Here is a 57671-nt window from a genome sequence, read left to right on the forward strand (position 1 = left end):
AGCTGAATCAATAAAAGTGGCAGAAGCTTCAAAGGTTATTGAAAACTCACAAAGAGATATTAATATTGCTTTTATGAATGAACTTTCTATGGTTTTTAACAAAATGGATATTGATACAAAAGCAGTATTAGAAGCAGCTGGTTCTAAGTGGAACTTCCTTAAGTTTACACCTGGATTAGTAGGTGGTCATTGTATAGGTGTTGATCCATATTATTTTACGTATAAAGCTGAACAATTAGGCTATCACTCGCAAATTATTCTTGCAGGAAGAAAAATTAATGATGATATGGGTAAATATGTTGCTAATAACATAATAAAACAATTAATTAAAGCTGACCAGCCAGTTAAAGGCGCTAAAATAGCTATATTAGGAATTACCTTTAAAGAAGATTGTGAGGATGTTAGAAATACAAAAGTAATCGATATAATTAATGAACTTGAAGAGTTTGGTGTAGATGTATTAGTTCATGACCCATTAGCTAATAAAGAAGAAGTATGGGAAGAATATAGAATAAACTTAGTAGACAAAGATACCCTAGATAATCTTAATGGAATAGTTTTAGCGGTTGCTCATAAAGAATTTAAAGATAGTTATGATGTGGACTTCTACAAAAAATTGTATGTTGATAAAAATAAAGTTCTAATTGATTTAAAAAGTGTATTAAATAAAAAAGAATACGAAGAAAGTGGTTTTATGTATTGGAGTTTATAAAATAAAACCGAAGTGAAGATAGTATGGAATTATTACAAATTGTTTTTTTGTATAATATCAATAATCCTTAATAAATTGTAAACTTATAAAAAATACTATTGGAGATTGAAAAATGAGAATTTTATATTTATGTACTTTTTATCATAGAGCTATGATTTTTCGTAATTCTATGAATCGACTTAAACAATTAGGTCATGAAGTCAAAGCTTTTAACGCTGTAGTGAAGAATTCAAAAGTGGATGAAAAATACAAAAGTATAATGGATGATGCGGTTATTCATAAAGAGTGTTTTAATAAATGGGATCGTTTTTTCTATTACACTAAACAAAGAAAAATATATAAATCAATCACATCATCTTGTAGTGTTGACGACTATGATTTAATTCATTCTCACACGCTATTAAATGGTGGATATGTAGCTTACCTTATTAAAAAATACTTTGGAGTTCCTTATATAGTTTCTGTGAGAAATACGGATATTAATATTTTCCTTAAAATCCCTATATTTGTAAGTATAGCAAATAAGATAGCTAGTAATGCGTCCGGGGTACATTTTCTGTCAGTGCCCTATAAAGAAAAATTTATTAATAAATATGTTAAAAATAGTTATAAAGAAAGCATTAACAATAAGAGTGTTGTCATTAGCAATGGATTAGAAGAATTTTGGTTAACTAATAAAGCAGAAGTAAAGTCTCTTAGTAACAAAAAAGAAATTAGAATTTTATGTGTTGGCAAAATAGACAAAAATAAAAATTTAAAAACATCTATTAAAGCTATTAATTTATTAATTTCTAAGGGGTATAATGTAAAATTCACTATCGTTGGACAAGTAATCGATAAAAAGGTTCTTAAGGATATTCAAAAAGAAAATTTTGTAAATATTATTCATTATTTATCCAAAGAAGAACTTATTAATGTATATAGAGAAAATGATATATATGTTATGCCCTCCATTTTTGAATCATTTGGGCGTGTTTATGCTGAAGCATTAACTCAAGGATTGCCAGTAATTTATTCGCAAGGCCAAGGATTTGATGGTATCTTTGAAGACGGATGTGTTGGTTATGCAGTGCCAAGCTATAATTCTGAATATATATCGGAGAGTATATTAAAGATTTTAGACAATTATAAACTTATATCAACTAGATGTATTAATAACTCAAGTGAGTTCGATTGGGTAAGAATTGCAGAAAAATTAAATAATTTTTATCAAGATTCATTAGAGAGAGAGAGGGAATAACTTGAAAGTAGCCTTAATGACATTTCATAATGCCTTAAACTATGGAGCGGCATTACAAGTGTATGCTTCTCAACAAGCAATAAATAAATTAGGTGTTGATTGTGAAATAATAAATTATGTGAATCAGTATAGGCAGGATGCTTATAGTATGAGTAATCATGTGAAAGAAAAACTAAAAAAGAAAGAATTTAAATCTGCCTTAAAGTATTGTGTAGGTAGCCTTTTTATGAATAAAAGACGTATTAAGTTTGAGAGATTTTATAAAGAAAAACTTTTAATTACAGAGAAATCTTATACCTCAAGTAGTGAACTTGAAGAAATTAATGGGAAATATAACAAGTTTATTGTAGGTAGTGATCAAGTGTGGAATCATAGTAATAATGGGAAGGATTTTGCTTTTTTTCTGGATTTTGTTAAGGACTATAATAAAAAGATTGCTTATTCATCAAGCTTTGGTTTGGCTACCATACCTGAAGAATTAAAAGGTAAATATACTACAAATCTAAGTCAGATAAAACACATTTCAACGAGAGAAAGTTATGGTGTTAAGTTAATTAGAGATTTAACGCGGCGAGATGCTGAACTTGTTTTAGATCCAGTATTTTTATTAGATAAAAAACATTGGGAATCTTTAATTGAAAAGAAAAGAATAAAGGAAAAAATAATATTTTGTTACACTAATAGGCCATCTCAATTTGAGGACTTCATTTCGCAAACTGGATTTTCAATAGATGGATATAAAATTCATAAACTGACAAGCCAACTAAAAATTAAGGACTTTCTAGACACTAATGTAAAAGTTGCTTACTCAATTTCACCAATAAAATTTATTGAAACAATTGCCAAATCGGAGTTAGTCGTATCAGCATCGTTTCATTGTATTTCAATGGCGATTATTTTAAATGTTCCTTTTGTCGCTGTATTGACAGGAGACAAGGGGAAGGACGAGAGAGTTCTAAATATTTTAAGAATTACAGGCCTTGAAGATCGTATTTTAAATGAAAGAATGACAATTAACGACATAAATAAACCAATTAATTTTCATGATGTAGAAGAATGTATTGATGAATATAGAAAAAAATCAATAGATTATTTAAAAAATGCAATTCATAGTTAGTATATAGCATCAAGGTTTTAATTAGTATTCATTGAACATATTCACACATATCTGTTTTGAGAAAGTATATTGATAAAGTTAAATCTCATAAAAATTAATTTATTTTAAAGGATGTTGTTAATGCAATGAAAATTTTATCAAATGAGAGTTTGAAAAACTATACTACTGTTAAAATTGGCGGTTATGCTGAAAAACTCTATTTTCCAGAGAGCATTGAAGAGTTAAGTGATTTAATAAATCAATTATCTGAAGAGGATTATTATATTATAAGTGGCGGTTCAAATATACTAATCAATGATAAAAAAACCTATAAAAATGTTGTTTCATTAATCAAAATGGATAATAGTGTAATGGAATTAGGAGATGGAAAGTTTTATGTTGGGGCCTCAGTTAAATTACAAAAATTAATCAACATAATAAATAAAAAGGGTTTTGGAGGAATAGAATATTTATTTTCAGTTCCTGCGTTAGTCGGAGGTTCGGTAGCAATGAATGCCGGAAGAGGAAAGGTTCATGGCCTTTCAATTAGCGATTATATAGAAGAGGTTCGTGTATTAGATAAAGGTGTAATTAAAGTATTAAGTAAAGAAGAATGTAATTTTAAATATAGAGATTCAATTTTTAAAAAAAATAATAATAAATTAATAGTTTTAGGAGTAACGTTTACCTTTGATAAAGGATATCCTGAAGAATTGAAGAAAATTCGACAAGAGCGGATTAATATTAGTCAAAGCAATCAAGATGCTAGTGGATATAATTTTGGTTCTGTTTTTCGTAAACATAATCGTGTAATAATGCAAGTAATAAGAATAACTCATCCTGGATATAAGACTGGTATGTCATTTTCTAAAAAGTCTTCTAATTGGCTAATTAATCAAGGTGAAGGTACATACTCTCAAGCAATTAGCCTGATTACTAGAGTTGAAAAGCTGCATAAAGTGATAGGACAAAAGATTATTCGAGAGGTAATAATTTGGAAGTGAAAATTAATAGAACCTATTAATTATGTCTAATTAGGTAATCTACATGCTTTAATTCTGTAAGGGAGCTTATTATGCCTTGGAAAAATAGAGATTTGAAAATTAGTAAAATGACAATTATAACTATTCTAGGAATAAGTTTGTATAGGATAGTTTTAGATATTGTTTATTTTAATGCAGTGTCACCAATATTTGGATATACTGGGTTTCTTTCTACGTTTAGTTATGAAAAATACATTTTATCATGGATTATTTTAATAATTTTTATCCCTTTGTTTACAGCACTAAACAATAAAAAGTCTTTATCCAGTATTATTATAATTTTATTATTTTTATTGTCCTATTTACCATTTACCACTATGGTAGCATTCCATCCATTTTCATCGTTATTTATTGTAAGCCATATTATTTATTGGTTAGTATTTTTTATTTTTTACAAATTAATACCTACAATAAAATTTAAAACATTAAAAAATGATAAATTATCGAATTTTGTAATAAACATTATTATTTTTGTTTTTGTTGCTGTAGTTATATATATATCTATTCGTTATACCAGTTTTAGAATCACTTTTGATTTACTTAATGTTTATGATTCTAGAATGGATGCTAGAAGCTTTAATCTTCCAACTATGATTTCTTATATTTATGCAGCTGCTAAAGCTGTAAATCCTGTATTAATTGTATATTACATGGCTAGAAAACAAAAACTACAAGCAGGAATTGTTACATTTATCCAATTATTAAGTTTTTCTATAAACGGATCTAAGACAGTATTTTTTACAACAGTTTTAGCAATTTTATTGTATTTAATTTTTCAAAATAAGCATAAAATAATTTTGCCACTTATATTTTTTTCTATTAATCTTATTGCTTTACTAGAAGTATATATACTTAATAGCTTTTTAATTGTTGCTTTCGTAATTAGACGAGTATTATTTGTTCCAAATTTACTGAACAGTTACTATTTTGATTTTTTTAGTAGTAATTCTCCAGATTACTTCAGACAAAGTTTCTTAAGACATATAGGGTTTGAATCTCCTTACATTTCTATCGACAGTCTTATTGCTATAAAGTATTTTAATAAACCTGAAATGGCTGCTAATAATGGTTTATTTAGTGATGCTATTGCAAACTTTGGTTTTTTGGGCGTTCTTATAATGCCTCTGTTAATTGTATTTGCACTAAAGATTTTAGATGCATGTACAGAAGGATTAGATATAAAAATATTAATAATCTCAGGTATAACACTAGCATTTATATTTGTTAGCTCATTTTTCTTTACTGTTCTTTTAACGCATGGCTTTATAGCTTTATGTTTCATATTATATTTATTACCACGAAAATGAAAATAATTTTACCTCAAATAGGGATAAATGAATAACTATATGATTATCTGAATATAATACTAGAATTTCACTCTTTTAAAACATGCTATGCCTAATGAGCTTAAAAAATCTTTCGAAGAGCTTTGGAGGAGTTGAGATCCAGTATTTGGAGTGATATACGACGAGTGCGGCTTTCAGCGATCCGTTTTTGTTCTTAATCTTCTTGCTTAGGTGTAAAACGCGCTTTAGAGCACTTAATCGAATAGTACGTTTTTAACCTGTATCTTAATTTCTTGAGTCAAGTAGATATTATCGACTAAGATACCCTTTGAGGAAACGCTGTTTCGCTCCACATAATTTTCGACAAACTTAGCATGTCGTGTCCTATGTTATTAGTACCACCTTCAAGGTAATCGAGAAATGACCATCCGTTGACAGTACTAACGGATTCTTTGCACCAAACGCTACTTTTTGAAAGCTATAAAGTTCCTAAATACCAAAGATTCTTGTAATGATTAGCACCCTCCTTAAAGGCAAGTTTTCAAAATACTTCATATTTTTTCTGCGTAGTTTAGTTGCTTCTTGATACCTTTTCAAAGCTTTCATTTGGGGTTTTCTTCTATTTGGAAAGGAAGAGATTATTTTAATGGGCTTTTTCTCGGCACGTTCTAAATTTATCTTGGGACCCCAAAATAGGCCAAGCAGTTTATGATAGGGTGGGGAATCTGTTTAAACGTTCCAATGTTTATTTTACCTTGTCCAAAGCGTGTCTGATAAAGTTGGCTTAGACTCTCTAAATGAGATCCTTCAGTTGTTTTTGGCGTTCCTATACTTTGCATCAAGAGGTAGACAGAAATCTTCTTCAGGTAATAAAATTTGGATTTTTGAATGGTTGTAAATGGTTTAGCCCTCCATTTGCAAAGGCTTTAGGTATTTTTCTGACTTTTTATTTGTATCTAACTTCGACAAAAAGAGTAATAAAATACTAGTAACAATTGAATTTTTTAGTTATCTAGAAGTATCTAAATTTGAAGGGAGTAGGACTTATGTTAAGTAAATGTGTGAGATACACATTGAGAAAGATACTTCGTATTCGCAAATATGAAACAATTTCAGCGAATATAAGAAGAAGGAAAACACAGTTCGCTAAGAAAATTTATAAAAAACCAATATCAAGATCACAAATATATTCTGTATTAAAAGAACTAGGAATAAAAGAAGGAGATAATCTTCTAGTGCATGCATCTTGGAGAGATTTGTACAATTTTCAAGGCGAGCCAGACGAGTTGATAGAAGTCTTAAGACAAATATTAGGAGGAGAGGGCACCTTACTAATGCCGTCTTACGGACCGACAAGAAGTTATTTAGATGTAGAATGTACACCTTCTAGTGCTGGTGTATTATCCGAGATTTTTCGATTACAACCAAATACAGTGCGAAGTGCTTGTACTCATTTTTCTATAAGTGCTAGCGGCAAGAATGCAGTTGAGTTGACAAAGGAACATATTAATAGTGAGTATGGATTTGATCATAATTCGCCTTATTATTTGTTATCTAAATTTGATAATAGCAAAGTTTTATTTATTGGTTTAGGAAAAGAACCGACCCAAATATCATTATTTCACTGTGCTGGATATTTATTAAAAGAAAAGAATCCTGCTCTTGCAAATCTTTTGTCCTATAAATACAGGTCAACTTTAATTAAGGATAAAATTCAATATGAAAAAGAGATGGTAATAAGAAAACCAGGACATAAAAACAATAATAAAGTATTTAAGAAAATATTAAACAGTATTAATAATAGAAAGCATGTACGTAATTCAAATGTTGATTTTGTGTTAATAGATGCTAAAGAAGGTTTAAATAATGCGATAGAATATGCAAATAAAGGTATATATTGTTACAAAGGAATTAAATGAAATTATTATTTGAGCATACTTTAAAGATATGAGGAAACGACTGAGGTGTCATCCAAATACTCAACCTAAAGCTTTCAAAAGCCTTTCAGGAGTTTCCTTTTTTATTCATGTTCTCATTCAAAAAGTGGAAATTGAGTATTTTATTTTAGAGGTAAGATGAAAAAATCATCTCAATTTTTGATTTAGATAAATTGATTTGATAAATTACCAAAACAGAAAAGGAGCATCCTATTTTAGCGAAGAAGGACCAAGAGAAACAACTATCAAGGTGAAATACGTTTTCCAATTCTCATGTTTAATAGTGTTTTCGATTCCTGCTTTAAATACATTTAATTAATATTTATGAAGTGTTTAAAGTTAATGGAAGTGAGGTATGTTAGTGAAGAAATTATATATTAAAAAAATAAGAAAAATCTCAGGAGACATGTTAGTAAATATATTTGCTACAATTATTCCTGTATTGGTTTTACAATTTGCCTTATTGCCAATTGTAGCAGGTAGATATGATGATGCCAACTATGGTTTAGCTTTAGTACTAATAAGCTTAATTACTATCTCAGCTCAATCATTTAGCGTTTCATTAGGAAATTCTCGTTTACTATTAAATGATACGTATGTAAAATTAAACAAGGTTGGAGACTTTAATGTTCTATTAATTGCATATTGTATTATTAATATTATTTTATTATCGATAGGAACTTATTTATATGAAGGTTTTCTGAACCCTTTAAATGTTGGATTAATAGTCTCTATATCAATATTTCAACTTGTAAGAAGGTACTTGCTAGTATCATTTAGATTGAAAATTTATTTTAAAGGGATTCTGTATAGTAATATCATTCTAGTTATTGGCTATATGGTTGGGATGATTCTATTTTTACTTACAGATTTATGGCAACTAATATATTTAACAGGCGAATTAATAAGTTTAATTTATGTGATGATTAAAACAAAATTACTTCGTGAGCCATTTGAAATTACACAATTATTCAAAAGAACTACTAAGCATAGCCTTGTAATATTAATAGCAGCTTTACTAGGTACAGCCAATACACAAATTGACAAATTGATTTTATTTCCTATCCTAGGTGCAAAAATGGTTGCAGTTTACCACATTTCGACTTTATTTGGTAAAACTCTTTCTATGGGAGTCGCACCAATAAATAATGTATTATTAACATATTTATCTAAAATGAATCATTTTAAGATAGGATATTTTAAAATGTTGTTATTTACTGCAAGTATATTGGGGGTATTAAGCTATTATTTTGTAATTTTAGTCAGTGAGCCTATTTTAACTTTTCTATATCCATCCTATGCTCAAGAAGCTTTGGAATTAATTTATATTACTACTTCAACGGCTATAATCACAATGGTTAGCACAGTAATTAACCCTGTAATTATGAAATTTTGTAATATAACGTGGCAGATATGGTTAAATATTATAAATATTGTTACATTCGTAACGATGGCTTTTTTTCTAGTTCAAATAAATGGTATTTTAGGCTTTTGTTATGCAGCACTTATTGCTTCCATTATAAAGCTTATAATTATGATTGCCGTATACTATAAAAAAGCTAAAACCCCTGCCGTAACAGAAAGAGCCGTCATTTAGACCTGGTGCCTGTCACTACGCGGGTTTTGTAGATATATGTTTAAAGAATTGGAGATTGGGAGTTTGTGAGGAGCTTCTTAGTAGTGGTCGTTGAAAGTTGAGGATGGGCTGTCTGAGTGGTTGTAAGTTCTCATCCTCTTTTTCGCTTTTGCGTTATATTAGAGATCGTGTCTCCATTGTTGCGAGAAGAGATGGATGCAATGGGCTGTTCTGTACATTTGTCTTTTATGGTCTTGGGTGAAGCGTTTACAATTAATTGTTTGACATTTTTTAAGGTAATGCTGGATTGATTTGCAACTTTAGGGACGGGCTCAATCTTTTATATGTTCGCAAAGAAAATCCAGTGACAGTGTTGAACAGGTTGGAAAGGCATAGATGTTCTCGTCGGTATTAATAGCAACAGGAATTCTCTTATAGACGCCTAACTGATGAATCGCCGCAATACGCCTCCCATCATAGGAGGCTCCACCTTTTATATAAGCTAATTCAATGAGTTGCATCGTTGTTTGCTTCAGAGAGAAGTGCGATTCTTTTTTGTTGATGGTATAAGTGCTTAATATAGTGAAAATTTGCTCGTTCATTCTTATACACATTGCTTTGTTTATAAGGACTGGTGACTGGTCACTTCCAGATTATCACTTAGAATTTTAATTATACGATATATTTAGCTAGATAGCTTTCAAGTTTTGACTTTTCCATCCCGAAGCGATTTCGTTCTTTTCTTGCTCGGAAAAAAATCATCATCTTAGTTTTTAATCCACGTGAAGAAATTGTCTACGCGATTCCATTTCCCAGTTCAAAGAGATTTTAGAAGCAGATATTACTTTTTAAGGATATAACAATTAAATAGATAAGAGATGAGGCACATACTATGAAGAAAAAAATTCTTATAGCTAGTTCTTTAATTTTTCTAATTGTAATAATTATGATCACTATGTTAATAGTTTCTGCGGATATTTCAAAAGCAGGATATATTAATGAATATATTAAAGACGAGGAAAATACTTCAAAAATGGGGGAGAATTCACACAAGTTAATTAACGATTATCCTGATTTATTTCCTACAAAAGATATTTTAAATATATTAGATTTCTATGATATGCCTATTAATAGTAAAGAGCTAGAAAAAAGTTTTTCAAAGTTCGATGGACAAATTATTTATAGAAATGGAATTATTTATGATGCTGTAGATGTACATTGGAATGACTTTAAAGGAGAGAAAAAGCTAGTTTCTTATTTTTATGTTACAGATGCAGAAGGGTATAATTATAAGTTATTAGACTTAGATGCTTCGCATCATGTGAAAGGTGATAAAATATCTTTTTATGGATTACCACTGGTAAAACAAACTTATAATAACAATGATGGAGGAAATACACGTATATTCGTTGTATTGTCGAGCTATATAGAATAACCAGTACAGAACTGAATCGGAAATCCGGTGGCTGCCACTGGCCATGCGTGGTTGTATCAAATTTCAAAATTGGATTCGTGCCTGTCACTTCCGGGGTTTTGTAGATATATGTCGAAAGAATTGGAGATTGGGAGTTTGTGAGGAGCTTCTTAGTAGTGGTCGTCTAACTAAGATCGTTTCTTGTCTGAAAGTAGAGGATGGGCTGTCTGAGTGGTTGTAAGTTCTCATCCTCTTTTTCGCTTTTTGTTATATTAGAGATCGTGTCTCCATTGTTGAGAGAAGAGATGGATGCAATGGGCCGTTCTGTACATTTGTCTTTTTATGGTCTTAGGTGAAGCGTTCACAATTAATTGTTTGCCATTTGTAAAGGTAATGCTGGATTGATTTGCAACTTTAGGGACGGGCTCAATCTTTTGTATGTACGTGTAGAAAATCCACTGACAGTGAAAAAGGGTTGGTGAACAGGTAGGGAAGGCGTAGATGTTCTCGTAGGTGTTAATAGCAACAGGCACTTTCTTATAGACGCCTAACTGCTGAATTGCGGCAATACGTCTGCCGTCATAGGAGGCTCCACCTTTTATACAAGCTGATTCAATGAGTTGCATCGGTTTTTTATTTACGTAAAAAGTGTTGTCTACTTCGATGACAATCGTTTGGTATTCAGTGTTTGCTGCAGGGAGAAGCGCGACCGTTTTTTTGTTGATCGTATAACTGTTCAATATAGTGAAAATTTGCTCGTTCATTCTTTATACACCCCTGATTCGTTTATTAGTGGATTAGATTCTTAAATAATACTGCGTTTTTTAATGTGCGATAATAGTATAAGTGCTATAAATGAGACCGCCTAGCATCACCTCCTTGTTGTCATATAAGGATAAAAATAATAGATCATAGTTCTTCTATAAAAAGGACTCTTTGTATTTTTTTGAATGGTATTGCTCATTTATTCACAATGTTAATTGTGAAAGGATCAAATCCATGATGAAGGCCTGGTAAAGTGTGTGAACCTGCTAGTTCAGTTGAAAATGTTGATAAGCAGCAGGTACCATTTAGTGTGGGAAAGTCGTAGTGATTATAAAGGAGTGGTGAGAAGTACAAAGGGAGAAATTCTATTTTGAGTTTCTTTGAATTTCTTCTGCAATTTCATGTAGCTTCGAAGGTTCAATATCTAACCCATCGCAAATTTTGAACAAGGTAGTGAGGGTGATATTTCGTTGTCCATTTTCAATTCTACTTATATATTTTTCGTTAATATCAGACTCGTCAGTTAAGTCTTGAATCGTCATATCATTTTGTTTTCTAACGTGACGAACTGCTTTGCCGAACCATTTTAATTTTTTCTCGTGCTGTTTAGAATAATCCATTTAAAAGAGCCCCTTCTCACTCAATTATTAAATGGATGTACATGATACTCCACATCATATATGGCACCTTTTAAAATAAATTATTATTTTTTTCTTTTTTGGTCTGGTGCCAGTCACTACCCGAAATATGTCGAATGATAGAGATTGATTTTGGATGGGGATAGGATTAAAATGATATAAAAAGAACTGATGTTCTGTGGGGAGGGATGCTCATGGCTACGGTTATACTAGTATTGGGCTGAAGGGACTGGAAGGCTACAAAGTTCAAGTAGAAGTACAGTTATTGCCGGGGATTGAAGGCGTTAGTATTGTTGGGTTGCCTGATGCTTTGGTCAAAGAGTCGAAAGACCTTGTCATGTCAGCTTTGTATGCTAAAATCGTCACGTCAAGTCCAATTGAGGCGCATTCATCGAGGCAATGAACAAAAACGATGAGGAAGTGACAATATGGGAAGAAAGCCGCGAATATGGCAACCAAATGACTTTTATCATATCGTTTGTCGTGGCAATAGGCGAGACGCCCTCTTCAAAGAGGAAGATGATTTTCTGACTTATCTTTATATGCTCCGTAACATTTTCGAACGATACCCCTTTGAACTCACATCCTATTGCCTCATGACGAATCACATCCATTTGCAAATGCGCTCGAAAGATCAGACGATCTCTAAAGTGATGTCGTTGATCAATAAACGCTATGCCGATTATTACAACACAAAGAATCGAGTCACAGGCCATGTTTTTGAGAAACGGTATTATGACAAAATCATTACCACAAGCGAAGGGTTACTCGAAACAAGTAAATACATTCATCTTAATCCCGTCGAAGCACATATGGTGAAACAACCTGGTGATTATCGGTGGAGCAGCTATCGTCACTACGAAGGAACTCCCACCGCACACACACCTTTCTTGAACATGACGATTCTCTTGGACTACTTCTCAGGAACGAGGGCAGAAAAGATGGGGAAGTATTGCGCTTACCTTGCTTCAGAAGGAAGTGCAAAGTGTTAAAGTTTGAAAGTGAGTTTTCAAAGGCTTGGTGCTAGGCACTTAACTTTGTGAATTTCTGTCGAAAAGAATCCTAGGATCGTATGCTATAAATATAGAAAATAGAAAACTGTCATGCGTGAAGAAGAGTATCCGATAGCCAATGATAGTGAAACTACGGAAGGGGAAGGTAGATGTAATTATGTTTCCGTTGGGAGTTAAATAAAAGGCAGGTAATGATTGTCTGTAAGTTATTATTTGTTTTTCTAGGAAGAGGAAGATCATCATTATATGATCAGTCGAAACTATCATTGCTGTGAACGTTTAGGTTCTTGCAAATACAAAACAATATTATGGTGGCCGATTTCTTCTCTAAGTTTTGAGGAGGCTTTATCCCATCTTATTAGATCAATTTTCAAAAGAGTTTCAATATCTTCTTCGATTTTTTCGCTGAATAATCTCCAATCATAATCAGAAATTTCAGGGGCAATGATAGCAAGGTCGATGTCTGATCGAGGTTGATGATCACCATAAGCTCTTGAGCCAAACAAACGAACCTCTTTTATATCGGGAAACTGTTGACTAATATTAATTATTTGATGACAAATAGGCTTAGGGATTCCCATCATTCATCACTCCCGTTGACTTTAGAATTGATTTTAGAAAATGTGGCCTTCATCTCTGGTAAGTAGCCTTTTATATTGTGAACAATTAATAAAGCAGTTTCTTCATCGTACGTATGAGATGTTAAGTTTCTATCTTTCAGCATTTGTAACCAAGCTTCTTCATTTTCCAACCATCCGGCTTGAAAAGCTTCTTTCAGGGTTTCTTTTGGAGTGTTTGCTTCAATTCCTTCCGACAATAACACTCTTTTTAAGGTTTTCCAATATAACTTTATTGTGAATTCAAATCTATGAATTGTTCCATCTACAAGGAGGCTATTGTTTAAATCCTCTTGCAAAGCTTCTTCCAATCTCTCCAGTGCTCTTTTTAAATTCTTCGTACTTTGAATGAGTTTTCTTTCCTGATTTTCCAATGAATTCCCTCCTCTGATCTAATTATACCTTGGACTGTGGTGCCTGTAACTTCCCAACTTTTGTAGATATATGTCGAAAGAATTGGAGATTCAGAGGTTGTAAGAAGTCTTTAGTAATCTCCATTGTTGAGACAGGCTGTGGTAAAGTGTCGGGACTTCGTATAGAATCGAGGAGTCTGGAGACTATCCTGAGGGGGATTTTTGGTTCTGGGTTACAATAAGGCGAAAGCGTCTGTAAAGAACAGATGGACGGGGCTTTTGCTTCCTTTTTGGCAGTAAAAGCCCATCCACCGTTTTTTAATTACTCAGACATAATTCTAATTAAGTCATATTGATAAAATCTGCGGTTTCTTCTTCTATCGTCTCCAAATATCATATTTAGCTGAACTAATTGCCTCAAACTTTTCCTAATAGTCGGAGCTGCTAAGTCTGTTGTTTTTTGAAGTTGGTGGACGGTGGCTATTGGACTAGAGAACAAAGCTCCCCATACTTTTCTAGAAGCTGGTTGCTCTAATTTAGAGAGACCTTCATTAAATAATTTTTCAGCTGCATCTAATTTTCTATATTGGTGTTTAGCCATCCGTATCGTCGCATCAAGGAAAAATACAATCCAACTTTTCCAGTCAGGTTCTTTGCGTCCAATTCCACGTACTGCATTTAACATAGCGTAGTATTTGAACCTTTCTTTCTCTATCTCTTCACTCAAGAAAAAGAATGAGGAGTCAATAAGGTCGGATTGGAGGAGATATAATACCACTAAGATTCTACCTAGTCTTCCATTTCCATCTAGGAAGGGGTGAATGGACTCAAATTGTGCATGGATAACCGCTACTTTTATTAACGAATGTAATGATTCATCTTCCTTATTTTGATACGGATGTCCGTTGATATATCTTTCAAGGTTAGTCATATATTCATCCATTAGTTGAGGTTCAGGAGGGATGTATGATGCATCTTTGATATCTTTTGTTGGACCAATAAAGTTTTGGATTTTTCTGTATGCACCAGATGAACTAGTTGAACCCCTTGCATCTTTCATAAGCTCTATGTGCATGTCACGAATGAGTCGTTCTGTTAATGGATAACCAGTTTGGATCGCTTCCACACCCATTTTTAATGCACGTTGGTAATTTCTTACTTCTATTTTCTCCCAATCCGTTTTTTCCTCCACCTTGTCTTCAAGCATTTCACTAAATGTGACTTGAGTTCCTTCGATTCTTGTAGATTGAACAGACTCATGCAGTGTAATAAGTTGAATAAAAGATTCGTTCACTATGGAATAATGAAGTTTTTGTTTCAACTTTTCTAACTCCGCTGTCGCCTCAACTACTTTTTTATAAAACAAAAGTTCTGTTTCAGGGTCAAATGTAATCGGGAGGAATGGTAAGTTGTATGGTTTCTTCATATTTTAGACCTCCTATGATATTTATTTCATTATTATTATCTATAATAACTTAAATTATAACATTGCGCTATTTTTTTGATGATTTATATCGTTATTATGGCGACTACTTCGCACACTAGTGTTGAAGGAATGGCTATAAAAGTTGCGGAGCATGATACTGGCATAAAGTTATTGAAAAAATTTATAACAAACTAACTAACTAAAGGTTGAACGCAATGTCAATCAATTTTCTTTAATTAAGCTATTGAATGTTTAACAACCACAACCTCCTCCCTTTTTCTTTTTCAGCTGTACTTACTAGATGAAAGCAGAAAAATGAGGGAGGGTTACATAATGATTAAAGTAGAAGAAGGAAATGAGAATGATGTGACAGTGAAGTTTCGGATGGAGGATGTGGTGATGCAGCTGATCTATTGGCCGATAGAGATTCGCGAGGTAGACGAGTTGATCAAAGGGGAAGAGGATGAGGAATTTAGGTTGAAGTATCTAAGGGCATATCGGTCGTACTGTAAAGACGTGGAAGTGTTATGGAAGGATATCGGACTACTTGTATTGGGGCAAAGAGAATCTGTTTATTCCAGCGTTTTGGAAAAAGCGGGAGATGGAAGTTTCACCCTTCAGTTGACACTCCCTGATAAAATCAGGAGTATGGGGGCGAACGATTTTGTTCTGCTTCCAACCATCTTAATCGGACTAGAAGAAGCGTAGCACTGTTATAAAAGGAATCAATCGGAAGTTTTGCCAGATAAAAACGACTTGAACGTGATTGTTGCCACGTTCAAGTCGTTTTTCTATGTAGGTTAAGCAAGCACAATTTTTGATTCTTGTGCTTCCTTTATCGGAGCATCTTTGTTTGGTGACATTTTCATCCTAAATGACTAGAAAGCTAAGGAAAGGAATAACTGATGAATAATAGTGTCGGACTTGTATGCTTAACAACTTTGTTAGAGGCTGTTTTCAGATCGAGGTTGTGTAGATTTAAGAGAGGTTTCTCAATTTTTTAGAAGCAAGAAAGTCAAAAAGATTGGCAATTTGTAAATTCATAGTAAATAGCACATTTGCATAGAGGAAAACGTGCCGTATAGTCTGGTGAAATCTGCTGTTTCAGTACGTAAACGATCGAAATGGGGATTCGATTGTTGGTTAAAAGCGCTCTAAACTAAGGGTACCGCGGAATAAGCGGAAGCGCGCTTCTAAGCAGGAGCAATCCCATGGAGAAATTTGAAACGGAGCAAGAGTTTGAAGAAATTTGTGAACAGTATATGCCAATGGTGTATGGGTTAATTCGTAAGTGGAATTTAGGCAGTGATAAAGAAGACTATATTCAAACGGGGCGAATTGCGTTGTATGAGGCGTGGTCGAGATATGATGGTGAGCGTGGAGCGTTTGCAGCCTATGCGAAGAGCTATGTCTATGGTCGAATCCAACAATCATTAGAGAGAAAGGACCGTTGGCAAACGAGAAATGTGGTGACGGAACCACTGGACATGAATGAATGGAATCCAATGACAACGAATGCGGAAGACATGCTCCTTCTTTATGACTGGCTCGCACGAACGAATTTAAGTCCTCGTGAGAAAAGATGGGTTCTTCAAGGTCTTTTAAATGGTCACAAACCACAGGAAATCGCCGAAATGTATCATGTTGCCGTCTCAACAGTGAAAACGTGGCGAAAAACCGCTCTAAAAAAGCTACGAGAAGAGGCGTATGATTTGTTGTGAGTGGTGCATGGGGACGGTTCGAGACCAGTGAAAAAGTGTTATATTTTCAGAAACGTTATTAAAATTATAAGTTGAGATGCATAAAGGCTTGATGATCCCTGCGCAAACTCGCTTTCCGCGGAGAAGTCGTCAAGCCGCTTCGGACTTTGTCCTGTAGGGTCTTGACTGACTTCCTTTTCCGCAGGAGTCTCGCTTGCTCCAGTCTCATCAACTACCTCTGCAATAAGTCAAATTGGATTATTATGCATTCTAATTTAGGTAAATTGACTTTTTCAGCAGTCTCGGACGGTTCTCATGCGGCAAAAGAGGTATATTTTAAGACGAAAGTATGAGTACCGTTCACAAGATCACTCTCAGTGTGTGTCATTATTGTGGAAAAGTCCTATGTTTTTCGAGAAATATTTGGCGAATGTTAGGACTTTTTATAGTAAAATAGGAGTAGGAATAAAATCTATAGAAATAATTAACATTAAGCGACAAATGGTAGAGAGGAGTGATGGTAACGATGTCATCGAAAGGATAGTCGGTTGGCGAAGGAATTCACTACATACAACTTAATAAAAGAATAGTTGATTATATGATAAATATACAAAGTAGGGGATGCAGTCATGATTTTCAAAATAATAAGGGGGGAATTACGTTGAGTGGAAAATACAAATCTATCACGATACTGATATTATTTATATTAATTATTTCGGGGTGTAGTTCTGTTATTGAATCTGAAGCTACCTCAGATGCTAGTGATGTCGTGCAGGACGAATTACTTTTATTTATTCATGACAAAGATGAGGAGTATACGGGAAGTCTGTATACGCTGGACGAAGAGCAGAATCGAGTAAGAGTTGCTACTAACGTGTTGGAAGGCCATTTTTGGATAGTACCAAACTCGGGATTAATCCTATATTTAGATGAAGAGAAAGAACTCTTTTTGTATAAGGATCAAAATACGACGAATACTGTTGCAACAGAGGTTGATGGTTTTTCAGTGGAAATTTCAGCGGATGGATCGACGATAGCCTATTTGCGAGAAGATGTGTTTGATTTGTACATTCAAAATATTGGTGGAGAGCAAGTGGAAGATCGTCAAAGAATTGCTACAGATGTGAGTTATTATAACTTTGATTTGTCTTCTGATGGAAGTTTCCTTTACTACTTAGACGACGGCGGTCGATTAGTTGTGAAAGAAGAAGGCGAGAGCGATGTTGAAATAGCTCAGAGTGTTATTGACTACCGAATTAGCGCGCAGAACCAATATGTATTCTATGAAAATACTCAAAATGATTTTTATGTACACACGTTTGAAGATAGTGAAAATAGAAGAATTGAAGCTAGTGATGTGTTTGACATCCAATTAACAGCAGATGAGACGATGTTGTTAATGCTTACTGACTTTAATTTTGAGACGGATCGTGGGGAATTGTTCTCATTGGACCTGGAAGATCATACGTTAAATTGGATTGCATCGGATGTGAAGCAATTTTCGACGGATCCTGCTGGAAATCATGTTTACTACTTAAATGACTCTGAGCAGTTTATGTTAAAGTCGTTGACCGATGATCAAAATACGACGATCGCTTCGGACGTGACGTCGTTCCAAGTGTCACCGGATTCAGAACAGGTCATTTATACGGATGAACTGAACAATCTTTATTTGAAAAATAGAGGAGACGATGCGCCCGACGAATTGTCCAATGATATTTTATCCTCTTACATTACGAATGACACGGTTTATATTTTGAACTCGGCACACACGCTGTCTTCGATTGATGATGAGAATAACTTAGTGGAAATTGCTAAAGACGTGAAAGATATAACGATGTCTCCAAATGAATCCGTATTAGCTTTTGTAACAGATGAGGACAAACTATTTTTGAAAATAGGAAGCTCGGATGCTGTGGAAAAACTAGGTGATGTTAATGATTACTCGCAAATTTATTTATATGACTATTTGTTGTATCACAATTTGCTTTCTATCGATGACATCGCTGGATATTGGGAATTTAGTAATGGTATGTTGTTTGAAGTAGCTACTGATGGTGAATGGACAATTCATGAATTTGGTGATTTTGAAAAATATGAAATTATTTCTGATGTAAGCGTGGAAGGGGATACACATTCAACTGGAACGTTTTATTTTGATGATAACAGCAGATCAGATTATGTCGAATGGAATGGCAGTGATGAACTTATTTTCGAAAGCGATTCAGCGAAAGCAACTCGGATTTCTCGAGAAGAATTAACTAACAAATTGGCAGTTCTTGAAGAGGAAATGGACGAGCGAATCGTGGCATTTGAGGAAGAAGAAAGAATTGCACAAGAAGAAGAGGAAGCAAGACTAGCACAAGAGGAAGAAGAGAGAAAAGAAAGAGAAGAAGCCGCACTAAAGTATGAAGAAGCGGATAGCTTAGGTTACTATTTTTCCTATGAGTATATTGTTCTTCCCGCTGGTACTCCTTTCTATGAATATGCAAATACGGAAGCAGTTGCGCTAGGCGAAACAGAAGAAGTCTTGGATATTTATGTGTACGATTTCATTGTAGATGAACAATACAATGTGTGGTTAGAGGTGAACGGCACGTACGACCAACTTTGGATCCTTGCCGACGAAGACTGGGAAATAACATCAACAACTTATTAACTGCTAGAGTGGTTCATGGGGACGGTTCTCATGCGGCAAAAAGAGCCGAAATTTTGCTTATTCTGCATTAATATAGAATTAAAGTTAAAGTCAAATCCCTCAACTTCTATTTAGTTGAGGGATTTTTCATTCCACGCCATTGTGATACAGCAACTTATCTTGCATCTTGAGATAAATGCTCTTTTTCATTTCCCACCTTATCGACTGTTACATGGGGAATGTCGATGGTATATCCTTCTAAGTAAAGTCCGATCTGATAGTCTGATGTAAGTCTTTCTGAATCTTAACGAGGTTTAGAACTGATGCCTAGTTAAGTAAATAGATTAAGGTATACCTATTCTATTAACTCATGATCAAGATAAAATCGAGTAGAATAACTATGCATTCTACTCTCGCAATGATCATTTTAAAGTAGGTTCATTCATAATAACGAAGGTTATGTGCAACATGTACGTTCTTGGAAAGGGACTAATTAAATCATGCGATGTTTCCTCTACCTATATAGAGACTATTTTGTGACGAGACGATATCAGCGAATTCCCTTCACACTTTTGTTAGGAAATTCCCTCTTGTAAAAACTTCCTCATCATCGGCAAATATGTTTCTGCTTCTTCAGCGTGAGGGGAGTGTCCGCTATTCTCGAAGATGACGAACCTGCTGTGAGGAAGGTTCGCGTGAATGGTCTCTGAACAGATGACGGGTGTGACCCAATCATGTCTACCTACCGTCACGAGCGTATCGTTTTTGATAGTGGGAAGCTGATTTACAATGTCGTACTTAGGCTTATTATAACGAAATGCATCGTTGTGCGTTTCAAAGTGAAAGTAGATGGACTCTAAGCGTTCTTTTGCTTTTTGCTCATCAAACTCTACGGTGTAAAGTGGCATGATCGACCAAAACATCTCTTTTAACTCTTCGTCGGAGTGGACTTCACCGTGGAACAAACGAAGAATTCTTTCTTCGTTAATACCTGGTAAGTTACTTTCCAGAGCGCGATCAATCGATAGTTGATTAAAATCGCTATTTGCTGCAGTATCTCGCAGGACGATTCGTTTCAGATGGTTCCCGTAACGAAGCGCATATTCGAGGGTAAGGAAGCCTCCATACGATCCACCGAGCATATGCACCTTTTCTTCTCCCATTAAGTGCTCTCGCAGAGCCTCGATATCCGCGGTCCATTGCTCATGTGTGAAAGGTCGCTTTCCTTCTGATCTTCCAGAGCCCCGCATGTCCATGAAAACGAGCTGGAACTCATCTGTCAAAGAAGAGAACGATTGGATATCCGAGCGACAATCACTGATTCCTGGAGCTCCATGGATAAAAAAGATCGTTTCTCCATTTTTGTTCCCATGCACTTCATAGTAGATTTTATTATCGTTTAGCGTAATGTACATTGTTAGTCTCCTTTCTAGTACCGATTGTTAAATATTAATGTTGGAAACTATCTTATCCTAGTTCTGCCAACCTTACTTTTTCCTCACTACTTTCGGGTCTAGAGCATCCCGCAATCCGTCACCGAGGAAATTGTATGCCAATACGATAAGCGTAATCGCCACACCCGGTAATATTCCGAGAATAGGTGCTGTCCATATATACTGCTGAGCATTTTGAAGCATGTTCCCCCATGTAGGAGTCGGTGGCTGAATTCCGAGTCCGAGATAACTGATTGCACTCTCTGTTAGGATCGCCCAGGCAATACAAAGAGTTCCGGCAACAATGATGGAGGGATAAATTTGTGGGATAACATATCGTATTAAAATCCGTAGTGGCGAAGCTCCGGCTGCATTGGCAGCTTCCACGAACTCATACTGTTTCCATTTCAATGTTTCGCCATAGACTACTCTTGCAATTTCCATCCAAGAAGATACAGCGATGACGATCACAACCATGACAGGGCTTGTGCCAAGTACGGTCAAGGCAACTAGAACAAAGAAAAAGTTTGGTATCGCCATCATTGCTTCTGTAATTCTCATTAAAATCGATTCGACTACTTTATTGAAGAATCCGGCACACGCTCCAACAACAACTCCGAGGAAAACGGAAAACAGCATGGAGGTGAGTCCGACTAAGAGTGTCACTCTGCCGCCATGAAGGATCCTTGCCAAAACGTCCCTTCCTATTTCATCTGTTCCCATAGGTGTCTGTAAGCTCCAACCTGTAAGAGCCCCATGGGTAGTCAATGCCTCAGGACTCACTCTCCAAATAAGCGGACCTATAAAGACTAGCAAATGAAGCGCAATGATAAATAGGAAGGCTGCGAATGCAATATTATTTTTGCGCAACCTACTGAAGACAGTAGACTTTACCTGCTTTTGTTTAGGTGTTGGAACTGTGTCGATCAATGTGGAAGCAGACTTCATCATTTTCACCTCATTTAGCTAGACATTTTTTACCCTTGGGTCTATTTTTGAGTAAACGAGATCGACAAGTAAATTACACACGATCACGACGATTGTTACAAACATGGTAACTCCCATGACCAATGGGTAGTCTCTTCCTTGCGCTGCTTGAATAATTAATGAGCCAATACCTGGCCAACCAAAAATGGCTTCTGTAATGACAGCCCCACTAAGCAAACGCGGAATTAACACGCCAATAATGGAAACTACCGGAATTAATGCATTTTTAAGCGCATGGACGTAAATGACATAGCGCTCTTTGGCACCTTTTGCCCTTACAGTTCGAATATAGTTTTGGTTGACTACTTCTAACATAGAAGAGCGAGTGAAACGGACAATGTTAGGTAATATAGTGGTAGATAAAATTAGCACTGGCATGAAAAGGTAGCTTAACCATCCGAGGAGGGAGAAATTCTCACCTCTTGCATCTGCCCCAACTCCAGAAGAAGGTAACCATCCAAGCTGAACAGAAAATAATAAAATGAGCATTAAACCGAGCCAAAAAGCAGGGATGGATAATCCGATTACACTAATAAAATTGATGGCATGATCTCGGAGGCTTCCTCGTTTCACGGCAGAGATGATCCCAAACAAGATACCAAAAGAAACGGCGAACAAGATAGTAAATAATGTGAGTTCAATGGTGTAAGGGATTCGACTTAAAATCCGTTCTAGGACGGGTTCGCTCGTAGAAAAGGAGACACCGAAATCACCAGTCACAGCACTACCAAGCCATTGAGCATAACGAACCACTACAGGCTCATCCAATCCGAGTTGCGTGATAATCGCCTGTCGTTCTGCTTCTGAGGCATCCATTCGCATCGCAGCGGAAGGTCCGCCAGGTGCTAGATTGATAAGAAAAAAGGTAATTACGGAAACGATAAGTAGTAACACAATGCTTTGGCCGAGGCGGTTCAGCAAAAAACGGCTCATACGACTGCATCCCCTTTTTGATCAATTAGGAAGGGCCATCTCCATTCCCTCGTATCTGGCGGAGATGGCCCTAAGAATATACGTGAAAATACTACGTGTTGCAGGGAAAATGTTGTAAGAAATTAAGTCAAATCTAATTTTTCCGTGCAAGACAAGCGACTCTTATTCTTGTAAATACCACTCGTTTATATAATGAAGCGCATCGCCAAAAGCGAGTTCAGGGACACCTTGCAAGCTGTCTATTCTGATCTGAGCTTCCTGTGGATACCATAAGAATAGGTACGGTTGTTCTACTGCCATTAATTCCTGAAGTTCTTGATAAATCTCGACTCTATCCGCTACTTCACTTTCTTGCGATCCGGCTTCTAACAACGCGTCCATTTCGTCATTTTGATAACCAGGAATATTATTGCCTGTCCCTGCATTTGAGGAATGAAGGTAAGCGTATAAGTCAGGATCTGCTGGGTATCTCCACCAGTTCAGACTCATTTCATAATCTCGATCAATCACAACTTTATCGATCATCGTATTCCATTCCATCGTTTCGAGGTTTATATCAAATCCAACCGCAATTAAATACTGTTGAACAAGCTGAGAGATGGGCTCCAAGTCACCTTGAATACCAATTTCAAAATCGATTTCAAACGTTTCCCCGTCTCGTTCAAGAATCCCATCCTCATTTTGTTCCCAACCAGCTTCAGCTAGAAGCTCAATAGCGCGATCAGGATCGTACTCAAGTCCTGGAACGTCTGGGTTATAATATTCCTCTAAGGCAGGGGCAATACCATGATTGGCAATGGTTCCAAATCCTTGTAACGTCGTATCGATTATATTTTGGCGGTCAATCGCATGGACCATCGCTTGACGAACTTCCGTATCTTGAAAACGTTCATCTTCTTGGTTTAGACTGATCCAAAAGAAGCGTGGTGTTTCTCGGGATAAGACATCTATGCCTTCTGTATTTTCTAATTGTTCGACAGAAGCTAAATCATCCAAAGCGAAAATGGAAAGTTCGCCACTCATGATTTGTGCAACGTGCGTGTTTACGTCAGAGAGGACGCGGTATTCCACTTCATCTAGCAGGGCAGTTTCTCCGTGGTAATCGTCGTAGCGTTCTAGCAAGACGCTTTGTCCGGAAGTGTACTCACTCATTTTGAATGGTCCTGTTCCAATTGGATTGTCCTTGTTAAAGGAGTTAACACTCCACGGATCTTCTTCTCCTTCAAAAATATGCTTCGGAATGATCTCCGTGTTAAAACTCAAGTAAGCTGGCATCGCCGCAACGGGAGAATTCATATGGAAGATAACCGTGTGATCATCGACGGCCTCCACTTCATTTACTTCATTAAAGTAAGAAGAGTTATTTGCTCCTAGCTCGTCATTTAACGTAATTTCGTTAAATGTGAAGGCCACGTCTTCAGCTGTGAAAGGTTCTCCATCGTGCCAAAGAACATCATCTCTCAGGTGAAAGGTCCATTCCAATTGGTCATCGGAAGTTTCCCAATCCTCGGCTAAATCTCCTTCTGGGACAAGGTCTAAGCCTGGCTTTGTCAGACCGGAGAAGAGAACTCGGTTAATGACGTTTGACTCTGCAAACGCATTTGGGTGCCAAGGGTTAAACGTTGGATCAGCTACGATAGGAATGGATACTCGGCCTCCAGGCTCACCGGCTGCTACCTCAGAATCGTTCGTATTCGTCTCACTGTCATTTGTGTTGTTCCCATTAGTTTCGGAGCTTTCATTATTAGATGCTCCAGCGTTGTTCGTAACGTCTCCGTCATCATTGTTGTCGAAGGAACACCCTGCTGCCAAAAACAGAAGAGAAGTTATTGAGAACGCTATCCACAGAACCTTTTTCATCGTGTTTTCCTCCTTTTTATTTTGCCCAAGTTTCTTCACAAATGCGGAAGATGTTTCCGCCAACTACTTTACGGACATCTTCTCTGGAATACCCATGTTTTACTAACCAGCGGACAATATTTGGAAACACTTCGGAAGGGTTTTCTAACCCTTTGACATAGTCGACTTTTTCAAAGCTAGGTCCCTTATGAGAGCTTGCTATGGAAAGTTGTCGGGAGAAAACGTTGTGCAGAGCGACGTGGTCACCGAAAAGTGTATCTGTGCCAAATGCAACATGATCAATACCTACAAGGTCTACGAGGTATTCAAAGTGCTCCATGAAAGACTCAATATTATGCTTTGGGTGGTTAGCGGTAATTGTTGTATGAGGAGCGGCTTCTACTGCGATGACACCGCCTTTCTCTGCACAAGCTTTAATGACGTGATCGGGCTTCATACGATTCGTGTTCCATAAAGATCTTGCTCCTACATGAGTCATCGAGATTGGTTTCGTACTTGTTTCGATCGTATCTAATGCTGTTTGATCACCGGAATGAGAGACATCGATGGTGATTCCAAGTTTGTTCATTCGTGCTACCGCTTGCTTGCCAAACACCGTTAACCCGCCGTCATTGGGTTCGCGGAGTCCTGCACCAAGTTGATTAGCTTCAGAGTAGGCAATCCCCATACACCGCACACCGAATCCGTATAACACATCGAGGCGATCCAATTCATTTTCAATCATGGTAGATGCTTCTAAAGAAGCGACAAAAGCTACCTTTCCTTCTTTTTTGGCACGGTATAAGTCACTTATTCGCTCCGCTTTAATGACCATATCCTGATGAGCGATGTCGCTAAAGCGAATACCTAAATCGTGAATCACGTCAGACCATTTCCAACCAGCCTGTGACGTAATCATCGCAGTGCCATCCATGAAATTTTCGAAAATCACGTCCATACCGGAGACACTCACACCTTCATAGCCTGTCCAATCACGGCCTTGGCGGCGGAATTCGAAAATTTGTGAGACATCTTCCGGACAAATAAAGGTGTGTTCGTGCATGGAGGCAATGTTTTCTTCATCTAGTATCTTTCTTACTTCTTCTTCTTGCTCCTCACTTACTTCATAGTGATAAGCGGGAACTCTCTCAATTTCTTTCGCTAGCTTATAGGGTTGATAATCTACACCTTCTTCTAAATACTGAAATGATTTGTAGCCATCATATTTTTTGGCATTTGCGACTTTTTGAGTTTTCATAGATTTACAGCTCCTTTGTCATTTTTCGAGATGCGTTCTTTCAAAGATTCTCCCTCTTCCAAAGGGTAATGGCACGCTACGTGATGACCGGGGCGAATCTCTTCTAGTTCGGGCAACAGTTCTGCGCATTTCTCAGTGGCTAGTGGGCAACGTGTTCGAAAGCGACATCCAGATGGTGGGTTTATTGGGGAAGGGACCTCCCCTTTTAGCACAATTCGTTCTCTTCTTGCAGCTGGGTCAGCATCGGGCACCGTAGAGAGCAACACAGCGGTATACGGATGTGCAGGATGGTCGAATAAATCATCTGTACCAGATAATTCAACCAATTTTCCCAAATACATCACTCCGACTCGATCGGAGATATGTCTGACGACGTTCAACCCGTGTGCGATAAATAATAACGTAAGTCCTAGTTCCTTTTTTAAACGAATTAATAAATTAATAATCTGTGATTGCACGGAGACGTCCAAAGCGGATACAGGTTCATCTGCTACGATGAATTCAGGATCAAGGGCAAGGGACCTGGCAATGCCGATTCTCTGACGTTGCCCTCCAGAAAATTCATGTGGGTAATTATCGATTCGATCAGGATCGAGCCCTACGAGTGCAAGTAATTCCTTTATTTTTTTTGTTCGGGCATCGCCAGTAGCGAGCTTGTGAATGGTTAACATTTCTCCAATGACTTGTCCCACCGTAAAGCGAGGATTGAGGGAGCCAAAGGGGTCTTGATAAATCATTTGTACATGCTTTCGATAGGAGCGAAGTTCTTTTTTGGAGAGATCTGTGAAATTAACATCTCGCAAAAATACTTTTCCGCCAGTAGGTTCTTGCAACCTCAATAAATTTCTACCTAAAGTAGATTTACCGCAGCCTGATTCTCCAACAAGACCAAGTGTTTCTCCTTTATAAATCTTAAAAGAAATGTCATCCACAGCTTTCACGACCTCAGGAGGACCGAAGATTTTCTTCTTTTTTAACGGAAAGTATTTCTGCAAATGCTCTACTTGGATCAGAACTTCTTCTGAAGATGGAGGAGTCTGGGTGTGGTCGGTTCCATGGACGACATTCATGTTGTTTCTCCCTTCTCCAGTGTTCCGTTTCGCACTTCTTCCGCGTGCCAACAAGCGGCAAGGTGACCATAGTGATTTTCTAGTGGAGGCTCGACTTGTACACATTTTTCGGTTTTATAATGACATCTTGGCGCGAATCGACAACCAATGGGCATGGAATGAATTCCAGGAAGCGTACCTTCAATGGAAGGAAGTTCGACGCCTCGTTCACCAGACATTTTCGGTACAGATTCTAACAACCCTTTTGTATAAGGATGGAGCGTCTGCGAGAAAAGCTCTATGGTAGGAGCTACCTCAACAATTTTGCCCGCATACATGACGATAATGCGATCGGAGACTTCTGCTGCGACGCCAATATCGTGGGTGATCAAAAGAATCGACATCTCCATTTCTTGTTTAATTGTTTTTAGTAGCTCTAAAATCTGTGCTTCAATCGTCACATCGAGAGCCGTTGTCGGTTCATCTGCAATGAGTAAATCAGGTTCACAGCCTAGTGCGATTGCGATCATGACGCGTTGACGCATGCCACCGGATAGCTCATGAGGGTATTGTTTGAGTCTTTCTTCCGGCTGATTAATACCAACCAACTCGAGTAACTCAATCGCACGTTGTTTCGCTTTTTTACCTGAATAGGAACGATGAAAATAGAAAGTTTCCATGATTTGTTTGCCGATCGTAAACACAGGATTCAATGCAGTCATTGGTTCTTGGAAAATCATCGATATTTTTGATCCGCGAATGGAACGCATATCTTCATTAGATAAGGATGCGAGATCTTTGTCTTGAAAATGAATACTTCCGTCGATAATTTCGCCGTTTTCAAAGTCAACAAGACGCATGATACTGAGAGATGTTACGCTCTTTCCACTACCAGATTCTCCGACAATGCAGACCGTTTCTCCTTTGTTTACTTCGAATGAAATATTATCCACAGCTTTGACGAGCCCTTGCTCCGTCCGGTAGCCGGTTACAAGATTTTCAACTTTTAGTAATGGTTCCATCAGAAGCCTCCTTACTTAAGATCAATGAGATTCTGTAGCCAGCATCTCGGGACGTTTGACTGGAAAAGATAGTTTTGAGGAAAAGCGCTGTACTTTGTATTTACTTTCAAACAGTAAATCAATTTTCTCAGTCGCAGCGCTCTCCGTTAACCTATAGCTCGGCCCGGCAATGGAAAGAGAAGCAATGACTCGATGTTGTGAATCGAATATTGGCACTGAGACCGCACTCACATCAGGAAATGTTTCGCCGGAGGAAAACAACCATCCTTGGTCTCGAATAACTTGTAGCTTATCGAAAAAAGATTGGTGATCAGAAGTAGCGGGATGTCCAGATTCTTTGCCCATTTGATATACTTCTTCCTGCACCTCAACGGGTAGAAAAGCAAGTATCGTTCTGTGTGAAGCGCCGATGTAAAGAGGGGACCGGCGTCCAATTGATTCAGCAAACCGTACATTTTGGTGACTTTCCGTGATCTTAAAATAAAGGCCGTAGAAATCATCAAGAATCGTAAAGACGACACTCTCCTCAGACTGATTTGTGAGCTCCGACATGATTGGTTCCAAAAGTTCTGTGATTTTAAGGTTGTCATCCATGATTCGACTAAATTCCAAAAATTTAAGCCCAAGCTCGTACTCTTTTGAATCCTTGTTCTGATAAATATAGCCACTCCTTTCAAATGTCGAAAGGATGCGATAGACGATACTATGGTTAATTTCCAACTCGCGGGCAAGTTCTCGCAATTTCCACTTCGGTTTCTCAGAGGTGAAAAATTCTAACACCTGGAGTGACTTCTCTAAAGTTTTTAAACTCATGTACCAACCCCCCATATTTATGAATTTAGTGGTTCTTAAATAGAACCGTTGTTTCTTTTTATTTTCAAACATAGTTTATAGTGCGATTCAATAAAAGTCAAACTATTTTGAAAAGTGAGTATATTTAGTTCGTGAGATTTTATAACAATAGTAAAACAGAAATATATGGAGTAAATGAAAGAAAAAAGCATTTCGGGGTTTTGTAGCCTTATTAATGGTTTCAATCGTCATTCCTTTTTCTTTTCTAACTTTGACGAATCGCTCCCCAATCAAAATGAGCCATACGGAGGTCCGTATGGCTTGAAGTATATTAGAATTTACTGTCAGTTTTTATATAGCCGTTTTCTCTTATCCATGTGTCTGTTTTCTTCTTCTACATTCGAGTTCCGGAGCAATTCGTTAATTGCCTGGTGAAGTGTCTGGTAGGTGGAATACTTAGATAAGTGAGTGTATCTGCTATGAATGGACGGGACAATTTTTGGATGAATGCCTGAAAGAAACACTTCGACACCTAGTAACTTTAAGGTGCTCAACAGCTGTTCAATAATGTAGGCAAGTTGTTCGTCGATGGTATGCAACGAAGACAAGTCTATGGCTAGGTATTGAATGTTTAAATGACGGCATTGTTCTAATGTGTGATCAATGATAATATCTTTTTGGTCTTCTGTATTGATCGATAGAAGCGGTAGGATTCCTACTTCTTTTGTCATTGGAATGATATTGATGGTCATCTCCTTGATCATTGCTTCTCGTTCTTCTTGTTGTTTCACCTCTTCCGTAACATCCTCAATCTGAGTCATGACAAATTCAATCTCATTTTGTTCATCGTAATGAATTTTTGTCTGTACTCTTAACACCATTTTCCGGCCTTTCCACTCCATATGAACTTTCCTGAAAATCATGTTTTGTTTAGCTTTCATCGCTTTAGAAGTCACACGGTTCTCAGATGTCGTGTTAGGAAAAATCTCATGAAGATGTTTCCCGTGCAATTCTTCAAAGGTCACATCGAATAAGTTCAAGTAAGATTCGTTCGCATATAATATGTGTAAATCTTTGTTCGTAATAATAATACTCTCTTCAAATAAATCCATCATTTCTTTAAACATTTGAGTCTCCTCTTTTATTTAACATTCTTCCTAACAATACCCAAAATATAGGGGGGGTGAAACACAATTAGGGTGGTGCTTGCCACTCCACAATTGATGTTGAGCGATAAGTAAGGTTAAATCCGAACACCTTTGCCTAAGGATTTACCTTCTATTATTTGGATTAAAATAAGGTTTAAAAAAAGCTTGCTTTTATTTGAAGAGTTGTGATAGATTCATATTATGTAAGCGCTTTATATTTTTTATTGACCTAAAATGTAAACGTTTAGATTTTGTCGGGCGGTGGTTTTTGTGAAGAAGAAAAAGACAACGATTTTGGATGTAGCTAGTCTTGCCAATGTCTCTGTGGCGACGGTGTCGAGGGTTGTAAACAAGCAAGGCGGGGTCAAGCCCCGTACAGAGAAGAAGATTCTTGAGGCCATTGCAGAGCTTGGTTATGTTCGCAATGCCATTGCGAGAAGCATGGTGCGTAAGGAGACTAAAACGATCGGTGTTCTGATTCCCGACATTACGAACCCCTTTTTCTCAAGGGTTATTTCCGGCATTGAGCGGGAGGCTGTCAGACGCGGCTATCACACGATTTTGAGCAGTTCACAAGATTCAGAGGATATTGAACGTAATGTGCTGGACAATTTTCTCGAACGGGGTATTGATGGCTTAATTATTACAACGTCCAATGAATACGGACAACATCTTGAACGGTTTATGGACTCGGATATCCCGGTAGTTGCCGTGGACCGTCAGCTTCATCATTATGAAGTGGATACGGTGCTTTCCGGTAATCGCGAAGGTGCCTATGAAGCCATTCAGCATTTGACCAATCAGGGCTTTCGTAAAATCGCCATCATACGTGGCCCGCAGTCAACAACACCAGGGCTTGAGCGTTACAGAGGCTACAAAAAAGCACTGAATGATCACGGCATTGACATTGTGGAGGAGTGGATTGTTGATGGGGATTTCGGTGAAGAGAGTGGGTATCAGGCTGCACGGACACTCTATTCGCTTGAGGACAAGCCGGATGCGGTTTTTTCATCCAATAACTTGATGAGTATGGGGGCATTAAAAGCCATGAATGAGCTGCAATGGGAGATTGGGAAGGATCTCGGATTTATTGGATTTGATGATATTGATATTTCCACCTTCCACAAGCCGAACTTAACGATGATCGCGAGAAATATGCAGCATCTCGGTAAGGTGTCTTTCGATTACTTACGAGCACGTATGGATGACGAGAACGAATTCAAACACAAACGGGAATATATTATGTCGCCATCCCTGATTATTCGGGATTCATCCAAACGACCATAATAATATTTTCAATATTCTAAAATGTAAACGTTTAGATTTTCACAAAGGAGGCAGATTTGAATGAAAAAATCAGGAATATTGCATCCGGAATTGGTTAAATTAATCGCGGAAACTGGACATATGGAAGAGCTGGTGGTCACAGATGCAGGACTGCCGATACCGGAGGAGGTCAATACCCGCATTGATCTCGGGTTAAAGGAAGGCATGATTCCTTTTCTGGAATTGCTGGATGAGGTATTGAAGGAATTCTCCGTGGAGAAGATCATTCTCGCGGAAGAAATAAAAGCGAAGAGTCCGGATATGGAACAGGACATTCTGAAACGATTCAAAGGGATCGAAGTTGCCTATCTGCCACATGATGATTTCAAACAGCGCACGAAACAGTCCCGTGGACTGATTCGCTCAGGTGAATTCACACCTTATGCCAACGTCATACTAGTTGGAGGCGTTGTTTACTAAAGGATTCTCGGTATAAAGGGGGTGACAATTTGAGTTTGTTAACACTGAAAGATGTTCATAAAAGCTTCGGTCCAGTCCAAGTGCTGGAAGGAATCGATTTTGAATTGAACAGGGATGAAATTGTTGCACTGCTCGGTGAAAATGGTGCCGGGAAATCGACGCTGATGAAAATCATTGCCGGTGTTCATTCGCCCTCAAGCGGGAAACTTTTGCTTGAAGGAAAAGAAGTCGCCATTCAGTCACCGAAGCATTCACAGCAGCTTGGAATCAGTATTATTCATCAGGAATTTAATCTATTGAGAGACATGAGTATCGCTGAGAATATCTTTCTCGGCCGAATGAAGAAGAATCGTTTTGGTACGGTCGATTGGAAGCGGATGTTCAGTGAAACAGAAGTACTTCTGAAACGAGTGGGAATTGGCCACCTTTCCCCAAAGCAACTGGTCATGGAGTGCTCCATTGCCGAGCAGCAGCTTATTGAAATTGCCAAAGCGTTGTCATTTGATGCAAACATTCTCATTATGGATGAGCCAAGTGCGACGCTGAATAATGAAGAAACCGATAATCTGATGCAACTGATGAAGGAGTTGAACGAACAGCACATCGGAATTATCTTTATCACCCATCGGCTTGAAGAAGTGTTTCGTGTGGCAGATAAAGCAGTCGTTCTCCGAGATGGTCACCTGATTGGCGAAAGGCGTGTTACGGATACGGATAAAGACGAAATCATATCGATGATGGTTGGACGTGAATTGAAAGATATTTATCCCGAGCGGAATATCCAGTCGGGAGACAATCTGCTTGATGTCTCATCCCTTTCTGTGAAAGGAAAGCTGCACGATGTTAATTTGACCCTGCGTAAGGGTGAGATTCTAGGCGTTGCCGGATTGATGGGATCCGGGCAGACCGCTTTATCGAAAGCGATGTTCGGCTTATTGTCCATTGAGTCCGGAGAGGTAAGGATCAACGGCACGTCGGTCCGTTCCCCGCAGCAGGCCATTTCGGAAGGCATTGCACTTCTGACCGATGACCGAAAAAGTGAAGGACTGGTGCTGGAACTGTCGGTGGCCGAAAATATCCTGATGCCGAATTACAGAACGATTTCCAACAGAGGGTATTTGCCGAAGAAAAAAATGAAAACGATTGTCAATCAGTGGATCAAGGAGCTCTCTATCAAAACATCTACTCCTGAAGTGGAAGTGAGAACGTTAAGCGGCGGCAATCAACAAAAAGTGGTTCTGGGAAAATGGCTTGAAACAAAGCCACAGGTGCTGATTCTCAATGAACCGACGCGAGGAGTTGATGTGGGTGCAAAGTCAGAAATCTATAAATTGATTAAGAATCTGGCGGATGAGGGGATGGGTATCATCTTGATTTCGTCGGAAATGCCTGAAATTCTCGGTCTTTCCCACAGGGTATTGGTCATGAACGAAGGTCGTATTACCGGGGAGCTCGATATCCATGAAGCAACCCAGGAAAAAATCTTTGCGTATGCAGTTGGCGGTGAGAATGGATGAATGATCGTTTATTACAATCAGCCTTATTTCTCGATAAGTTTCGTGTATTAATTATCTTCATATTATTACTGTTTGTAGCGAGTATGGTTTCCGATGTATTTTTCACAGTGACGAATCTGATGAATGTCCTTCGACAGGTGTCTATCGTCGGCATTATTGCCGTGGGGATGACACTGGTCATTCTTACTAGTGGGATTGATTTATCCGTCGGCTCGGTGATGGCAGTCACAGGAGCTGTGGCGGCAGGGATTCTCACGGCGGGTTTCCCGTTGCCTGTGGTGATTGTCTTAACCTTGGTTGCAGGTCTCGTGATCGGTGCATTTAACGGCGTGGTGATTGCAAAAGGGAATGTGCCACCGTTTATTGCAACATTGGCCATGATGGTCATTGCCCGGGGTGTCACCCTGGTCATTACCGGAGGAAGTCCGACGGTGATTTCGGATGCGACGTACCGTTTTATCGGTGGTGGGAGGATATTGGGGATCCCGTTTCCAGTCATCCTGATGCTAGGGATCATAGCTGTGATGTACTGGGTGTTGAAGAACACGACATTCGGCCGAAATATTTATGCCGTTGGTGGTAATGAAGAGGCGGCGCGGTTGTCAGGGATTAACGTGACGAAGATTAAAATCAGCGTTTACGCCCTGACCGGTATGTTTGCAGCGGTCTCTGCATTAATCTATACATCGCGACTCATGAGTGCACAGCCGAATGCCGGACAAATGCTTGAGCTGGATGCGATTGCAGCAGTCATTATCGGGGGTACTCGGTTAACTGGAGGTAAAGGGGGTGTCATCGGAACGCTGATTGGTGCATTGATTATGGGGGTTCTGGACAATATTTTGAATCTGGCGAACGTTTCGCCATTCTATCAAGACATCGCAAAAGGTTTAGTCATTCTGGTAGCAGTCCTTCTTGACAGTAAATTATCAAAAATAGGAAAGTAAATGGAGGAGATTTAGAATGAAAAAGAATTGGGTCGTTACGCTGATGATGGGTTTGGTTGTCTTAATGCTGGTCGCTTGTGGGGATAATGGAAATGCGAATGATGGTGTAGCCAATGATCCGTCAAATAATGACGAGTCGAATAATAACTCCGAGAACAATGATGACGAGAATAATGATGCCGCGGTTGAAGGGGATGGAGAATTCACAGTGGCACTTGCTATGAACACACTGGCCAATCCGTTCTTCGTGGATCTGAATGACGGTGCGTTGGAAACGGCGGAAGCTGAGGGGATTAATGTGATTTCATCGGATTCTCAGGGTAATACTGGACAGCAGTCTTCCGACGTGGAGAACCTTTTGATTCAAAATCCAGATTTGCTGATTTTAAATCCGGTGGACAGTGATGCAGCGGCGCAAATCGTCATGATGGCTAATGAACAGGGTGTACCGGTCATTACCGTGGACCGTCAAGCAACCGGCGGAGAAGTACTTGCCCACATCGGTTTTGATGCTCTTCGTTCCGGTAACATTGCAGGGAATTATGTCACGGATGCTTTGGGTGGCGAAGGAAAAGTTGTAGAAATTCAGGGTATTCTCGGAACCAACGTTGGACGTGACCGAAGTCAAGGCTTCAATGACCATGTCAGTGAGTTTGACGGCATTGAAATCATTGCTGCACAATCAGCGAACTTTGACCGAGGGGAAGCATTGAATGTCATGGAAGATATTCTACAGGCGAATCCTGATATTGATGCTGTTTATGCCGCGAATGATGAGATGGTTATGGGTGTACTTTCAGCTGTTGAATCAGCAGGACGTCTGGATGAAATGGTTTTGATCGGGACCGACGCGATTGATCCTGTGATGGAAGCAATTGGTGAAGGACGTATTGAAGCAACAATTGCAGAACCACCATATTTCCTGGGTCGTGATGCCATGCTGACTGCCCTAGAGATTCTTAACGGGGAAGAAGTCGATGAGATGATTACCCTTGAGAATCAGCTTGTGACAGAAGAGAATGTGGATGAAATCGAAACAAGGTAGGTGAGGACATGAGTAAGGTTGTTGTTGTCGGAAGTTATGTGACAGATTTGACTGCACGTACCCCGAAAATGCCCCGTCCTGGTGAAACGGTCCTTGGAGGACCGTTTCAGATGGGACCCGGTGGCAAAGGCGGGAACCAGGCAGTTGGTGCTGCAAGGCTAGGTTCAGAAGTGACCATTTTGACCAAGTTGGGGAAGGATCTCTTCGGTGACGATGCATTAAATAATTTTAATCAGGAAGGCATCAACACATCGTATATCATCCAGACCAAGGATGAAGCGACGGGGGCAGCACTAATCGCGGTCGATCCACAAGGAGAGAACATGATCGTGGTGAGTCTCGGTGCCTGCGGAACGATTACCGCTGAAGAAGTGGAGAAACTTCGAGACAGCATGACGGACGCTGACGTGGTGCTCTTGCAACTGGAGACGTCCATGGAAGCCATTGACGCAACCATCCGCCTGGCTCATGAACTGGGTAAGCCCGTTGTCTTGAACCCGGCGCCTTATCAGGATATCTCTGAAGAGTTACTTGCTATGGTGGACTATATTACACCGAACGAAACGGAAGCGGAAGAGTTAACGGGTGTCCGGGTGACGGATGAGAAGACAGCAGGTGAAGCGGCGGACAAGCTGCATCAGATGGGTGTCGAGACCGTCATTATCACCCTCGGAAAAAAAGGTGTCTATCTCTCAAACAAGGAGTATGATGAACTAGTGGCCGGTGTAACCGTCGATGTGGTGGATACGACCGGTGCCGGAGATTCATTTAACGGGGCATTTTGCCACTTCTTGTCTGAGGGTGAATCGGTGAAGAATGCCTGCGGAAAAGCCAACATCGCCGCAGCCCTGTCCGTAACTAAATTCGGGACAGCACCGGCGATGCCGACAAAAGCTGAATTTGAAAAGCTCTATCACGAAGTAAACCGGTGATTTGCGACATATGTACCATTCATCCCCCTTTGAATCACATAATAGCTTCTCACCGGTTGAAAAACTCCCCCGTCCAGTTCTTGGGCGGGGGAGTTTATTTAGGTGATGCATGTGATGCATGGGGACGGTTCTCATGCGGCAAAAGAGCCGAAACCTTTGCTCAGTTTTCATTAGTTAAAAGAAACAAACAAGATAGGTGCGGCACAGGACAGAAAGCGCCAGCAAGCAAAACTGGAGTACAAGCTTACAGGTGAAAAAGCTTTTAAAAGCCGAAGATGAGCCCTCGTATAAATGACGAGTGCTAGTCTTCGGCACTTTGTGCATCATAAATTTAACTTCCTCTAACAGTTCCTCTTACCATGATTGTAGTTGATTTTCATTACGAAGTTGTTGGACATATTGGCCACACTCATAACGAATCCAACCGTGGGGACGGTTCTTGTGGTTAAAGGGGAGATATCCACATAGTAGAAAATGTACACTTCTTGAAAGAAAGTCTTCATCATCACTGGTCATTATCGTCTAATATATAAATAAACTGTTAATTGAAAAATTTAACAAGTGCAGGCTGGAACATATAGAGTAAATACAGGAATAAAAAGAATGAGAAAATAATAAAAGAGCTCTTCCTATCATTGAGCATCCGAATGCTTACTCCCAATCCTACAAACAAAGGTATCGAAGGAACAATATAATAGGCTGAATACAGGAGGACACTTTCTATAGATGTCATATCAAATGATAGATGAACTAATGCCATTGCTAAAAAACCAATGAATAATAATATTATAGGTAAAGATATTAATAGGATTAATGCATGAATCAGGAAAGATTTCATTAAATTTTTTATTATCACTCCCGCCTTTCTATTAAATTACGGAAGGATTAGACTTTAACCTTCCTCCGTATACATTTAGTTAAACCATTTTCTAAAAACGATTAGCAAGGGAAGTGTTAATACAACTGTACTCCTGGTCAAAATTTCCTTCTCCGATATTATAAGCAACACTTTGTGTCAAGAACCCTCCTAATGAGTAGTAATCCGAGAAAATGATTTATTTATAGTTTTTTTATTAAAGCTTTTTCTTAATATCGATAACATTCGCTAATATTACTAATAAAATAAATAAATTGTTGACTGCGTTTAAAAAAGGATCGCCTAAATACATTTACATGTTAAGAAATGTAAACATCCCAATAAATCCAAAAATAATAAGACAATAATCAATAAAAAAAGTTTAGTCATCGTTACTTCCATCTCTATATATTAAAAGAATAATAATAGAGTAGATTACATTTGAACTTTTGTCAAAAAAAGGATTTTAGTTGTGGGAGAAGGAAGCCCTCGTAATTGGAATGACGAGGGCTTGTCTTACATATTAATTCGGTCTTCCGATCCACGGACTAAACGTTGGGATTTCTGTGTCATAAAATTCAGGATCAATTTCAAATATTTCTCCTGTTGCTAGACCTGACAAGGTTTCGTAAAGGTCTATATAACTTTGTTTTATTAGCATCCCACTTGATTTTTGACCAGTATGACCATATGGATGCTGTTGGCCTCGCGTCATCATCAACATTCGAGGAGGATACGTTATGAGATGGGTTTCACTTTGACATAGCTGTCGTAGTAGGCAATACCTTTTGAACCGGAGGCTATTTCGCCCATGTCGGAATCGATTACGCTGACAAGCTGATTCACTGCCTGGTCTACGGATATGGCGCTTCCTTGATAGATCAGGGCCACTTTTCGGCCTACTTGTTTCGTTACGGATGCCTTCATCGTCAGTTTGGCGTGTTCATTGAATACGTTCACGAGGTCTCCTTCAGTAATACCAGCCTTTGCGGCGAAGTCTGGATGGATGTATACCTGCATCATGCGTTCAGGAATGGCTTCGGTATGCTTGAACTGGGAATTCAATCCTCTTGAATCATGAGGAGTGAACAGCTGAAGAAAGTCGGGATTTGTTTGAACAACTGACTGTTTATGGATCGGGAGTGGCGGCAGTCCATTTTGGAGTGCTTGTTCGGAATAAAACTCGAATTTACCGGAAGGCGTCAAATAATCATGGGTATCCCAGCTGATGACTTTCTCTTCAGGGTAGTGGATTTGTTCCGCTGCTTCGTGTACGTCGTTAAAGCCAAATTGGCGACGTACATCATTGTTCCACTGCCGGTTCAGGTATTCCCGCTTGGTCAAATGTGCAGGGAAGGATGAAGGCGTGTGGAATCGCTCATCGATGCGGCAGGCCAGTCCGCTCATAATTTCAAAATCAGATTTAGCTTCGTGATAAGGTTCAATTGCTTTTTCGTTAAAAGCAAATCCCCTATGCCAGTAACTGGTGGCAATATCCTCCTCTTCAAAAAAGGTGGTGACGGGAAGTACGAGGTTCGACCACTTGGCAGTCTCAGTTAAGAACAGTTCCGCAGTGACGACAAAGGGAATGTGTTTCAAGTGTTCCCGAATTTGACTCGGCTGTGGATCCTGAATCAATGGATTTCGGCAGCTTATCCAGAGGCTTTCAAGCGGAGGGTCGAGAACAGTCCCTCCGAGGTCAATCCAGTGGTTTAAAGGAAGTATGCGATTTGTTTCTTCTAAATGCTCCTTGAAAAAGGCCGTTTGATTCTCGAAGATCCACGTGTCTGAGTGGGCGTAGTGAACGCCGGAGCCGGGTTTGCCAATCATGCCGTGAACCGCAGCGAGAGCGTTTACGGTCCGAACCATCTGCCCGCCATTCGTATGACGTTGAAAACCGAGACCGATCCAGTGAAATATTCGTGATGATGAGGCAAGAAGTTTCTTCAGTGTAGACAAGGCATCCAGGGATAGTCCGGTGTTTTCAAGAACAGCGTCCTCAGTCAAACCTGCTAGAGCCTGATGAAAGGCGTCAAATCCGTGCGTATACTTGTTGATATAGGTTTGATCTTGCAGATCATGATCAATTAGAAATTTCGCTAATTCGTTTGCAAGTAAACCGTCGAATCCAGGATTGATTTGGAAGTAATAATCCGCTAGCTGTGCGGTCTTTGTCAAAATCGGATCGATGACCACAAGCTTTGCTCCTTTTTTTCGGGCGGTTTCGAGATAGCGGATGCTGTGAATCGAAGTCACAGCGGGATTCGCGCCCCAAATGATAATCAGTTCGGCTGCTTCAAGTTGTTCGGGATCTGATGATCGGCCACAACCAAAGTCGTAGAAGGCAGCATCGAATCCAGCAGCGGCGCATGGAGAACCAACAATTCGTGTGGTCGGGCCCATGCTCGAAAAAAACTCCTCAGGTGCATAGTGACCTACAGATAAATCACCGGTATATTTATAAAGACCAATAGGAAGTAAGGAACCGTATTTCCGGTCAATATCAAGCCACTGGTCAATGATAATTTCATAGGCAGATTCCCATGAAATTCGTTCAAATCGACCGCTTCCTTTGGTTTTTTGATACATCGGGTACTTCAACCGCTCTTTATGATAGACCTGATCCACATAGGACAGTCCTTTGGCACAAATTCTTCCATTTGTATAAGGATTATCAGGATCTCCGGCGACCTTCACCAACTGGCCATTTTCCACGTGTGAAATCATACTGCATGTACTGAAGCAGTTTCTAGGACAGACTTGTCTTTTCATCTGCATCGCGCTATCCCTCCAATCCGATAATGTCACTGTATTGTAATGAATACTTACTATCGCGACTTTTCTTCTAGTATATAATAACAATATCAGGAAAAGGCCGAGTTCACACAATTGTCAGCTGTAAAGGGGGCGGGACGGATGGAACAGTATCACTTTATCATTCAGGCTGATCGCTGTATTGAGTGTTACTCATGCAGTGCTTCCTGTTATCAGGAACACCGATCAGCACAGGGGGATTTGCCGAGGCGGAAGATACAGCATCGCACGGGAGATCCGAATTATCCCGTCTATTTATCGATGTCCTGTAATCACTGCCGAAACCCTGTCTGTGTAACCATTTGTCCTAATAATAATTATACAAAACGGCGGGATGGCATCGTGGTTCATGATGATACGCATTGTGAAGGGTGTAAGCTGTGTGTGGAAGCTTGTCCTTTTGATGCCCCGCAGCTGAATCCTATTACCGGAAAAGTAGATAAATGTCACTTCTGTTACGAGCGGCTAAGTGAAGGTTTGGCGCCAGTATGTGTGGCTAATTGTCCCACGGATGCGCTGAACTATGCGAAATTGTCAGATATCGTGGCAGTGTCTGAGCGCTATAGTGGGAACGATGTACCCATATCACGATTTACTTCACCAGCCATCATCATCAAAAAGCAAACTGAATCCAAACAACATTTTCTGTAAGGTGGTCCATTATGAAAACATTGCAGGATTTTCTTCTTTCGTTCCCGTTTAAACATGTAAATCCGATCACCCCTGTTGGTGCGGAATTGATCAACTATGACAGTATCTCCTCAAAACCGTTTGACACGGGAACATCCTCCGACATACTCGTGTACCTTCCATACGTAAACGAAAACCGAAAACGTCTGTCGGATGATGATGTCCTGCAGATCATGCAGCTTCCGCAAGTGGTGGGGGTTTTGATTTATTATCCGCGTGATCTGCCGATAAGGGAACAGCTTAAGGAGATTTATGAATTGTTCAAGGTACCTGTTGTTCATTTGACGTATCCGTTAAAAGAAACGGTATTACATGAAAAAGCCTCATCGAACTATCGATTGATTCAGGACACTCACGGTACCACGATTGACGAGCTATTCCAACGGTCCCTGTCTATAAGGACGGCGATGGCTCAACCGGTTACGGTGATGGACCAGAACTTCAAATCAGTCACACGTCCATATGAGCCGGAGGCGTCATCGGACTGGATGCAATTTCTGATTCAGTCAAGGAGCAAGTGGCTACAGCTGTATTATTTTCATCCAGAGCGTTTTGTTTACGAAGCGGGTAATCAGTCCACAACGTTATCCTGTTACCCGGTGTATGTACAAGAAGAAATCCGTTATTTTCTAATCACGCCTAAAACCGACGTGGAATGGTATGGGCGTTTGCTTGAGTATTACGCGCTCCTGCTTTCTTTGGTTAGTCAGCAGGAGGAAAAAGTAGATGAGCTGCATCTGACATTCAAGAGTCATTTCCTCCACGATCTTCTATATAATAACTTCAAATCGGAACAAGCGCTGCTAGAGCAGGCTGCCACTTGGGGTTGGAATCTCAATGAACCTAACGAGCTGGTTGTTATTCGCGTTGCTGCAGGTGAGAACAGTCAACATCTTCTGCATGAAGGCTGGCGCACTGAACTATTTGATAAATTGTTGAAACGATTCAGGCAGGATCATCCTACGGGAATGATCGAACCGTTTCAGAATGATATTGTGCTGATTCTTAGGATGGGTCTAAGCGGGAGGTTAAAAGAGTATTTGCAAAAAGTGATCACACGTTATATGGAAGATTCCGAAGGTATTATTATTAAAGCGGGAATTGGGAAATGCTACCCGAAAACGAAGGAGTTAAACAAGAGTTATCAGGAAGCGATGATGGCCCTGAAGCTCGGTCATGAATGGTCACGGGAAAATAATGTGTTTCATATCGAAGATTTAGGTGTACTTCGTCTCCTTTTTTATTTGAATCAGGATCATCTGGTGGAATTCAGTTCGTCTTATCTCCAGCCCTTGATCGACTCAGATCAACAGCACCAAACGGACTATCTGGAAACACTGAAGCAGTGGATAATTCATGATACCAGTGTTCAGGATACTGCTGAAGCGATGCATTTTCATCCGAATACGCTCCGAAAAAGGTTGCAAAAGGTCAACAATCTGCTCGGTGTTGATATTTACAATCATGAGGACTTCGTGAACATTAGCATCGCCGTGAAAATTCACACTATCGATTTTTTTCAGACAAACGTCAAAAATTTGTCATGATTTCATAAAAAGCAACTTTCTCTTTTTTGAGGGGGGTTGCTTTTTTATGTGTTTTCACAATTCAGACATGTTTTCTCCTTTAATTACCATCTAACGGTGTGATGCGTCACAGTCTGTGATCATGAATAATGTGCAGAAGCACATCTTCAAACCTAGTGTAATGAACTAAACTGTAAGTAAGTTCATTTTTTCACATTCTAATAAACGTAAGGGAGGAGGGATACGATGACACAAGCAACAGATCTAGACGTTCGACCACTGATGGAAGTCCGTATTTATTATTATGACTTGTTAAGACGACTGTTCAGGCAAGAGCCGGATCAGATGCTACTGGATGAAATTAACGAAATCACTGCTGGTGAGATGCCTTTTGAAGAAGATGAATCACTACTGGCAGAAGGTAAAAAGCTTATGCAAAACACATTGTCACAAGAAGCGACTCTGGACACATTGCATTGGGATTACACCCGTATGTTTATCGGGCCTTACCGATTACCGGCACCGATTTGGGAATCAGCCTACACGAACAAGGATGGTCTTCTGTTTCAAAACGAAACGAGGGAAATTCGCCTTCATTATTTAAAATACAGTTTTTTACCTGCTCAGTATCACAAGGAGGCTGATGATCACCTAGGATTGGAACTTGATTTTATGTACCAGCTGAGTTGCATGACGAGGGATGCATATGAAAAGGAGGACTTGCTCCGTCTGATGGAGCTATTGGCGGATCAACAGTCGTTTCTGGACAGTCATCTCAGAAACTGGCTGCCTGCATTCATTCATAATGTGTCCGTTTCGGCGGATACGGATTTTTACCGTGGAGCCGTTAAGATGTTGGATGGAGTGACTGCACTTGACCAAGATGCGTTGCATGAATTAAAAGCGGAATGTCTTAAATGACGAATGATCTTCGGAGGTGATTGAAATGGCAAGTCTGGTTAAAAAAGCACTGGATAAAAAATTCAGTCGAAAGGCATTTATCGGCTGGTCAGCGGCATTAACTGCAGCAGCTGCAGCACCGACTTACGGGCTCAAGAAGATTGATTCCAAGGTGGCTGCGGAAAAGTTGGAAGAAGAAGGATACTGGGTGGCAGCGTCCTGTTGGCATAACTGCGGTGGACGTTGTCTGAATAAAGGATTTGTTGTGGACGGGATTGTAACGAAGCAGAAAACAGATGATACACATGAGGATACACCGGACTATCCGCAGCAGCGCGGTTGTGCCCGCGGACGTTCCCAACGCCATCAGGTGTTTGGTGTGGACCGGTTGAAATACCCGATGAAACGCAAGCACTGGGAACCGGGCGGAGGTAACAAGGAGCTTCGCGGCCGTGATGAATGGGTGCGTCTGGACTGGGATGAGGCTTTGGATCTCGTAGCAGATGAACTGAAGCGCGTGAAAGAAAACTACGGTAACAAATCGATTATCGGTTCGAGCCGATTGATAAATCACTATGGTGGAGCACTGGTCCGATGGGGGTCTTCATCATCAGGTGCATGGGGCAAGCCACAACAGCATATGGCAGCTAACCTTTCCTGGGGCGGCAGTGATCGTCTCGATTGGCGAAATGCCAAGCTGATTGTCATGTGGGGATCAAATCCGGCATGGAGTAACGGTGGAAATCCGCAGTATAACCTGCTTCAGGCAAAGAAAGCAGGAGCGAAATTCATCTTTGTCGATCCGTTTATTAATCCGTCTATCAAGTCACTGGATGCAGAATTTATTCCGTGTCGGCCTGGAACGGATACGGCATTGCTTCTGGCAATGGCTCATTATATGATCGAACATGATTTACAGGATCAGGAGTTCTTGGACAAATGCACCGTTGGTTTTGATCGGGACAATATGCCAGGGGGCGCTGATCCTGAAGAGAACTTCAAGGATTATGTCCTGGGGACCTATGACGGTGTTCCGAAAACTCCAGAATGGGCTTCGGAAATCTGTGGCACACCACCGGAAAAGATCCGGATGTTCGCACAGGAAATCGGTACGACGAAGCCGATGATCTTCCAATCGTCTTTTGCTCCGGCGAGAACTTACCGGGGACAGCAGTTCTGTCAGGCATTTTTGACGGTTGGCTGGATGACGGGTAACGTTGGTAAACCAGGTGCCGGTGTCTTTACATTGAACTATGCACGGAATCAAAGCTACGGTGGAAAAACCCTTGTTATGCCAGGTGGCCGTGGAATCGAAAATCCAGAAAATCCTTTGTTTCCGGGAGTGACGTTCGGTCCTTATGACGGTTACCGGTTTGCGGAACCGAAGCGTACGGATTTCCATGGGATGGCGTATACGGAAACTTATGATGCGATTTTGAACAGTGAATACACGGCGACGGTACGCGGTAAGGTTCCGTGTGATATCCGCATGATCTGGAAAGTTCGTAACGGCAGTGGCGATAATTTCCTGAATCAGTCGTCGGATATCCAAAAAGGGATTAAGGCCTTTAGAAAGCTTGATTCGATTATCACGAACGACATTGTGCTTTCCACCATATCCAAATACGCAGATATCGTCCTCCCGGCAACGACTGAATGGGAAAAAGAAGGGCGGATCAACACAGGAAACCCTGAAGCGATTTTTATTGCCAACAAGGTAACGGAACCGCTTTTTGAAGCGCGAACCGAAGAGTGGATGGAAATTGAGCTGGGCAAGCGTCTTGGTATTGATGAGGAGACCTTGTATCCAATCAGTGAGAAGCAGCAATTTTTCAACAGTCTCGCAGGTTCACAGGTGATAAAAGACAACGGGGAAGACTATGAGCTGCTGGTGACGATTACAAAGGAAGACATCAAGGACTGGGGTGTTGAAGGTGAACCCCAAAAGGGCCGAATCGCGCTGGATGAGCTATTGGAGAAAGGATCTTACCAAGTGCCGCGTTCACCGGATGATAAGTTAGGTGATGTTAAAGGAAAGGCATTTGTGGATGATCCAGAAGAAAATCCACTAGATACAGAATCGGGAAAGCTTGAAATTCACTGCCAGACACTGGCCGATGAGATCGAAGCATACGGCTTTACCACACTGGCGCCAATTGCAAAATACGAGCCGCCGATTGAAGGGTATGAGGACACATTTGAGGATTGGGAAAACAAAGAAAAAGGTGAATTCCCATTCCAGCTTGTTACCATTCACTATCCAAGAAGAAGCCATTCGGTTTTTGACAATGTGCCACAGCTCCGTGAAGCATTTCCGCAGGAGTTTGTGATGAACAAACGCGACGCTGATAAGCTGGGTTTAAAAGATGGCGAAACCGTTCTGATTCGAAGCCGTCATGGGAAGGTAATCCGTCATCTGTTTACGACAGAAACGTTGATGCCTGGTGTGGTCAGTCTGGGTGAAGGAGCCTGGGTTGATCTTGATGAGGAAACCGGCATTGACCGTGCTGGCGCGACGAACATGCTGAATGGTGCCCATCTAAGCGGTCAAGGTGAAGAGCCTTGGAACACATGCAACGTAACTGTGGAGAAATACAATGGCAAACCGTTAAAGTCCGATGAACATTGGGATCAACGGGTGATATTCTAAGGAGGTGACCGATCATGGGACAAAAAGGATTCTATATTGATTCAACAGTGTGTTCAGGCTGTAAGGTATGTTCCGTTTCCTGTAAAGATGTCAATGACTTAAAAGTTGGCGTCAACTACCGGCGGGTGTATGAATTCGAAGGAGGACGATTCCCGGATACGTGGGGTTTCTTCCTGTCAGTCAGCTGTAATCACTGTGATGAACCGAAGTGTGCGGAGAACTGTCCGACAGGGGCGATTTATAAACGTACTGAAGATGGATTGGTGGTGCATGACGATGATAAATGCGTTGGCTGTAAAATGTGTTTATGGTCCTGCCCCTATGAAGGGCCTCAATACAATCGTGAAACAGGAAAAGCGGGCAAGTGCGACGGCTGCGTTGATTTGGTCGACGAAGGTCAGAAACCCGCATGCGTGGATGCCTGCGTGATGCGTGCTCTCGATTTTGGTGACATGGAGGAGCTTCGGGCGAAGTACGGAGACGGTGTTGAACTGAAGGTTTTTGCAGATAAAGGCATCACACATCCGAACGTCATCGTTAATGCAATTCCTGAGGCTGAAAAATAAGGGGTAAAGGAGGTAATTCAAATGTTTCATGTACTTGCTGAAGAATGGCAGCTACTGTTGTTTACGCTGATGATGCAAGCGGCTGTCGGAACGTTTATGTTTGTTGTCATTGTTCGCAGTCAGTCTAAGTTAGAAATAAACCTTCGGGAAAAAATCACCCGAACAGGATTGATTTTTACAGGTCCATTGGTGGTCATCGGGATTTTGCTTTCGGCTTTCCATCTAGGAGATCCTTTTGGCGCTTACCGTTCGATCATGAACGTTTCCACATCCTGGCTTAGTCGCGAAATTCTATTTACGGGCTTGTTCTTTGTGATGTGGGCTGTGGCCTTTATTCTTGACCGGAAAGGGAAGTGGAATACCTTGTATGGCTGGGTGACGGTAATGGTAGGGGCCGCTGCCATCGTCAGTATGGCTAGCATTTACGCCACATCCATCATCCCGGCCTGGTCGAACTTTAATACGTATTTGACCTTCTTTGGAACAGCAGTTTTCTTCGGGGCATCAATCATGATCTTGATAATCATGAGGGTGAGCATTGAAAAGACGGAACAGGTTCAAACTATTCTGAGATCTCTGGCTGTAACCGGTGGAGTGGTATTAATTGTACAATTGGCGTATATTCCTATTTTTTTGAGCGGATTAACAACTGCAGGAGCGTCAGGTATTCAGTCTCTTGAGGTGATGTCCAATCAGCATATTTGGTCGATAATGCTAAGATGGGCACTGTCACTGGGAGGGATTGGTTTGATCTTGTACGCACTGTTTAGAAACAAAGCGATACAAACGAAGCAGTACGGTTTGTTTTATGCCGCATTTTCAATGATTCTTGTCGGTGAGTTTCTCGGTCGTTATTTATTCTATGCAACAGGCGTACCGATGTTTATTGGGTAATGATTGATTCACATGAAAGGGGATGTCCAACATGAAAAGCATGACGAATGATTTGATACACGTGCAGAACCCTGATTTTCAGGCGTATCTGAGGAGGTATGAACAGATCCGGAGGCAGACGGATCAGGCTATCGAATCCTTGGGGATTTCTTTCGGCTGTTCGGAAGGGGAATGTAATCTCAACTTCGATGAAGACGCAAGGGTTGTGTCGAGAAATCATAACAAGAGTCATTTCGTGAATTGGATTTCCCCTGCATGTGTCGCCTGTCAAACAGGCGAAAAAAGCCATACGTCGTTTATTTCGTTTAAATGTCACAAGTCCTGTTATTTTTGTTTTAATAATAATCAGGAAAATTATGCTGAGTTCCAGGTAAGGAACAATAACCCTGTACTTGAACTCGAGCGGTTACTGAATCAGGGTGAAACGTTTGAACATATAGCCTTAACTGGAGGAGAGCCCCTGCTACATCCGAGGGAAAGTGTAGCGTTTTTCCAATTTGTTCAGGAGCGCTCGCCGAAAACTTATACACGGCTATACACAGCAGGCGATTTATTGAACCGGATACTGTTGAAAGCTCTTGGCGATGCGGGACTTGATGAAATCCGCTTCAGCGTCAAACAGGACGAGACATTAGATCAACATGAGAAGTTGTTCAATCTGATGAAGCAGGCGAAGTCGTTTGTTCCAAAGGTTGTCGTGGAGATGCCGGTGATTCCTGGAACGCTTTCGGAAATGAAAGAATTGCTTCAGAGGCTGGATTCACTCGGAATTGATGGCATTAACCTGCTTGAATTCTGCTTTCCAATCCAAAATCCTGCACCGTTTATTGAGCGGGGTTTCAAGTTGAAGTATCCGCCTTTTGAGACCTATTACAACTACTGGTACGCCGGTGGACTGGCGATTGATGAGAGCCAGAGAATGTGTAAGGAACTGCTGCTTTATTCAGTAGAGAAGGGATTGTCCCTTGGTGTACACTACTGCTCACTGGAGAATAAGCATACAGGCCAGTTGTATCAGCAGAATAAAGCGATCACGGATGATCCGGTCAGAACCTTCTCAGAAGAAGACTATTTTCTGAAGTCTGCTAAGGTGTTCGGTGAGGACATTGATAAAGTGAAACGATTGTTTGACGAGCAAGGATTAGCAGGTTACGAAGTGAACCGTGAACATAAGTACATTGAATTTTCCGTTGGTTACATCCATCGGGTACAGGAACAGCTGAATGTGGAAATCGGGATATCCTGCTCGGTCATTGAGCAGGATCCAACGGGTAATGTGTTCAGGGAAGTTACTATTACACCACTATGAACAGTAACCTCCATCAACAAGTTGAAAAAGAAGAGAAAAATTCCTGAATTGAACTGCACCTCCAATTGTTAGACACTATCTAACAATTGGAGGTGCATTTTTTATGGTTTTCTTCAAGTTTGATGTTGTCAGAATTACTTTAATAACATACAGTAATATTGAAATTCAATAGCATAGATGCTATCATATTGGTAATAATATAATAAAGAAAAGGACAAATTAAATGTCAGAGTACAAAAAATTTAATGTAGTGTATAAGGGAAACGTAAAAAAATTTGAAGAACAAATTTTAATTAATTCTGCTCAAGAAGTAAGAAAAGGTAAGCAAGGGTTATGGTGTAAAATAGCTGATGAATACGCTCGACAACTTACTATCATAAGTATCAACCCCTATCCGGAGGATAATGATAAGTTGACAGTTGATGCAACACCTCCATCTATAAAACAGATAATTAAACACACATCCTATAAAAACTTTTATAGGTGGGGTTTACGAGGTGGTAGGGTAGGGAATTATCGCATCATTTATGCGATACATAACTATCACAAGGTTATTCTGCTTTACCACTTTGATAAACGTTACAACGGATTAATTAAACGGAATGATCTAATACCGGCTGAGTTGAACTATAAAGATTACTGTATGGATGATCCAAACCTTTATTAAGATGAAAGGAGATAAGAATCATGAGCGACTTTTTTAAAAAATATTCTGAAATCCGTGGGGAAGACTACGTGAAAAACCTTCAATTTGAAGGGGAAATAGCTGCACAAATCAAAACTAAACGACACGAATTAAAAATGTCTCAACAACAGTTGGCTGATTTAGCTGAGATCCCTAAGTCTACAATTGGTAGAATAGAGGCGGGACTAACTAGTCCGAAATTAGAGACATTACTGAAAATATCTAAAGTACTAGAAACACCATTTGTTATTGATGGAACATTAGATAATGATAACAATAATTTATATGTACAAACGTGAATGGCAACTTGGAGGTGTGCCTGTCACTCCAGTTCGTCATGAAGAGTAAATGGGAGCGGTTCTCATGCGGCAAAAGAGCCGAAACTTTGCTTAGCCATGCGTTTGTTCCAATCCCGAGTATTCTGAAAAACGACCTGAAGTGAGCGACAAACACGTTCAGGTCGTTTTTATGTGGCAAAACTTTCGATTGATTCCTTAAAGAATCGTTCCCTTGATAACGTTAATTCAAAGTAATTTCTAAAGGATGATTTATAAATGGTTCGAATCTTAATGAGAGTTTATCTTCAGGTTTTGCCAACAAAGCTATGTTATCATCTGAAACTTTCTCAAATATAGCCAAATATTGAGGGTGATGAGAATCTTGACTTAATTCGATCCATTTTGAAATTGGAATCTCGACTCCTTGAGTGGAAGTAAGTACGACATTTTCAGCAAAGGGATTGGATGAAAGGTCACCAGAGTGTGTTTCCAACTCTATTTTTAATGTGAAATATTTAAAAGGATTTTCTCCTACCTCATTTTGAACCAGTGTTTTCGTCTCACTGTGATAAGGTGAAAGAACTGTAGCCGATATATTTACGTTTTCAGCAGAAGTTTCGCCTTCCATCAAGTTATTTTTCTTCATTTCATCACTCTCGTTGTCTTCGTTGGAAATGCTATCTTCTTCTACCATGCCTTTTAACGTCATCTCATGAGGTTCACTGCCTAACACCATCTCTTCGACAATCGAATAATCATTTTGGTCTATGATAACTAAAGTGTTGGATTCCCTATGAGTGACAAATGCTATTTCATCTTCTGGTGAAAAAGATATGTGATTTGGATAGGAGCCAGTGTCAATCGTTTCTATGATGGAAAGTGTTTCCGTATCAATCACGGATACATCATTGGAATGGTTGTTAGCGGTCCAAACTTGTTTCCCGTCATTTGTGACTGTTACTCCGTGAACACCTTCTCCAGCTTCTATTTCATCAACGACTTCAAATGTGTTCATATCAATGACGGTTACCGTATTCGATTCAACATTGGCTGCATAAGCATAATCATTTAAAGGACTTAAGGCGACTTCATTAGGAACGTCACCCACATCAATTGTTGCTAAAACTTGAAAAGTGTAAGCATCGATGGCACTGACCGAGTTTCCATTAACATTTGCCACCCAAACTTGTTTTCCATCATTAGAGACATCGACATGTGCAGGACCATCATCTGTTTCCATGCGGGTGATCTCAGTAAAGTTCTCTGTATCGATCACTGCTAATGTTCCCCCTTCTTCACCAAGCCCGCTCATTAATGAAACATAAAGGAAATCTTCGTTTGGGTGAATGTCAATCCCATGAATGCCTTCTTCAAACTCCATTTCATTTATCGTTTCCTGTGTTTCGAGGTCCATGGCACGAAGACTTTTTCCTTGGAAACCTGTACCATAGTACAAAGTTTGTCTCTCAATAGATTTAGCAATACCATGAGATAATTGTTCCGTTTCTGTCGGTATGGACATTATCGGTTCATCTTGGATGAGATCAACTTCTGACACCGATCCATCTCCTGCATTGGCTACGTAAAATACAGGAGAAGAAAGCTGTTTTGTTTGGAGTGAAATATAAGAGATGATTCCTGCAGATACGATGATAAAACTAAAGATCACCATGATTAATTTATTGTTTTTAAACATCTGTTTACCTCCTCAAATGGTTTTGTTTATTGACGACTATATATAAGGTAACGAATAAATATGGAAAAACAGTGTAGTTGTCAAAATACGCTGTTAGATAAATTTATTAATCAAATTATAATGGTTTATCGTATCTTCATGCTTTCACCATAATTTCTTCCTATACTGAAGGGGACTGAAAAAAGTAGAGGGGGAGAATGGTATGGAAAATTTAGCATTTTTGATTTTACTTATTTGTCCATTAATGATGGTAGGGATGATCATTTTTATGAGAGGAACTCATGGGAAAGAAAAACAAACGAATCAAAATAGTGCACAAGCAAAAGATCTCCAAAATAATTTAAATACACTCAAAGAACAGAATGAGCATCTCGCTAGAGAAATTGAATCTCTTAAAAGAACGCAATAATAGTTGCGGCTGATCAGCTTAATGTAACGAATCATAGATTTTATCGTGAGTCATGAAAAGGGAGGTGCGGAAGTGGAATTTACAACGATAACCTTTTTTTTAGTAATTGTCTTTATTCTCATGATGCTTTTCTGTAGAAAAGGGATGAAAGTTTCTAGTGGTGGTTGCTGTGGAACAAAGGGCGAAAAGAAGAGTTCGGCACAAAATGATCAGCGAAACGCTCATTCTAACAACAATTGTCATGATTCTTCATCTAATATGAGATCTTATCAATCTCAAATGGATACGATAGAAAAGGAAAATAACGAATTAAAAAAACAAATAGAAGAGTTAAGAAACGAATAACCTACTTAAAACAAAGGAAGGTGTATGATATGAGTACCGCAATCATTATAGCTCTCATAGCTTTGAAAGGTGTTTGTTTCATTGTTTGTTGGCGCGCAGTATCGATGTCTCGAAAGCAAGAAGAAATAGATCAAAACAGTGTGGAACAAATATTAAACGCTGAGATATCAATGGAGGAAGCCAAACATTATGAAAATAAAATGAGTCAAATGATAGAGAAAAATCACTATTTAAAAGTAGAATTGCAGAAATTATCAAACAAAACAAACCGGGACGGTTTCTCTGGTTGAACGAGTGATTAATGTGTCACTCCTAGGGTTACCCTCCCGGTCATATGAGTTATTGATGGTGATGTGTTAAGAAGAGAGTATAGGGAAGACTGACCGAAGGAACCGTTCCTTCGGTCAGTATCCATTTCGTCAAACTTTAAATTTACTAATTAATAATTGGAGATCTTGTGCTAATTCTGAAAGACCTTCACTTGACTTTGAAATTTCAATAGTAGAAGCTGATTGTTGTTCCATTGTAGCAGAAACCTCTTCTGTAGAAGCTGAATTTTCTTCAGCAATGGCCGACAAACTTTGCAACGTATTGACTATTTCGTCTTTAATATTTTTCATTTCTATTCCTGATAAATTTAAATTTTCTACTGCTTTTTCTGAAGAAGTCATCGCTTCGCTGATGGTAACATATTTTCCTTTTGTCTCTCTAACTGTTTTTTCTTGTTCGATGAGGATAGACGAGACTTTCTCCATGATTTTTACTGCTTGTTCTGAGTTTGTTTGTAACTCTTTTACTACAGTATCGATCGTTTTGGTAGAAGTAGTGGATTGTTCAGCTAATTTCCTTATTTCATCAGCTACTACAGAGAAACCTTTTCCTGCTTCTCCAGCTCTAGCAGCCTCGATTGCAGCGTTTAAGGCTAAAAGATTTGTTTGTTCGGCAATGGTTGCAATGACATTGCTTGCTTCCCCAATCTGTTTAGAACTATCATTCGTTTTCATGATGCCTTGTTCCACTTCTTTTGTAGCGTGATAATTTTCCTCCGAAATGGTTGTTAACTTGTCAATTTCTTTGAGACCTTCTGAGACAACTTGACTTACTCTTGCGGAAGCTTCGTTTAGGTCTTTGACCACAGCTTGTTCTTTTTCTACCACTTCGCCTAACAGCATAGCTTTGGAAGATCCATCTTCTGTGTTTTGAGCTTGTTCACTAGCACCTGTGGCAATTTCAGAAATGGTCACTGCCACTTCTTCGGAAGCAGATGCGGATTGTTGGGAAGTAGCTGTTAATTCTTCGGACGATGCGGCAACTTGAGTAGCTGAATGATTAATCTCTTTAAGGATTTCTCGCAAATTATTTGTAATCGTTTGCAATCCGTTGGATAATCTACCTACCTCGTCTTTCTTTTTCAGTAAATGATGTGGGACATCTTCCGTAATATCTAAGTTACTCATTTTATTGGAATGTTTCGTAATCGTGATGAGCGGGTTCGTGATCGAACTACCAATGAAAAAAGTAAGGACGATACTCAAAACTAAGATTACCAAGGTTACGATCATTACTTTGATTTGCAAAGGCGGAATGGCAGATAATACCTCTTCTTCGAATGCGTTAATGACTAAGGTCCAACCTGTCCCCTCGATTTGTGAAAAACCTGCGTAAAGTTGTTCTCCCTCGTAAGTATAATTTCCAACGCCATTTGTATCTTCTAGAAATTGTTCAAATAAATTGGCTTGGGAAGTCAAACTTGGGTCACTTTCCACGCTTTCAATTGGGTTAAATCCTTGGAAGACCAAGTCACGGTTAGGGTGAGCGATAACAGTACCCACTTCATTTACGATATAAGCATACCCTTGTTCGCCGTACCCCATATCATCAACAATTAAGTTTAAATAGTTTGCATCTCCCACTGCTACTAAAACTCCGGAAATTTCATTATTATGATACATCGGAACAGAGCTAACAATGATCATGCGTCCTTCATCATCGTCATTCACACTGATGGAAGGCGGCATCATTCCTCGTTCCCCAGCCATAGAATCATGGTAATATTCTCTCTCGTTAATGTCTACGATTTCATTATTAATTCCATAAGTATCAGAAAGGTATAAATTACCGTTCAGATCAGAAACGCCAATTCTCAAATAATCAGTTTCTTCGACTTCATTTAGAAGAATATCCATTTTAACTTCCAATTCTTCCTCAGGGTTGCTTAACTGTTCCATGTTTGTCAGGCCATCTAAATATCTAAATTCACTTTCTTGTCGGCTTTCCGTTAACCTAGCTCCTTCAGAGGATAATGATTCCAAACCAGACTCCGCTTCATTGACAATAGAGTTACTTGCATCTTGCAGAATGAGAAAGCCTAAGGATATGGAAATGACTAATATTAGTGTTGAAAATGAGAAAATTAATTTTGTTTTTATACTTTTCATTATGTTGTTCCTTTCCGTTCATTTTTTAAATACGTAATTACCTGCGGTTATATATATTAATCTATTGAAATGGTAGTGTGAAAATAGTTAGAAAGCAGAGTAATCATTCAAAGCGCTTAAATCATATGATCAGTTAATTAAACTAATCGGGTTCCCTAGAAATCATCTGATAACCCGGCTCATCAACACCGCCTCTCAAAAAGATAAACACTACCTAAATAGTGTTTTATAATACTAAAGTATTAGTTCTTAATAATTATATTAAAACCAAAAAAATATATCAATAGTACTATTTAAGGTAAAACCGGACCAAGGGGACGGTTCTTGTGGTCGAAAAGGAACGGTCCTCTAGTTTTCGTGTTAAGGAAGATAAAACTCCATTTATTAATTGTCATTAATTGCTATACGGTTGACCGATTACTGACCGAGATAACCGTACTCTTTCTCACTCTGGTAAAATAATTATGGTATAATAGACTCATATTTAAGGGTTTATTTAGGGATGGACAAATATGCAATAAAACGATTTTTTGCCTACGTCCGATCAAAGTTGAATAGTAGAAATAAATGGTTATAACCAGGTTGAATCTGATTTTTTCAGAGAGGGTAAATCACTGAAAGTGGAGGAAATTTAGAAGATAGTCGCAGTGCTAATAAATGTGAGGTGACCTATGAATACACAAGAAGAAAATACAGTCATTGATTTCGATAAAGTAATTCATTCCTATAGTCAGATCATGAAAGGTGAATTGGGTGAAGTTTATGAGAACGAGCATATTCCTGAGAAAAAACTAATGAATGCTATAAAGTCATATGGGCAAGGTATTGCTCCGAATAATGTGATAGCACTTTGTGATACAACGACATTTAAGAGTGGAAAAGAGGGATATCTAATCACGAGAGCGGGTTTCTACTACAAAGAGATCCTTTCAGCACCACTTGCGATTAACTTCAGTGAACTTGTAAAAGTAGAGAAAGTGGAGAAAAGAATTCCACGTAAAAACAAACCGGATAAAATAGAATTACAACTTGAAATTTTTGAGAACGATCAAACATTTATGATGGGGATCAATCCCAACTATATTCATGGGGAAAACTTGTATGAGTTTTTAATGGAAGTCATCGAAATGAAATCGAAAGGGAACGTCGATGAAACAGATAAAATTGTTATTTTAGAAGATATGCCTGATAAAGTAAAATTAAGTTATCTCAAGATAATCATTTTAAGTGTGTTGGATGAAGAGAGGGAAATGGATGGGGCCTCATTATCGGAAATTCAAACATTGATGGCTCAGCTCCATTTTGATGTGAATTTAAGAAGCGAAATTCGTAGCTTTATCGGAGGGTTAAATGAAAAAAAAGAAACCGTTACTTCTTTAGTAGATACGATGGGAGCCAATGTGCCATCTGGTTCAGAGGAAGCTCTTGAAATCTCTTTAGTGAAAGATCTTCTTCGCGTGAACCGCGTGAAATTTGGTCCTTGCTCCTATCGGGAATTTTCCAATCTTTCTCCTCTTTTGTCTTTATTTAAGATTGAAGATAAACAGGTGGAAGTCATTGAACAAGGGATTGTTAATGATGAAAAGATCATGCGTGGAGAAGTGAAAGACAATCAAATTATTGAGAATGCCAAGGATCTTTCAGCAAAGGCATCGGCAGTGGGCGTCCCTATCGCAGCCATTTACATGAGCGGTAGTGTGGCTGGATTAAGTGCCGCAGGACTGACATCTGGGCTAGCAGCTTTAGGTTTAGGTGGGGTGCTTGGGCTCTCCTCGATGGTGACAGGGATAGGAGTCCTTTTGGTCGCAGGGGTAGGCGTATACAAAGGCGTAAAGTGGTTAACTGGCGGGTCTGAACGATCGAAGACGCAGAAAAGAGAAATCATTATTCAGGGAATTATTAGAAACAATCAAAAAACGATTAATAATTTAGCAGAGGACGTGAATCACTTCGCAACACTGGTCGTTGATGTGGCGCTTGAGGCAGAGTTTAATAAGAAGAAGCTAGATAAACTTGGACGAGAGTTATCTATCTTCTCGCAAGCTATCAAAAAGTTATCCGAAAAAGGTGTGAACTTGGAAGAGGTTCTACATGGAGAGGAGTCAAACCCCGATGAGCAAATTTCAAGAGGAGAAAGCCTTGTTAGCTCAACGACATCAACTAAAAAAGACTGGCGATCGGTTACACGATTTATTCGATAAAGCGGAGGAAGTTTCATCGACCTCAATGGAACAGAGCACGGAAATAGATAAAGCGGAAGTTCAAATGACGGAGCTGTTTGACCTATTAGGTTTGAACAAGGAAGATGTTTCACAAGTCACTCCGTCTTCATCAATACTAGAACTTTCACAAGAGGAAAAATCGGCAGCAACAGAAACGATTGGTACATATGACGAACTTCCGCAGATTTCGGAATCAGTGGGCTGGAAAGATTATCAAAATGAGGTGAAGGAATACCTTATATCTCATGACTTGCAGTTTACCCCTGAACACGAACAAGCTTTGCTGATCGAATGCCGTGATTCTGTATTAGATGCTATGATTAAACCTTTTGGGTTGGCTAAATACTTATTCGACGACAAAGAGGGTGGGAATGTCACCACCCTCCACAATGCAGAACAAGGTATTTATGCGAAGGAAAACGAGAAATACAGTCAAGATATGAGAAACAAGCAATATGATTATAAAAAGTCTGCGGATGACTACCGAAATCGGCGAGAGGAATCCAAGGATATTTTTACGGATGAATACACGGGGAGAAAGATCCCTCGATTTCGTGCGAATGTCGATCATATTGTCCCGCTAGAAGAATTCCACCGAAAAGGTGGATTCATGTTAGGCAAAGACCAGAAACAAGCTTTCGCTAGAGATCAAAGGAATTATGCTATAACAGATCAAAGCTTAAATAAGTCAAAAAATGCAGCGAACTTCGATGAGTTCCGCTCGACCCAAGCTAACGGGAGAAAGATAGATAACAAGAAGTTCTATAATATAGATAACCGTCGAGTGAATCCTAAATATAAAAAAGCAAAACAAGCCACTGATGAGCACCGGCCAACGACGAAACAAAAAGTCACTTATTATTCAACGAATATCGCAAAAACGGGCGCTGTAGAAGCGGCGAACATGGGAAAACAACAAGCCATTGGTCTCGTGATGAGAGAACTTGTGATTGCTCTATTTGATGAAGTGAAAGACATCAAAAATCATGGATATAAAAGCGGAGATCGCGACAGCTCATTTTTTCAGGTATTAAATAAAAGGTTAACAAGAGTGGCTAAAAACGTGTTAAGCAAGTGGAAAAAAGTGATTGAAAGCTTCAAGGATGGAGCATTGAGCGGATTTCTCTCAAATATGGTCACGACGTTGATTAACATGTTTATTAAGACCGGAAAACGGACGGTGAGAATGATTAGGGAGGGAATTTATTCTCTATTCAAAGCTATTAAGCTATTAGTCCATCCTCCTAAAGATATGACGTTATCTCAAAGGGCTCACGAATCATCAAAACTT

The 57671-nt window shown here is 39.3% G+C and carries 52 protein-coding genes (2 of these 52 running past the window's edge); 33 read left to right on the plus strand and 19 right to left on the minus strand.

The window, feature by feature from the left end:
• The 7 genes from QDN89_RS13165 to QDN89_RS13195 form a co-directional block, all read left to right on the plus strand.
• On the plus strand, positions 1–712 hold the 3' portion of the coding sequence (locus QDN89_RS13165; protein ID WP_280770610.1) for a nucleotide sugar dehydrogenase. It extends 602 nt beyond the left edge of the window; 712 of the gene's 1314 nt are visible here — the last part of the coding sequence; its start codon lies off the left edge, out of view; the stop codon is at positions 710–712.
• 112 nt (positions 713–824) lie between these two features.
• Entirely contained in the window at positions 825–1952 is a 1128-nt protein-coding gene (locus QDN89_RS13170; protein WP_280770611.1) for a glycosyltransferase family 4 protein, read from the plus strand.
• Position 1953: 1 nt separating this feature from the next.
• Complete coding sequence (locus tag QDN89_RS13175; RefSeq protein WP_280770612.1) at positions 1954–3069, plus strand: polysaccharide pyruvyl transferase family protein; 1116 nt, start codon at positions 1954–1956, stop codon at positions 3067–3069.
• A 125-nt stretch (positions 3070–3194) separates the two neighbouring features.
• Positions 3195–4052: a UDP-N-acetylmuramate dehydrogenase gene (locus QDN89_RS13180; protein WP_280770613.1), complete on the plus strand. Its 858-nt coding sequence runs from the start codon at positions 3195–3197 to the stop codon at positions 4050–4052.
• A 71-nt stretch (positions 4053–4123) separates the two neighbouring features.
• Positions 4124–5398: an O-antigen polymerase gene (locus tag QDN89_RS13185; RefSeq protein ID WP_280770614.1), complete on the plus strand. Its 1275-nt coding sequence runs from the start codon at positions 4124–4126 to the stop codon at positions 5396–5398.
• A gap of 1025 nt (positions 5399–6423) precedes the next feature.
• On the plus strand, positions 6424–7296 hold the full coding sequence (locus tag QDN89_RS13190; protein ID WP_280770615.1) for an AAC(3) family N-acetyltransferase: 873 nt from the start codon (positions 6424–6426) through the stop codon (positions 7294–7296).
• Positions 7297–7675: 379 nt separating this feature from the next.
• Entirely contained in the window at positions 7676–8911 is a 1236-nt protein-coding gene (locus QDN89_RS13195; protein ID WP_280770616.1) for a lipopolysaccharide biosynthesis protein, read from the plus strand.
• Positions 8912–9222: 311 nt separating this feature from the next.
• Here QDN89_RS13195 and QDN89_RS13200 read toward each other — a convergent pair whose 3' ends face one another.
• Positions 9223–9504 (minus strand): competence protein ComK, encoded by a 282-nt coding sequence (locus tag QDN89_RS13200; protein ID WP_280770617.1) that lies wholly within the window; start codon positions 9502–9504, stop codon positions 9223–9225.
• A gap of 278 nt (positions 9505–9782) precedes the next feature.
• Here QDN89_RS13200 and QDN89_RS13205 point away from each other — a divergent pair, with 278 nt between their 5' ends.
• A complete protein-coding gene (locus tag QDN89_RS13205; RefSeq protein WP_280770618.1) occupies positions 9783–10325 on the plus strand; it encodes a hypothetical protein in 543 nt (180 codons plus the stop codon).
• A gap of 251 nt (positions 10326–10576) precedes the next feature.
• On the opposite strand, the gene QDN89_RS13210 is transcribed toward QDN89_RS13205, so the two are convergent.
• Positions 10577–11068 carry a competence protein ComK gene (locus tag QDN89_RS13210; protein ID WP_280770619.1) on the minus strand — a complete coding sequence of 164 codons (492 nt, stop codon included), beginning with the start codon at positions 11066–11068 and terminating at the stop codon, positions 10577–10579.
• A gap of 366 nt (positions 11069–11434) precedes the next feature.
• Entirely contained in the window at positions 11435–11689 is a 255-nt protein-coding gene (locus QDN89_RS13215) for a helix-turn-helix domain-containing protein (protein WP_280770620.1), read from the minus strand.
• Positions 11690–11885: 196 nt separating this feature from the next.
• Between QDN89_RS13215 and QDN89_RS13220 the strand changes: the two genes are divergently transcribed.
• On the plus strand, positions 11886–12110 hold the full coding sequence (locus tag QDN89_RS13220) for a hypothetical protein (RefSeq protein ID WP_280770755.1): 225 nt from the start codon (positions 11886–11888) through the stop codon (positions 12108–12110).
• 25 nt (positions 12111–12135) lie between these two features.
• Entirely contained in the window at positions 12136–12699 is a 564-nt protein-coding gene (locus QDN89_RS13225; protein ID WP_280770621.1) for an REP-associated tyrosine transposase, read from the plus strand.
• A 284-nt stretch (positions 12700–12983) separates the two neighbouring features.
• On the opposite strand, the gene QDN89_RS13230 is transcribed toward QDN89_RS13225, so the two are convergent.
• From QDN89_RS13230 to QDN89_RS13240, 3 genes are all read right to left on the minus strand, one after another.
• Positions 12984–13301, minus strand: a complete 318-nt coding sequence (locus tag QDN89_RS13230) for a nucleotidyltransferase domain-containing protein (protein WP_280770622.1) — start codon at positions 13299–13301, stop codon at positions 12984–12986.
• The gene (locus tag QDN89_RS13235) at positions 13301–13711 is read right to left on the minus strand and encodes a nucleotidyltransferase substrate binding protein (protein WP_280770623.1); all 411 of its coding nucleotides are present in this window, start codon (positions 13709–13711) and stop codon (positions 13301–13303) included. The genes QDN89_RS13230 and QDN89_RS13235 overlap by 1 nt, the downstream gene beginning before the upstream one ends.
• A 301-nt stretch (positions 13712–14012) precedes the next feature.
• Complete coding sequence (locus tag QDN89_RS13240; protein ID WP_280770624.1) at positions 14013–15116, minus strand: Fic family protein; 1104 nt, start codon at positions 15114–15116, stop codon at positions 14013–14015.
• A 333-nt stretch (positions 15117–15449) separates the two neighbouring features.
• Here QDN89_RS13240 and QDN89_RS13245 point away from each other — a divergent pair, with 333 nt between their 5' ends.
• The 3 genes from QDN89_RS13245 (at position 15450) to QDN89_RS13255 (ending at position 19475) form a co-directional block, all read left to right on the plus strand.
• Positions 15450–15824, plus strand: coding sequence for a hypothetical protein (locus QDN89_RS13245; RefSeq protein ID WP_280770625.1), 375 nt, complete (start codon positions 15450–15452; stop codon positions 15822–15824).
• Between the two features lie 503 nt (positions 15825–16327).
• Complete coding sequence (locus QDN89_RS13250; protein ID WP_280770626.1) at positions 16328–16837, plus strand: sigma-70 family RNA polymerase sigma factor; 510 nt, start codon at positions 16328–16330, stop codon at positions 16835–16837.
• A 640-nt stretch (positions 16838–17477) separates the two neighbouring features.
• Positions 17478–19475 carry a TolB-like translocation protein gene (locus QDN89_RS13255; RefSeq protein WP_280770627.1) on the plus strand — a complete coding sequence of 666 codons (1998 nt, stop codon included), beginning with the start codon at positions 17478–17480 and terminating at the stop codon, positions 19473–19475.
• A gap of 554 nt (positions 19476–20029) precedes the next feature.
• Here QDN89_RS13255 and QDN89_RS13260 read toward each other — a convergent pair.
• The 9 genes from QDN89_RS13260 to QDN89_RS13300 all read right to left on the minus strand — a co-directional run bounded on the left by QDN89_RS13260 (position 20030) and on the right by QDN89_RS13300 (position 29912).
• Positions 20030–20869, minus strand: coding sequence for an alpha/beta fold hydrolase (locus QDN89_RS13260; RefSeq protein ID WP_280770628.1), 840 nt, complete (start codon positions 20867–20869; stop codon positions 20030–20032).
• Positions 20870–20941: 72 nt separating this feature from the next.
• Positions 20942–21838 (minus strand): ABC transporter permease, encoded by an 897-nt coding sequence (locus QDN89_RS13265; protein ID WP_280770629.1) that lies wholly within the window; start codon positions 21836–21838, stop codon positions 20942–20944.
• 15 nt (positions 21839–21853) lie between these two features.
• Positions 21854–22807, minus strand: a complete 954-nt coding sequence (locus QDN89_RS13270; RefSeq protein ID WP_280770630.1) for an ABC transporter permease — start codon at positions 22805–22807, stop codon at positions 21854–21856.
• Between the two features lie 162 nt (positions 22808–22969).
• Positions 22970–24667 (minus strand): ABC transporter substrate-binding protein, encoded by a 1698-nt coding sequence (locus QDN89_RS13275; RefSeq protein WP_280770631.1) that lies wholly within the window; start codon positions 24665–24667, stop codon positions 22970–22972.
• A gap of 16 nt (positions 24668–24683) precedes the next feature.
• Positions 24684–25904 (minus strand): dipeptidase, encoded by a 1221-nt coding sequence (locus QDN89_RS13280; RefSeq protein ID WP_280770632.1) that lies wholly within the window; start codon positions 25902–25904, stop codon positions 24684–24686.
• Positions 25901–26974 (minus strand): ABC transporter ATP-binding protein, encoded by a 1074-nt coding sequence (locus tag QDN89_RS13285; RefSeq protein ID WP_280770633.1) that lies wholly within the window; start codon positions 26972–26974, stop codon positions 25901–25903. Before QDN89_RS13285 ends, QDN89_RS13280 begins: the two co-directional genes overlap by 4 nt.
• Positions 26971–27975, minus strand: coding sequence for an ABC transporter ATP-binding protein (locus QDN89_RS13290; RefSeq protein WP_280770634.1), 1005 nt, complete (start codon positions 27973–27975; stop codon positions 26971–26973). Before QDN89_RS13290 ends, QDN89_RS13285 begins: the two co-directional genes overlap by 4 nt.
• Before the next feature lie 21 nt (positions 27976–27996).
• Positions 27997–28788 carry an IclR family transcriptional regulator gene (locus QDN89_RS13295; protein WP_280770635.1) on the minus strand — a complete coding sequence of 264 codons (792 nt, stop codon included), beginning with the start codon at positions 28786–28788 and terminating at the stop codon, positions 27997–27999.
• 323 nt (positions 28789–29111) lie between these two features.
• On the minus strand, positions 29112–29912 hold the full coding sequence (locus tag QDN89_RS13300) for a PAS domain S-box protein (RefSeq protein ID WP_280770752.1): 801 nt from the start codon (positions 29910–29912) through the stop codon (positions 29112–29114).
• 273 nt (positions 29913–30185) lie between these two features.
• Between QDN89_RS13300 and QDN89_RS13305 the strand changes: the two genes are divergently transcribed.
• Genes QDN89_RS13305 through rbsK form a run of 6 tightly spaced genes read left to right on the plus strand, consistent with a single transcriptional unit; the run spans position 30186 to position 36102 of the window.
• Positions 30186–31202 carry a LacI family DNA-binding transcriptional regulator gene (locus QDN89_RS13305; protein ID WP_280770636.1) on the plus strand — a complete coding sequence of 339 codons (1017 nt, stop codon included), beginning with the start codon at positions 30186–30188 and terminating at the stop codon, positions 31200–31202.
• A 60-nt stretch (positions 31203–31262) separates the two neighbouring features.
• The gene (gene rbsD / locus QDN89_RS13310) at positions 31263–31661 is read left to right on the plus strand and encodes a D-ribose pyranase (protein WP_280770637.1); all 399 of its coding nucleotides are present in this window, start codon (positions 31263–31265) and stop codon (positions 31659–31661) included.
• A gap of 29 nt (positions 31662–31690) precedes the next feature.
• Positions 31691–33178 (plus strand): sugar ABC transporter ATP-binding protein, encoded by a 1488-nt coding sequence (locus tag QDN89_RS13315; RefSeq protein ID WP_280770638.1) that lies wholly within the window; start codon positions 31691–31693, stop codon positions 33176–33178.
• Positions 33175–34125, plus strand: coding sequence for an ABC transporter permease (locus tag QDN89_RS13320; RefSeq protein WP_280770639.1), 951 nt, complete (start codon positions 33175–33177; stop codon positions 34123–34125). Before QDN89_RS13315 ends, QDN89_RS13320 begins: the two co-directional genes overlap by 4 nt.
• Before the next feature lie 16 nt (positions 34126–34141).
• On the plus strand, positions 34142–35170 hold the full coding sequence (locus tag QDN89_RS13325) for a substrate-binding domain-containing protein (RefSeq protein ID WP_280770640.1): 1029 nt from the start codon (positions 34142–34144) through the stop codon (positions 35168–35170).
• An 8-nt stretch (positions 35171–35178) separates the two neighbouring features.
• Positions 35179–36102 (plus strand): ribokinase, encoded by a 924-nt coding sequence (gene rbsK, locus QDN89_RS13330; RefSeq protein WP_280770641.1) that lies wholly within the window; start codon positions 35179–35181, stop codon positions 36100–36102.
• Positions 36103–37481: 1379 nt separating this feature from the next.
• Here the strand turns inward: rbsK and QDN89_RS13335 are convergent.
• Positions 37482–37673 carry a hypothetical protein gene (locus QDN89_RS13335; protein WP_280770642.1) on the minus strand — a complete coding sequence of 64 codons (192 nt, stop codon included), beginning with the start codon at positions 37671–37673 and terminating at the stop codon, positions 37482–37484.
• Between the two features lie 23 nt (positions 37674–37696).
• Positions 37697–39736, minus strand: coding sequence for a molybdopterin-dependent oxidoreductase (locus QDN89_RS13340; protein WP_280770643.1), 2040 nt, complete (start codon positions 39734–39736; stop codon positions 37697–37699).
• A 138-nt stretch (positions 39737–39874) separates the two neighbouring features.
• Here QDN89_RS13340 and QDN89_RS13345 point away from each other — a divergent pair, with 138 nt between their 5' ends.
• From QDN89_RS13345 to QDN89_RS13385, 9 genes are all read left to right on the plus strand, one after another.
• Positions 39875–40423 (plus strand): 4Fe-4S dicluster domain-containing protein, encoded by a 549-nt coding sequence (locus tag QDN89_RS13345; RefSeq protein WP_280770644.1) that lies wholly within the window; start codon positions 39875–39877, stop codon positions 40421–40423.
• 11 nt (positions 40424–40434) lie between these two features.
• A complete protein-coding gene (locus QDN89_RS13350; RefSeq protein ID WP_280770645.1) occupies positions 40435–42009 on the plus strand; it encodes a PucR family transcriptional regulator in 1575 nt (524 codons plus the stop codon).
• Between the two features lie 225 nt (positions 42010–42234).
• Positions 42235–42909: a TorD/DmsD family molecular chaperone gene (locus QDN89_RS13355; RefSeq protein ID WP_280770646.1), complete on the plus strand. Its 675-nt coding sequence runs from the start codon at positions 42235–42237 to the stop codon at positions 42907–42909.
• 25 nt (positions 42910–42934) lie between these two features.
• A complete protein-coding gene (locus QDN89_RS13360) occupies positions 42935–45538 on the plus strand; it encodes a molybdopterin-dependent oxidoreductase (RefSeq protein WP_280770647.1) in 2604 nt (867 codons plus the stop codon).
• 14 nt (positions 45539–45552) lie between these two features.
• Positions 45553–46104, plus strand: coding sequence for a DMSO/selenate family reductase complex B subunit (locus tag QDN89_RS13365; RefSeq protein ID WP_280770648.1), 552 nt, complete (start codon positions 45553–45555; stop codon positions 46102–46104).
• Positions 46105–46125: 21 nt separating this feature from the next.
• Positions 46126–46998, plus strand: a complete 873-nt coding sequence (locus QDN89_RS13370) for a dimethyl sulfoxide reductase anchor subunit family protein (protein WP_280770649.1) — start codon at positions 46126–46128, stop codon at positions 46996–46998.
• 31 nt (positions 46999–47029) lie between these two features.
• Positions 47030–48307 (plus strand): radical SAM protein, encoded by a 1278-nt coding sequence (locus tag QDN89_RS13375; RefSeq protein ID WP_280770650.1) that lies wholly within the window; start codon positions 47030–47032, stop codon positions 48305–48307.
• Positions 48308–48530: 223 nt separating this feature from the next.
• The gene (locus tag QDN89_RS13380) at positions 48531–48974 is read left to right on the plus strand and encodes a type II toxin-antitoxin system RelE family toxin (RefSeq protein WP_280770651.1); all 444 of its coding nucleotides are present in this window, start codon (positions 48531–48533) and stop codon (positions 48972–48974) included.
• Positions 48975–48994: 20 nt separating this feature from the next.
• Positions 48995–49291 (plus strand): helix-turn-helix domain-containing protein, encoded by a 297-nt coding sequence (locus QDN89_RS13385; RefSeq protein ID WP_280770652.1) that lies wholly within the window; start codon positions 48995–48997, stop codon positions 49289–49291.
• A gap of 220 nt (positions 49292–49511) precedes the next feature.
• Here QDN89_RS13385 and QDN89_RS13390 read toward each other — a convergent pair whose 3' ends face one another.
• Positions 49512–50966 carry a YVTN family beta-propeller repeat protein gene (locus QDN89_RS13390; RefSeq protein WP_280770653.1) on the minus strand — a complete coding sequence of 485 codons (1455 nt, stop codon included), beginning with the start codon at positions 50964–50966 and terminating at the stop codon, positions 49512–49514.
• Between the two features lie 202 nt (positions 50967–51168).
• On the opposite strand from QDN89_RS13390, the gene QDN89_RS13395 reads away from it, so the two are divergent.
• The 3 genes from QDN89_RS13395 to QDN89_RS13405 all read left to right on the plus strand — a co-directional run bounded on the left by QDN89_RS13395 (position 51169) and on the right by QDN89_RS13405 (position 52010).
• Complete coding sequence (locus QDN89_RS13395; RefSeq protein ID WP_280770654.1) at positions 51169–51375, plus strand: DUF2933 domain-containing protein; 207 nt, start codon at positions 51169–51171, stop codon at positions 51373–51375.
• A 72-nt stretch (positions 51376–51447) separates the two neighbouring features.
• Positions 51448–51720, plus strand: coding sequence for a hypothetical protein (locus tag QDN89_RS13400; RefSeq protein ID WP_280770655.1), 273 nt, complete (start codon positions 51448–51450; stop codon positions 51718–51720).
• Positions 51721–51749: 29 nt separating this feature from the next.
• Positions 51750–52010, plus strand: coding sequence for a hypothetical protein (locus QDN89_RS13405; protein ID WP_280770656.1), 261 nt, complete (start codon positions 51750–51752; stop codon positions 52008–52010).
• 129 nt (positions 52011–52139) lie between these two features.
• Here the strand turns inward: QDN89_RS13405 and QDN89_RS13410 are convergent, their stop codons facing one another.
• Positions 52140–54158 carry a methyl-accepting chemotaxis protein gene (locus QDN89_RS13410; RefSeq protein ID WP_280770657.1) on the minus strand — a complete coding sequence of 673 codons (2019 nt, stop codon included), beginning with the start codon at positions 54156–54158 and terminating at the stop codon, positions 52140–52142.
• Between the two features lie 671 nt (positions 54159–54829).
• Between QDN89_RS13410 and QDN89_RS13415 the strand changes: the two genes are divergently transcribed.
• Together QDN89_RS13415 and QDN89_RS13420 are read left to right on the plus strand one after the other, a co-directional pair.
• Positions 54830–56359: a hypothetical protein gene (locus tag QDN89_RS13415; RefSeq protein ID WP_280770658.1), complete on the plus strand. Its 1530-nt coding sequence runs from the start codon at positions 54830–54832 to the stop codon at positions 56357–56359.
• Positions 56271–57671 carry the 5' portion of a hypothetical protein gene (locus QDN89_RS13420; protein ID WP_280770659.1) on the plus strand. It continues 249 nt past the right edge of the window, so 1401 of the gene's 1650 nt are visible here — the first part of the coding sequence; its start codon is at positions 56271–56273; its stop codon lies beyond the right edge, outside the window. The genes QDN89_RS13415 and QDN89_RS13420 overlap by 89 nt, the downstream gene beginning before the upstream one ends.

The sequence above is a fragment of the Salipaludibacillus daqingensis genome (assembly GCF_029891575.1).
In the GTDB taxonomy this organism is placed as follows: Bacteria; Bacillota; Bacilli; order Bacillales; family Salisediminibacteriaceae; genus Salipaludibacillus; species Salipaludibacillus daqingensis.

Excerpts from the sequence above, each read along its gene's own strand:
- QDN89_RS13170 (WP_280770611.1), top strand. The coding sequence starts at position 825 with ATGAGAATTTTATATTTATGTACTTTTTATCATAGAGCTATGATTTTT.
- QDN89_RS13180 (WP_280770613.1), top strand. The coding sequence starts at position 3,195 with ATGAAAATTTTATCAAATGAGAGTTTGAAAAACTATACTACTGTTAAA.
- QDN89_RS13185 (WP_280770614.1), top strand. The coding sequence starts at position 4,124 with ATGCCTTGGAAAAATAGAGATTTGAAAATTAGTAAAATGACAATTATA.
- QDN89_RS13190 (WP_280770615.1), top strand. The coding sequence starts at position 6,424 with ATGTTAAGTAAATGTGTGAGATACACATTGAGAAAGATACTTCGTATT.
- QDN89_RS13200 (WP_280770617.1), bottom strand. The coding sequence starts at position 9,504 with ATGTGTATAAGAATGAACGAGCAAATTTTCACTATATTAAGCACTTAT.
- QDN89_RS13205 (WP_280770618.1), top strand. The coding sequence starts at position 9,783 with ATGAAGAAAAAAATTCTTATAGCTAGTTCTTTAATTTTTCTAATTGTA.
- QDN89_RS13210 (WP_280770619.1), bottom strand. The coding sequence starts at position 11,068 with ATGAACGAGCAAATTTTCACTATATTGAACAGTTATACGATCAACAAA.
- QDN89_RS13215 (WP_280770620.1), bottom strand. The coding sequence starts at position 11,689 with ATGGATTATTCTAAACAGCACGAGAAAAAATTAAAATGGTTCGGCAAA.
- QDN89_RS13225 (WP_280770621.1), top strand. The coding sequence starts at position 12,136 with ATGGGAAGAAAGCCGCGAATATGGCAACCAAATGACTTTTATCATATC.
- QDN89_RS13230 (WP_280770622.1), bottom strand. The coding sequence starts at position 13,301 with ATGGGAATCCCTAAGCCTATTTGTCATCAAATAATTAATATTAGTCAA.
- QDN89_RS13240 (WP_280770624.1), bottom strand. The coding sequence starts at position 15,116 with ATGAAGAAACCATACAACTTACCATTCCTCCCGATTACATTTGACCCT.
- QDN89_RS13245 (WP_280770625.1), top strand. The coding sequence starts at position 15,450 with ATGATTAAAGTAGAAGAAGGAAATGAGAATGATGTGACAGTGAAGTTT.
- QDN89_RS13250 (WP_280770626.1), top strand. The coding sequence starts at position 16,328 with ATGGAGAAATTTGAAACGGAGCAAGAGTTTGAAGAAATTTGTGAACAG.
- QDN89_RS13260 (WP_280770628.1), bottom strand. The coding sequence starts at position 20,869 with ATGTACATTACGCTAAACGATAATAAAATCTACTATGAAGTGCATGGG.
- QDN89_RS13265 (WP_280770629.1), bottom strand. The coding sequence starts at position 21,838 with ATGATGAAGTCTGCTTCCACATTGATCGACACAGTTCCAACACCTAAA.
- QDN89_RS13270 (WP_280770630.1), bottom strand. The coding sequence starts at position 22,807 with ATGAGCCGTTTTTTGCTGAACCGCCTCGGCCAAAGCATTGTGTTACTA.
- QDN89_RS13275 (WP_280770631.1), bottom strand. The coding sequence starts at position 24,667 with ATGAAAAAGGTTCTGTGGATAGCGTTCTCAATAACTTCTCTTCTGTTT.
- QDN89_RS13280 (WP_280770632.1), bottom strand. The coding sequence starts at position 25,904 with ATGAAAACTCAAAAAGTCGCAAATGCCAAAAAATATGATGGCTACAAA.
- QDN89_RS13285 (WP_280770633.1), bottom strand. The coding sequence starts at position 26,974 with ATGAATGTCGTCCATGGAACCGACCACACCCAGACTCCTCCATCTTCA.
- QDN89_RS13290 (WP_280770634.1), bottom strand. The coding sequence starts at position 27,975 with ATGGAACCATTACTAAAAGTTGAAAATCTTGTAACCGGCTACCGGACG.
- QDN89_RS13295 (WP_280770635.1), bottom strand. The coding sequence starts at position 28,788 with ATGAGTTTAAAAACTTTAGAGAAGTCACTCCAGGTGTTAGAATTTTTC.
- rbsD (WP_280770637.1), top strand. The coding sequence starts at position 31,263 with ATGAAAAAATCAGGAATATTGCATCCGGAATTGGTTAAATTAATCGCG.
- QDN89_RS13320 (WP_280770639.1), top strand. The coding sequence starts at position 33,175 with ATGAATGATCGTTTATTACAATCAGCCTTATTTCTCGATAAGTTTCGT.
- QDN89_RS13325 (WP_280770640.1), top strand. The coding sequence starts at position 34,142 with ATGAAAAAGAATTGGGTCGTTACGCTGATGATGGGTTTGGTTGTCTTA.
- rbsK (WP_280770641.1), top strand. The coding sequence starts at position 35,179 with ATGAGTAAGGTTGTTGTTGTCGGAAGTTATGTGACAGATTTGACTGCA.
- QDN89_RS13335 (WP_280770642.1), bottom strand. The coding sequence starts at position 37,673 with ATGACGCGAGGCCAACAGCATCCATATGGTCATACTGGTCAAAAATCA.
- QDN89_RS13340 (WP_280770643.1), bottom strand. The coding sequence starts at position 39,736 with ATGCAGATGAAAAGACAAGTCTGTCCTAGAAACTGCTTCAGTACATGC.
- QDN89_RS13345 (WP_280770644.1), top strand. The coding sequence starts at position 39,875 with ATGGAACAGTATCACTTTATCATTCAGGCTGATCGCTGTATTGAGTGT.
- QDN89_RS13350 (WP_280770645.1), top strand. The coding sequence starts at position 40,435 with ATGAAAACATTGCAGGATTTTCTTCTTTCGTTCCCGTTTAAACATGTA.
- QDN89_RS13355 (WP_280770646.1), top strand. The coding sequence starts at position 42,235 with ATGACACAAGCAACAGATCTAGACGTTCGACCACTGATGGAAGTCCGT.
- QDN89_RS13360 (WP_280770647.1), top strand. The coding sequence starts at position 42,935 with ATGGCAAGTCTGGTTAAAAAAGCACTGGATAAAAAATTCAGTCGAAAG.
- QDN89_RS13365 (WP_280770648.1), top strand. The coding sequence starts at position 45,553 with ATGGGACAAAAAGGATTCTATATTGATTCAACAGTGTGTTCAGGCTGT.
- QDN89_RS13370 (WP_280770649.1), top strand. The coding sequence starts at position 46,126 with ATGTTTCATGTACTTGCTGAAGAATGGCAGCTACTGTTGTTTACGCTG.
- QDN89_RS13375 (WP_280770650.1), top strand. The coding sequence starts at position 47,030 with ATGAAAAGCATGACGAATGATTTGATACACGTGCAGAACCCTGATTTT.
- QDN89_RS13380 (WP_280770651.1), top strand. The coding sequence starts at position 48,531 with ATGTCAGAGTACAAAAAATTTAATGTAGTGTATAAGGGAAACGTAAAA.
- QDN89_RS13385 (WP_280770652.1), top strand. The coding sequence starts at position 48,995 with ATGAGCGACTTTTTTAAAAAATATTCTGAAATCCGTGGGGAAGACTAC.
- QDN89_RS13390 (WP_280770653.1), bottom strand. The coding sequence starts at position 50,966 with ATGTTTAAAAACAATAAATTAATCATGGTGATCTTTAGTTTTATCATC.
- QDN89_RS13395 (WP_280770654.1), top strand. The coding sequence starts at position 51,169 with ATGGAAAATTTAGCATTTTTGATTTTACTTATTTGTCCATTAATGATG.
- QDN89_RS13405 (WP_280770656.1), top strand. The coding sequence starts at position 51,750 with ATGAGTACCGCAATCATTATAGCTCTCATAGCTTTGAAAGGTGTTTGT.
- QDN89_RS13410 (WP_280770657.1), bottom strand. The coding sequence starts at position 54,158 with ATGAAAAGTATAAAAACAAAATTAATTTTCTCATTTTCAACACTAATA.
- QDN89_RS13415 (WP_280770658.1), top strand. The coding sequence starts at position 54,830 with ATGAATACACAAGAAGAAAATACAGTCATTGATTTCGATAAAGTAATT.